54 protein-coding genes (2 of these 54 only partly in view) are annotated in these 57,671 nt (G+C 42.8%); 29 read left to right on the top strand and 25 right to left on the bottom strand.

Features of this window, described 5'->3' with window-relative positions:
* Positions 1–54: the 5' end (the start) of an aspartate/glutamate racemase family protein gene (locus tag HOP38_RS19655; RefSeq protein WP_198558758.1), read on the bottom strand. 642 nt of this gene lie to the left of the window's left edge; the window shows 54 of its 696 coding nt (coding positions 1–54); its start codon is at positions 52–54; its stop codon lies beyond the left edge, outside the window.
* Between the two features lie 306 nt (positions 55–360).
* Here HOP38_RS19655 and HOP38_RS19650 point away from each other — a divergent pair, with 306 nt between their 5' ends.
* From HOP38_RS19650 to HOP38_RS19635, 4 genes are all read left to right on the top strand, one after another.
* The gene (locus HOP38_RS19650) at positions 361–2,232 is read left to right on the top strand and encodes a methyl-accepting chemotaxis protein (RefSeq protein WP_198558757.1); all 1,872 of its coding nucleotides are present in this window, start codon (positions 361–363) and stop codon (positions 2,230–2,232) included.
* 728 nt (positions 2,233–2,960) lie between these two features.
* The gene (locus HOP38_RS19645) at positions 2,961–4,391 is read left to right on the top strand and encodes a sodium-dependent transporter (RefSeq protein WP_038222077.1); all 1,431 of its coding nucleotides are present in this window, start codon (positions 2,961–2,963) and stop codon (positions 4,389–4,391) included.
* Between the two features lie 128 nt (positions 4,392–4,519).
* Positions 4,520–5,143, top strand: a complete 624-nt coding sequence (locus tag HOP38_RS19640) for a 3'-5' exonuclease (RefSeq protein WP_198558756.1) — start codon at positions 4,520–4,522, stop codon at positions 5,141–5,143.
* 108 nt (positions 5,144–5,251) lie between these two features.
* A complete protein-coding gene (locus HOP38_RS19635) occupies positions 5,252–6,154 on the top strand; it encodes a DMT family transporter (protein ID WP_198558755.1) in 903 nt (300 codons plus the stop codon).
* Between the two features lie 11 nt (positions 6,155–6,165).
* On the opposite strand, the gene HOP38_RS19630 is transcribed toward HOP38_RS19635, so the two are convergent.
* From HOP38_RS19630 to HOP38_RS19610, 5 genes are all read right to left on the bottom strand, one after another.
* Positions 6,166–6,969 carry a CSS-motif domain-containing protein gene (locus HOP38_RS19630; RefSeq protein ID WP_198558754.1) on the bottom strand — a complete coding sequence of 268 codons (804 nt, stop codon included), beginning with the start codon at positions 6,967–6,969 and terminating at the stop codon, positions 6,166–6,168.
* Positions 6,911–7,687: a CSS-motif domain-containing protein gene (locus HOP38_RS19625; protein ID WP_006069013.1), complete on the bottom strand. Its 777-nt coding sequence runs from the start codon at positions 7,685–7,687 to the stop codon at positions 6,911–6,913. The genes HOP38_RS19630 and HOP38_RS19625 overlap by 59 nt, the downstream gene beginning before the upstream one ends.
* Before the next feature lie 98 nt (positions 7,688–7,785).
* A complete protein-coding gene (locus tag HOP38_RS19620; RefSeq protein ID WP_006069014.1) occupies positions 7,786–8,304 on the bottom strand; it encodes a MerR family transcriptional regulator in 519 nt (172 codons plus the stop codon).
* 2 nt (positions 8,305–8,306) lie between these two features.
* Complete coding sequence (locus tag HOP38_RS19615) at positions 8,307–9,212, bottom strand: DMT family transporter (protein ID WP_242456561.1); 906 nt, start codon at positions 9,210–9,212, stop codon at positions 8,307–8,309.
* Positions 9,213–9,301: 89 nt separating this feature from the next.
* Positions 9,302–10,624: a PTS sugar transporter subunit IIC gene (locus tag HOP38_RS19610; protein ID WP_038221529.1), complete on the bottom strand. Its 1,323-nt coding sequence runs from the start codon at positions 10,622–10,624 to the stop codon at positions 9,302–9,304.
* 366 nt (positions 10,625–10,990) lie between these two features.
* On the opposite strand from HOP38_RS19610, the gene HOP38_RS19605 reads away from it, so the two are divergent.
* From HOP38_RS19605 to HOP38_RS19590, 4 genes are all read left to right on the top strand, one after another.
* On the top strand, positions 10,991–11,296 hold the full coding sequence (locus HOP38_RS19605) for a PTS sugar transporter subunit IIB (RefSeq protein WP_006069017.1): 306 nt from the start codon (positions 10,991–10,993) through the stop codon (positions 11,294–11,296).
* A gap of 82 nt (positions 11,297–11,378) precedes the next feature.
* On the top strand, positions 11,379–12,707 hold the full coding sequence (locus tag HOP38_RS19600) for a PTS sugar transporter subunit IIC (RefSeq protein ID WP_006069018.1): 1,329 nt from the start codon (positions 11,379–11,381) through the stop codon (positions 12,705–12,707).
* 106 nt (positions 12,708–12,813) lie between these two features.
* The gene (chbA, locus tag HOP38_RS19595; protein ID WP_006069019.1) at positions 12,814–13,131 is read left to right on the top strand and encodes a PTS N,N'-diacetylchitobiose transporter subunit IIA; all 318 of its coding nucleotides are present in this window, start codon (positions 12,814–12,816) and stop codon (positions 13,129–13,131) included.
* Between the two features lie 299 nt (positions 13,132–13,430).
* Positions 13,431–14,387, top strand: coding sequence for a LacI family DNA-binding transcriptional regulator (locus HOP38_RS19590; RefSeq protein ID WP_006069020.1), 957 nt, complete (start codon positions 13,431–13,433; stop codon positions 14,385–14,387).
* Positions 14,388–14,456: 69 nt separating this feature from the next.
* On the opposite strand, the gene HOP38_RS19585 is transcribed toward HOP38_RS19590, so the two are convergent.
* Positions 14,457–15,251: an AraC family transcriptional regulator gene (locus HOP38_RS19585; RefSeq protein WP_006069021.1), complete on the bottom strand. Its 795-nt coding sequence runs from the start codon at positions 15,249–15,251 to the stop codon at positions 14,457–14,459.
* Between the two features lie 99 nt (positions 15,252–15,350).
* Between HOP38_RS19585 and HOP38_RS19580 the strand changes: the two genes are divergently transcribed.
* The 6 genes from HOP38_RS19580 to HOP38_RS19555 all read left to right on the top strand — a co-directional run bounded on the left by HOP38_RS19580 (position 15,351) and on the right by HOP38_RS19555 (position 21,335).
* The gene (locus HOP38_RS19580; RefSeq protein ID WP_198558753.1) at positions 15,351–16,265 is read left to right on the top strand and encodes a DMT family transporter; all 915 of its coding nucleotides are present in this window, start codon (positions 15,351–15,353) and stop codon (positions 16,263–16,265) included.
* Between the two features lie 88 nt (positions 16,266–16,353).
* On the top strand, positions 16,354–16,839 hold the full coding sequence (locus HOP38_RS19575; protein WP_006069023.1) for an acyl-CoA thioesterase: 486 nt from the start codon (positions 16,354–16,356) through the stop codon (positions 16,837–16,839).
* A 206-nt stretch (positions 16,840–17,045) separates the two neighbouring features.
* Positions 17,046–18,836: an alpha-amylase family protein gene (locus tag HOP38_RS19570; RefSeq protein WP_198558752.1), complete on the top strand. Its 1,791-nt coding sequence runs from the start codon at positions 17,046–17,048 to the stop codon at positions 18,834–18,836.
* A 190-nt stretch (positions 18,837–19,026) separates the two neighbouring features.
* On the top strand, positions 19,027–20,202 hold the full coding sequence (gene malE / locus HOP38_RS19565; protein ID WP_006069025.1) for a maltose/maltodextrin ABC transporter substrate-binding protein MalE: 1,176 nt from the start codon (positions 19,027–19,029) through the stop codon (positions 20,200–20,202).
* Positions 20,203–20,415: 213 nt separating this feature from the next.
* Positions 20,416–20,841 (top strand): phosphate-starvation-inducible protein PsiE, encoded by a 426-nt coding sequence (locus HOP38_RS19560; protein ID WP_006069026.1) that lies wholly within the window; start codon positions 20,416–20,418, stop codon positions 20,839–20,841.
* Between the two features lie 335 nt (positions 20,842–21,176).
* Positions 21,177–21,335 carry a hypothetical protein gene (locus HOP38_RS19555; protein WP_198558751.1) on the top strand — a complete coding sequence of 53 codons (159 nt, stop codon included), beginning with the start codon at positions 21,177–21,179 and terminating at the stop codon, positions 21,333–21,335.
* A 76-nt stretch (positions 21,336–21,411) separates the two neighbouring features.
* Here HOP38_RS19555 and HOP38_RS19550 read toward each other — a convergent pair whose 3' ends face one another.
* A complete protein-coding gene (locus tag HOP38_RS19550; protein WP_198558750.1) occupies positions 21,412–23,040 on the bottom strand; it encodes a glycoside hydrolase family 13 protein in 1,629 nt (542 codons plus the stop codon).
* 124 nt (positions 23,041–23,164) lie between these two features.
* Between HOP38_RS19550 and HOP38_RS19545 the strand changes: the two genes are divergently transcribed.
* Together HOP38_RS19545 and HOP38_RS19540 are read left to right on the top strand one after the other, a co-directional pair.
* Positions 23,165–24,058: a LysR family transcriptional regulator gene (locus HOP38_RS19545; protein ID WP_198559359.1), complete on the top strand. Its 894-nt coding sequence runs from the start codon at positions 23,165–23,167 to the stop codon at positions 24,056–24,058.
* Positions 24,059–24,157: 99 nt separating this feature from the next.
* Positions 24,158–24,406, top strand: a complete 249-nt coding sequence (locus HOP38_RS19540; protein ID WP_006069029.1) for a hypothetical protein — start codon at positions 24,158–24,160, stop codon at positions 24,404–24,406.
* Here the strand turns inward: HOP38_RS19540 and HOP38_RS19535 are convergent.
* The 4 genes from HOP38_RS19535 to malE (HOP38_RS19520) form a co-directional block, all read right to left on the bottom strand.
* Entirely contained in the window at positions 24,387–25,310 is a 924-nt protein-coding gene (locus tag HOP38_RS19535) for a cation efflux transmembrane domain-containing protein (RefSeq protein ID WP_062455524.1), read from the bottom strand. The two genes, HOP38_RS19540 and HOP38_RS19535, sit on opposite strands and share 20 nt — an antisense overlap.
* A gap of 394 nt (positions 25,311–25,704) precedes the next feature.
* Positions 25,705–26,595: a maltose ABC transporter permease MalG gene (gene malG, locus HOP38_RS19530; protein WP_006069031.1), complete on the bottom strand. Its 891-nt coding sequence runs from the start codon at positions 26,593–26,595 to the stop codon at positions 25,705–25,707.
* A gap of 11 nt (positions 26,596–26,606) precedes the next feature.
* A complete protein-coding gene (malF, locus tag HOP38_RS19525; RefSeq protein ID WP_124941881.1) occupies positions 26,607–28,178 on the bottom strand; it encodes a maltose ABC transporter permease MalF in 1,572 nt (523 codons plus the stop codon).
* A gap of 85 nt (positions 28,179–28,263) precedes the next feature.
* Complete coding sequence (gene malE / locus HOP38_RS19520; RefSeq protein WP_006069033.1) at positions 28,264–29,445, bottom strand: maltose/maltodextrin ABC transporter substrate-binding protein MalE; 1,182 nt, start codon at positions 29,443–29,445, stop codon at positions 28,264–28,266.
* 723 nt (positions 29,446–30,168) lie between these two features.
* Between malE (HOP38_RS19520) and malK the strand changes: the two genes are divergently transcribed.
* Positions 30,169–31,278, top strand: coding sequence for a maltose/maltodextrin ABC transporter ATP-binding protein MalK (malK, locus tag HOP38_RS19515; RefSeq protein WP_031493156.1), 1,110 nt, complete (start codon positions 30,169–30,171; stop codon positions 31,276–31,278).
* A gap of 388 nt (positions 31,279–31,666) precedes the next feature.
* On the opposite strand, the gene HOP38_RS19510 is transcribed toward malK, so the two are convergent.
* Complete coding sequence (locus HOP38_RS19510; protein WP_006069036.1) at positions 31,667–32,401, bottom strand: curlin repeat-containing protein; 735 nt, start codon at positions 32,399–32,401, stop codon at positions 31,667–31,669.
* Positions 32,402–32,496: 95 nt separating this feature from the next.
* On the bottom strand, positions 32,497–33,129 hold the full coding sequence (locus tag HOP38_RS19505; RefSeq protein ID WP_198558749.1) for a curlin subunit CsgB: 633 nt from the start codon (positions 33,127–33,129) through the stop codon (positions 32,497–32,499).
* Between the two features lie 416 nt (positions 33,130–33,545).
* Here HOP38_RS19505 and HOP38_RS19500 point away from each other — a divergent pair, with 416 nt between their 5' ends.
* The 3 genes from HOP38_RS19500 to HOP38_RS19490 are packed head-to-tail and all read left to right on the top strand — an operon-like array spanning position 33,546 to position 35,303.
* Positions 33,546–34,028, top strand: coding sequence for a curli production assembly/transport protein CsgE (locus HOP38_RS19500; RefSeq protein ID WP_240645412.1), 483 nt, complete (start codon positions 33,546–33,548; stop codon positions 34,026–34,028).
* A gap of 10 nt (positions 34,029–34,038) precedes the next feature.
* Positions 34,039–34,449 (top strand): curli assembly protein CsgF, encoded by a 411-nt coding sequence (locus tag HOP38_RS19495; RefSeq protein ID WP_031494927.1) that lies wholly within the window; start codon positions 34,039–34,041, stop codon positions 34,447–34,449.
* 17 nt (positions 34,450–34,466) lie between these two features.
* Positions 34,467–35,303, top strand: a complete 837-nt coding sequence (locus HOP38_RS19490) for a CsgG/HfaB family protein (RefSeq protein WP_006069040.1) — start codon at positions 34,467–34,469, stop codon at positions 35,301–35,303.
* Between the two features lie 63 nt (positions 35,304–35,366).
* On the opposite strand, the gene HOP38_RS19485 is transcribed toward HOP38_RS19490, so the two are convergent.
* From HOP38_RS19485 to HOP38_RS19455, 7 genes are all read right to left on the bottom strand, one after another.
* Complete coding sequence (locus tag HOP38_RS19485; protein WP_143081563.1) at positions 35,367–35,546, bottom strand: hypothetical protein; 180 nt, start codon at positions 35,544–35,546, stop codon at positions 35,367–35,369.
* A gap of 56 nt (positions 35,547–35,602) precedes the next feature.
* Positions 35,603–36,184: a DsbA family protein gene (locus HOP38_RS19480; protein WP_198558748.1), complete on the bottom strand. Its 582-nt coding sequence runs from the start codon at positions 36,182–36,184 to the stop codon at positions 35,603–35,605.
* Positions 36,185–36,319: 135 nt separating this feature from the next.
* Positions 36,320–37,003 carry a LuxR C-terminal-related transcriptional regulator gene (locus HOP38_RS19475; RefSeq protein ID WP_063603302.1) on the bottom strand — a complete coding sequence of 228 codons (684 nt, stop codon included), beginning with the start codon at positions 37,001–37,003 and terminating at the stop codon, positions 36,320–36,322.
* A gap of 537 nt (positions 37,004–37,540) precedes the next feature.
* A complete protein-coding gene (locus HOP38_RS19470) occupies positions 37,541–38,536 on the bottom strand; it encodes a hypothetical protein (RefSeq protein WP_063603300.1) in 996 nt (331 codons plus the stop codon).
* Between the two features lie 89 nt (positions 38,537–38,625).
* On the bottom strand, positions 38,626–39,345 hold the full coding sequence (locus tag HOP38_RS19465; protein ID WP_198558747.1) for a curlin subunit CsgB: 720 nt from the start codon (positions 39,343–39,345) through the stop codon (positions 38,626–38,628).
* Positions 39,346–39,762: 417 nt separating this feature from the next.
* The gene (locus HOP38_RS19460) at positions 39,763–40,440 is read right to left on the bottom strand and encodes a LuxR C-terminal-related transcriptional regulator (protein WP_006069047.1); all 678 of its coding nucleotides are present in this window, start codon (positions 40,438–40,440) and stop codon (positions 39,763–39,765) included.
* A gap of 337 nt (positions 40,441–40,777) precedes the next feature.
* On the bottom strand, positions 40,778–40,978 hold the full coding sequence (locus HOP38_RS19455) for a hypothetical protein (protein WP_006069048.1): 201 nt from the start codon (positions 40,976–40,978) through the stop codon (positions 40,778–40,780).
* A 260-nt stretch (positions 40,979–41,238) separates the two neighbouring features.
* Between HOP38_RS19455 and HOP38_RS19450 the strand changes: the two genes are divergently transcribed.
* The 6 genes from HOP38_RS19450 to HOP38_RS19425 are packed head-to-tail and all read left to right on the top strand — an operon-like array spanning position 41,239 to position 48,239.
* Positions 41,239–42,195 carry an AAA family ATPase gene (locus tag HOP38_RS19450; protein WP_006069049.1) on the top strand — a complete coding sequence of 319 codons (957 nt, stop codon included), beginning with the start codon at positions 41,239–41,241 and terminating at the stop codon, positions 42,193–42,195.
* A 12-nt stretch (positions 42,196–42,207) separates the two neighbouring features.
* The gene (locus tag HOP38_RS19445; RefSeq protein WP_198558746.1) at positions 42,208–43,236 is read left to right on the top strand and encodes a DUF58 domain-containing protein; all 1,029 of its coding nucleotides are present in this window, start codon (positions 42,208–42,210) and stop codon (positions 43,234–43,236) included.
* A gap of 6 nt (positions 43,237–43,242) precedes the next feature.
* On the top strand, positions 43,243–43,740 hold the full coding sequence (locus tag HOP38_RS19440; RefSeq protein ID WP_198558745.1) for a DUF4381 domain-containing protein: 498 nt from the start codon (positions 43,243–43,245) through the stop codon (positions 43,738–43,740).
* Positions 43,737–44,711 (top strand): vWA domain-containing protein, encoded by a 975-nt coding sequence (locus HOP38_RS19435; RefSeq protein WP_063603296.1) that lies wholly within the window; start codon positions 43,737–43,739, stop codon positions 44,709–44,711. The genes HOP38_RS19440 and HOP38_RS19435 overlap by 4 nt, the downstream gene beginning before the upstream one ends.
* Entirely contained in the window at positions 44,701–46,596 is a 1,896-nt protein-coding gene (locus HOP38_RS19430; protein ID WP_198558744.1) for a vWA domain-containing protein, read from the top strand. Before HOP38_RS19435 ends, HOP38_RS19430 begins: the two co-directional genes overlap by 11 nt.
* 5 nt (positions 46,597–46,601) lie before the next feature.
* The gene (locus HOP38_RS19425; RefSeq protein WP_198558743.1) at positions 46,602–48,239 is read left to right on the top strand and encodes a BatD family protein; all 1,638 of its coding nucleotides are present in this window, start codon (positions 46,602–46,604) and stop codon (positions 48,237–48,239) included.
* Between the two features lie 74 nt (positions 48,240–48,313).
* Here the strand turns inward: HOP38_RS19425 and HOP38_RS19420 are convergent, their stop codons facing one another.
* Both HOP38_RS19420 and HOP38_RS19415 read right to left on the bottom strand, forming a co-directional pair.
* On the bottom strand, positions 48,314–49,420 hold the full coding sequence (locus HOP38_RS19420) for a porin (protein WP_063603293.1): 1,107 nt from the start codon (positions 49,418–49,420) through the stop codon (positions 48,314–48,316).
* A 412-nt stretch (positions 49,421–49,832) separates the two neighbouring features.
* The gene (locus HOP38_RS19415) at positions 49,833–50,912 is read right to left on the bottom strand and encodes a porin (protein WP_124941873.1); all 1,080 of its coding nucleotides are present in this window, start codon (positions 50,910–50,912) and stop codon (positions 49,833–49,835) included.
* 691 nt (positions 50,913–51,603) lie between these two features.
* Here HOP38_RS19415 and HOP38_RS19410 point away from each other — a divergent pair.
* Positions 51,604–52,638 carry a porin gene (locus HOP38_RS19410; protein ID WP_198558742.1) on the top strand — a complete coding sequence of 345 codons (1,035 nt, stop codon included), beginning with the start codon at positions 51,604–51,606 and terminating at the stop codon, positions 52,636–52,638.
* A gap of 218 nt (positions 52,639–52,856) precedes the next feature.
* Entirely contained in the window at positions 52,857–53,909 is a 1,053-nt protein-coding gene (locus tag HOP38_RS19405; RefSeq protein ID WP_198558741.1) for a porin, read from the top strand.
* 343 nt (positions 53,910–54,252) lie between these two features.
* Here the strand turns inward: HOP38_RS19405 and HOP38_RS19400 are convergent, their stop codons facing one another.
* A complete protein-coding gene (locus tag HOP38_RS19400; protein WP_198558740.1) occupies positions 54,253–55,233 on the bottom strand; it encodes a succinylglutamate desuccinylase/aspartoacylase family protein in 981 nt (326 codons plus the stop codon).
* Between the two features lie 76 nt (positions 55,234–55,309).
* Positions 55,310–56,785 carry a putative basic amino acid antiporter YfcC gene (yfcC, locus tag HOP38_RS19395; RefSeq protein WP_207105483.1) on the bottom strand — a complete coding sequence of 492 codons (1,476 nt, stop codon included), beginning with the start codon at positions 56,783–56,785 and terminating at the stop codon, positions 55,310–55,312.
* Between the two features lie 248 nt (positions 56,786–57,033).
* On the opposite strand from yfcC, the gene HOP38_RS19390 reads away from it, so the two are divergent.
* On the top strand, positions 57,034–57,671 hold the 5' portion of the coding sequence (locus HOP38_RS19390; protein ID WP_006069061.1) for a DMT family transporter. Its footprint extends 259 nt past the window's final position; only the first 638 of its 897 coding nucleotides appear in the window; its start codon is at positions 57,034–57,036; its stop codon lies beyond the right edge, outside the window.

Below are 57,671 nucleotides of genomic sequence, written 5' to 3'. Positions count from 1 at the left end.
GTAGTTAGCTGTAGACTCCCAGCTCATTCCGCCTAATAAGCCTATTGTTTTCATATCACCATCCTATTAATACGACACTTTCTATCAAACTAGGTACAAACTAGCCGTTCTGTCATAACTGTACCTTCGTTGTATCATAAATGTCTCAAATCATTACAGAACAATCTGCTTACCCTCTCTATATTAGAACGCCGACCAGTCATTTTTAATGACATAACTACTAAAGTAATGCTGCTTGCCACCGATAACATTTAAAGTTATACAAGACACTGTTCTTATTAACCCTAAAAATAATCATAATTATCAAATCAGTACTGGCTAGCCAATCGGCTATAGGTTTAAGCCAATCTAGGACGTAGTATGAAATTTAGTCACAAAATCGTTTCGGCCTCAGCAGCCTTGTTGCTCGTGACCGTTTCCACTCTCGGAATTACCCAACTTGTTACCGTTCGCTCTGAGTTGCAAAGTCATATTGACGGCAGTATTCATGAGCTTATTACCGGTGTTAAAAACACCATTAATTATGATCTAAACTCCAAGCGCGATTTAGCGAGTGCCGTCACTGAGTCACTAGAAATTGCGCCCACTGAGAATGACTATGTCAACAACGTCATAACAACACCGACACTTAAATCCAGTTTCCAAGCAGTTGGTGTTGGATACGAAAACGACGGTTCCCTATTAAGTAATGATGGATGGGTGCCAGATGCCTCTTATGATTCAAGGTCACGTCCTTGGTATCAAGAAGCTAAGTCGTCGGGAAACACTATCATTACCGATCCTTACGTAGACTCCTCGACAAAGAACGTCATTATTTCTCTGGGTTCACCACTTAATGATGAAACTGGGCGTTTCATTGGTAGCGTAGTATTCGATGTAACCCTAACAACACTCGCAGATCTGGTAAACCAAACCAATTTATTTAACGCTGGCTATTTATTCGTAGTCACAGATAAAGGCATGACTATCGCGCACCCAAACAGTAGTTTAAACGGAGAGCCAATCAGCAAGTTCTTGCCAGGTATTACACTCTCTGAGGGTGTTCAAGAATTAAAGCTTGATGGTAAGGACTATCAGGTTAATCTGGTTCAAGTACCGGAGGAGCACTGGTATGTTGGTGCGATTATCGATAAAGACATCGCTTTCTCTGCAATTGGCGAACTACGAAATCAGTCAATTTTCTTCATTTTGACGGGTCTAGTTGTTAGTGTCATTGCACTAACGTTACTCATTCGTTTCCTTATGCGCCCATTGAACGACCTCAATACAGCGATTCAAGACGTAGCGAATGGAGACGGCGATTTGACCCATCGTTTGGATACAGATACCGACGAGGAGTTTGCCGAACTAGCAGAAGGATTTAACACCTTTACTGCAAATCTTCAGCAACAGATCATTCAATCTAAAGAGATCTCCACCAAGATTCTTACCCTGACTCAACAAACAACTGAAGGCTCAAAGCACTCGGCAATAGCAATGAATACCCAGTTGCAAGAATTGGAACAACTTGCTACGGCGATGAATGAAATGGCAAGTACCTCCGCTGAAGTTGCAAACAATGCTCAAGGAGCAGCCAGTGCCGCTCAAGCAGCAGACAATGCAACACAGGAAGGCTCTGCTGTTGTTTTAGACACAACATCAGCTATCACCAACCTTTCACACAGTATTGAAGATGCAGTAGTTGAAGTTCAAGGCCTTGAGACGGCAACAGATAACATTGAAACCATACTTAAAGTCATCAACGACATTGCCGACCAGACTAATCTACTAGCACTCAATGCGGCTATTGAAGCTGCTCGTGCTGGTGAATCTGGTCGTGGATTTGCTGTTGTCGCCGATGAAGTTCGCACGCTTGCACAACGTACTCAAGAATCAACGACAGAGATTCGTAGTATGATAGAGCAACTACAAAGTGGAGCGCATTCTGTTTCTAGCGCTATGACTCAGAGTAAAGAGAGTGCCAGCCTTGCTGTTGAAAGAGCACAAAGTGCAAATGATGCGTTGGAGCGTATCCGCCAATCTATAGCGCAGATTTCTGACATGAATATGCAAATTGCTGCGGCTGCTGAAGAGCAAAGCTTAGTTGCAGAGGAGATCAATGCCAACACCATCAAGATTAAAGATCTTAGTGAACAGGTTTCCGATTCGGCTAACAATGCGAACACAGCAATGACCGAGCAGTTTAGTAATGTTCACCAACAAGAGAACATACTCAATCGATTCAAAGTATAACGTCTTTTGACGTCAACCAAGCTCTGCCAATTTGGCGGAGCTTTTTTTATCCCTGATGAAAATTGGCTCACCAACAACCACAACGCCCTAATGAGTTCTTGGTTATATTACCGCCCAGCAACATCAATCGAAGCAATAACCTATTTTTTCAACTAAACTAAACATAATTATCTATAAAATTTCCACTTAGCCAGTTCAAACAACAAATGAACTGCAAACCATAATTTACATTAACTACAATAACTTTTATAAAGCCCCGCTATTGACAAGGCGATTTCCACATAAAAACTTTGCTTAATTATGCGTTATGTAAGCCACTTGTATTACATTTTTAGTCAAAACAACCTGATTTTTTGCCGAATTGTTAATAGGTAATTCTGCAATATAATATCCTACGATCTCCTAAAGTGGTGCTAGAAATATGGTTAGCGTCAGAACAAATCCCTACTTTATGCAATGGAGTGATTATTCTAATTCAATAAATAGCGCTATCGAGTCAATAAAATTTAGAAAATAAAATGACGAACGTTTAAAAAATCAGCAGTTGACAACAATTTGATGACAAAAGTTAGAAAAAAACACTTTTTAGACTTCCAACTCCAATCATAAACTGGTTTACTTGTCACTGATAAAGCGCCTCCACAAATTTTAGAAAGTGTATAAAAATAAATACACAAACTTTTCGGCGCCAAAGTTACGGACAAACACAACAGATTATCGGAGTTATCGTGGCAACGAGTAATACAAACACAGCACCCCGCGACAATTGGGGTTCGAAGCTAGGCTTCGTAATGGCCGCTGCAGGTTCTGCAGTTGGTCTTGGTAATATTTGGAAATTCCCTTACACAGCAGGTGAAAATGGCGGTGGTGCATTCATCGTTATCTATCTTGCATTCGTAATTTTCATTGGCTTTAGCGTAATGTTAACTGAGTTCGCGGTTGGTCGTAAGACTGGTCGTAGTGCAGTAGGTGCGTTTAAGTCGACAGACGGTCGTTGGACTTTCGTAGGTGTCATCGGCGTACTAAGTGGTCTACTTATTATGGGTTTCTACCCTGTTGTAGGTGGTTGGGCTCTAGCGTACGTTCAAAAAGTATCTACTGGTCTTCTAAGTAACCCTGAAGCTATCGGCGATAGTTTCGGTGGTTTCATCACTAACCCAATTCAACCATTGATGTGGATGGGTATCTACTTGCTAATGAACGTAATCATCGTTAGCCGCGGTATTTCTGGCGGTATCGAAAAAGCAGGTAAGATCCTAATGCCAATCCTATTCCTGATTCTCATCATTGTTTCAGTGAAAGGTTTGTCTCTACCAGGTGCAATGGCGGGTATTGAGTTCCTGTTTAGCCCTGACTTCTCTAAAGTAGACAGTGGTGTTGTACTTGCAGCACTTGGCCAAGCATTCTTCTCTCTAAGTTTAGGTATGGGCTGTATGATTACATACGGTAGCTACCTGAAGAAGAAAGAGAACCTTGTTCAAACTACAGGTATGGTTACGGCAATGGACACTGGTGTTGCAATCCTAGCGGGTATCGCAATGTTCCCTGCAATGTTTGCTCTAGGTATGGAGCCAGCAGCTGGTCCTGGTCTAGTCTTCGTTGTTGTACCTCAGCTATTCGCAGAAATGGGCGGTGTTGGTCTAATCTTCGCACTACTATTCTTCGTAGGTCTAACTGTTGCAGCACTAACGTCTTCGGTATCTCTACTAGAAGTAGTTGTGTCTTACCTAATCGATGAGAAAGGCTTCAAGCGTACTACAGCAGTACTCTCTGCAGCTGCAGTAATGGCGGTACTATGTATCTTTGCTTCTCTATCTCTAGGTGGCGTTGGTCCAACATTGTTTGACACTGGTGCATTCGACATCTTCGACCTAATGACAGATAAGATCTTCCTAGCTGTTGGCGGTATGTTGGTGTGTATCTTCGCAGGTTGGAGACTAAGCCGCGAAGAACTTGAGAAAGAAATCACTAACGACGGTGAAGTGAAATTCCCACTATTCGGTCTTTGGTACAACCTAGTTAAGTTCGTAATTCCTGTAGCAGTAGCAATCGTTGCGTTTGCGGGAATCTCAAGCGGCTTCGACAGTGGTAAAGGTCCAATCATGTTGATGGGTATCGGTATCATTGCTCTAACAGGTATTCTTTCGAAGAAACTGTAAGACTTAAACCTTATTGAAAAAGAGGAATCCTAGGATTCCTCTTTTTTTGTTTAACTCTCCTTGTTTAATGTTCCCCTTCCTGCCACTTCACGTTAGACTTTGCGCCCTACCCAAATAACGAGATTATAATGATGCTTTCATCTGCCAAATCTGTCGTAGTACTCGACTTTGAGACCACTGGTCTTTCACCAAATCAAGGCGACAGAGCTATTGAAATTGGTGCAGTTAAGCTAGAAAACGGCACCGTAATCGATAGGTTTCAATCCCTCATGAATCCGGGATTTCGTGTCAGTGGGTTTATCGAAAATTACACTGGCATCAGTAATGCCATGCTGGCTAACGCGCCAAGCTGTAAAGACGTGATGGGTGAGTTTTCAACTTTCATAAAAAACAGTAATCTCGTTGCTCACAATGCTTCGTTCGATAAGCGATTTCTGGATGCAGAGCTAGAGCTCATCAACGAAAGTTACACGGGGGAATTTGCCTGTTCTCTTCTAGTCTCAAGACGTTTAAATCAGGAAGCTCACTCCCACAAACTCGGCGACTTAGTGGCTTATCATAATATTGCTAATGATGGCGTCTTTCACCGTGCTTTAGCCGATGCAGAAGTGACAGCATCACTATGGTTGCTCCTCGTTGATTCATTGACTGAGAGGTTCAAGATCAATGATCCTAGTTTTGCTTTAATGCAAAGACTGTCCAAACAACCGAAAGCATCGATAGCTCAGTTCTTAACAAAACAAGCTGTGTAATTGTTTAGACATAGGTCATTTTCTATATAAAAATCAAATCGTAGTGTGAAATGCTCCTCACTATGTTATGTATAACGTTAGTGTCATTTTTCTTAGCCAGAGTCTCAAATGAATTCAAGTTTTGACCAATTAGTACCCGTTGGTGTTCGTTATATGGTGCTCTCCGCACTTGGCTTCGCCTTGATGTCGGCGTCAGTAAAATACGTCAGTACTTATGGAATACCTGTCTTTGAGATTGTGGCAGCTCGTGCCCTTGTCTCATTGATACTCAGCTATGTTGATGTCAAAAGGAAAGGTATCTCGATCTGGGGGAACAATAAAAAGCTGTTGTTTGCTCGTGGTGCCATGGGGTCGCTTGCCTTAATTTGTGTCTACTATGCCGTGACGACCCTTCCATTAGCTGAAGCAACAATATTACAATACATTCACCCTGTTTTTACCGCGCTACTTGCCTTCTTATTCTTGAAAGAGCGTGTGCAATTTTCGACCTTTATATGTATTTTGCTGAGTTTGTTAGGTCTATACACCATGGTCAGTCCTACATTGGGGGCTAACAGTACCGAGCATTTACCCTTATTCAGTGTTGGTGTGGCCTTACTTGGCGCATTAGGGAGCTCTATCGCTTATGTTATTGTGAGAAAACTAAGCCAAACTGAAGATAGTTCAGTTATTATTTTCTACTTCCCTCTCGTTGCACTCCCTTTATCGCTATTACTGATCGGTGACAACTTTGTGATACCCGATATGCACCTTACGGTTATGCTCATACTCGTAGGGATCTTCACCCAAATAGGACAACTTGGGTTGACTAAGGCAATGCAAACACAAGCAGCAGGTAAAGCATCCGCTTATTCCTACATTCAAATAGTGTTCTCGATATTGCTAGGTCTTGTTCTGTTTAACGAGCTGCCATCGATATGGACTTACTTAGGCGGTGCACTCATTGTTTTAGGTGCGCTAATCAATGTCTTTGGGAAAAATCTGCGATTGCCTTTCTTACGCTCTCGCTAGAATTAAGGTTGCTAGGCTTGGCTTCGGTTATCCCGAAACGACTGGTTTAGCAACCAAACTGAAGACCATAGAATGGCAACTGCGATAATTGAACGTAACCAATAGATCAACATACGTTTTATCAAGGTATGATAAGCCGAATAAACGATTATTGAATATGAATAACGTGAAGAACTAACCTCAAACTTCATCTCATTGACATCAGGCTCAACCGGGTTCCTAGAGTAAGTGGAGTTAAGGTCGCCATTCAACTTAAAGGCGTAGTTAGCGTAAGGCAGTGTTGGCTCCAACCAATACCCTACTAAGCGTCGTGGGTTCACGTAAGCAAAGAACCGTTTATCACCATCATCGATATCAACAACCAGCGATGTTTCCGGAAAATAACTGGTTAACAACGACCAACCAATGAATACATCGGTATTTGATTCGCCACGCCAATACTTTTGATGCAACGAAGTCTTGCCAAACATACTGCATACAAAAGCACCATCATCAGACTCACGGATATATCCGACTGCTCGAATTCGTTCATTTTCGTAAGCTAGGTTGGCATAGTCGTGCATCAGTGAGTCTGGACATGATTCATCGTAGGGCACTTGTCTGATGACCGAGACAACTTCATCGATGCGTTTATCGACACTGAGTACCGAGCTCTGAGCGCTTGTTTTTATCTCATTTGAGATATGTAAATAAGCTAAACCACCACTAAGAAGTAAGGCAAGGACCAACACGTAAGCTGTCTTTGCCCATGGGAAGTTATAGGTGTTCATAGGCATCTTGGTCGCTACGTAGTCTTGAATAGATATCAACGGCAAAAACAGCACCAAAGACGATAAACCCGAGTACTGATAAACGTATGAAGAAGGTTTTAATTCTGTTGGTCAACAATCCCATAGTCTTAGTCACTTTGATCTCAAACGGATAACGTTCAGAAGCTAGCGAGGTAGACAGCTCTTTTCCGGAAAAAGCACTTTGATTTCGGTCTAGCAAGACATTGGATGACTTTGGGAAAGACATGGTAATGCGTGCATCATTATTGTAAGGCTCAATCCACCATCCTAGGATGACCCTAGGGTTAATAGTACCAATCACAATTTGATCACCACGATAAACCGCTAGAGCGAACGAGAGGTCACGACGAAACTCTGTTACATGAAGACGAGCAAACAGTACGTCCCCTTCTTGTCTCGCGTCCCAAAATGCTTCATCAATAAGCCGTTCGTGAGCACCAAAATTACTGCAATAATTGGGGTCGTCATTTACTGTGTTGGCAATCACAATTCCCCGTATCCCAGTGCTATTAAATACGTGGTGAGCCAGCGCAGTTTGAACGTCAGAGGTGCAGGTTTCAGCAATAGGTATGGCACGTAACTCAGACTCTATCTTAGATAGATGGTCGTCGATTCGACCAACAACTTGTTCAGCATCACAACTCAACTCCTCTCGAAAGGTCATCATTTGATAGACGCAACCGATGAGCAAGGTGTAGAGAAAAATCAGAGAAAGGTTCTGCCAAGTCCGTCTGGTTACCATATGTATCAACAGGAAGTATATTAAGACAAGAAATCATAACACTCGATAAATATAAGTTTCTTTATCTCAACTCAATATTGTGTCTTCAGGTTTCTCAGCTACCGAGAATTTTTGCGAATTTCTGCTATCTCATCACAACTAATATTCAAAGATTCGAGAAATTCTTGGTGCGCATCTGGCTGCATTCTTTCAAACTGTCGATGCCAATTCGCCATATCTTCTTCGTTAAAACCGGAGTGTTTCATGATCTCAACCCACTGTGTTTTATTCATGGAATTGGTCTCCAACAAATTAGGCTCTTCTAGCGCAGTGAGAATCGCTTTCTGTTGGCTTCGCAATGCCTCTATTTCTCTTTCCAGTGCATTGAACTGGTCTCTCAAGGTCTGCTCTTGTATTTGATCTCCTTGCCTATCGAGCAAAGAACTTATTTCTTGAATTGGTAGCCCGAAAGAGCGATATGCGAGGATACTCTTAAGCCTTGAGACCTGTTTCTCTCCATACCAGCGGTACCCATTGCCTGCACGATGAGCAGGAAATAAAAGACCTGCGCGTTCGTAGTAGAGGATAGTAGTTCTCGATATCTTACATTCTCGCGCTAGCTGAGTAACGGTTAACATTTTTACTTATTCCTGTTCGTGAATAATTTTGGAACACATACGCTCAGAAAGAGCAGAACAACACCGATTATCGCTAGTTGGTTTGGTGTTTCTGAAAATAGTAGATAACCAATACCCATAGCGTAAATAATTTTCACGTATTCGACATTGGAAACCACGTTTGCTGCTCCATATTTATAAGCGCTCACGCCAAACCATTGAGCGATTGATGAAATAACACCGACACTAACCAAAAGCAGTAACTCATTCCAACTTGGCCATACCCAATCGAAAGTGGATGGAACCAACGCCAAAATACCTACGAATAACGCTTGGTATGCCAAAAGAGCAAGTTTAGATTCAAGTTGCGCAATCCGTCGAACACATATCGCCGCAATCGCCGCTCCCATCGACGCCACTAAACCTAAAACTATATAACCCAGCGACGTATCATCAAAACTAGGTTGTACGATCAACATGACTCCGGAAAATCCTAATATCAGCGTCAATATGCGGCTCATAGAAAGCGATTCACGTAGAAATAGCCTCGCTAGTAAGGCAACAAACAATACTTGTGTGAAACCAAGTGCAGTCGCATTCGCTAGCGGGATTGTGCTCACCACGACAAAGCCAATAGAGAGAGCTGCAAACGCTCCTAGAATTCGAAAAGTATGCAGTTTCAAATGGGTTGGTTGCCTTAAACTGGCAAAGTTAATAACAATAGCTGGCATAAGCAATGTCAAAAACACTAACTGGCGAAACAGTAAAATTTGAAACACGCCTATCGAGTCACTGAGTAGGCGAACGATAGCGCCAACAACAGTAAAAAGTGCTGTAGACACTAACGCCAATGCGATTCCTTTCGTCGTCGGAGACCATTGAGTTGTGACCTTGTACCAGAATGATTGTGTGGGAAAATTTATAGACATGAGCGCCCTCTTACTAATAAGAGCACGAAGCCTAAACCCTATACCAGTAGACGGGTCAATCTAGTCGCTGAAAGAACTTAACATTAGAACTATTGTACTTCTCTTCGGCGCTGCATTCTTTCAGCGCGCTCCGCTTCTTGCTCTACCAAGATTTTTTCATGTGCCTTGAAAAATGGTAGATAGATAAAATACGAGTTAAGCATAGCGAAGCCGACCATAAGAGCATTCACCACGCTACCATTGGCTGCCCACGCTGCTCCTATTGGCGCCGGTACTGACCAAGGAATCATCAATACCACTCGGTCCAATATCTCTGCTGAGGTGAGAAACCACGCCAAGGTGGCATTGATCATAGGCACCATTACAAACGGCACCAAGAACAGAGGATTCATAATGATTGGGAAGCCAAAAAGAATCGGTTCGTTGATATTAAATATCGCTGGAATTGCGCCCACTTTACCAACCGACTTCAATTGATTTGACCGACTCTTAATCGCCAAATAAACCAATGGCAAGGTTGAACCAACGCCGCCCACTAACAAAAAAAAGTCCCAAAAAGCAGGCAGATAGATATGCGGTAGCACCGCCTCACCAGCTTCTAATGCCGTTTGGTTTTCGAGGAGGTTCGACATCCAAAATGGATTCATAATCCCGGTTATGATTAATGCTCCATGGATACCCATAAACCACAGCAACTGACAAATTAAAATTGATACCAGTACAGCCACTAAACTGTCTGACGCAAGCACTAAGGGCCTAAAAAGCTCTTCAATCAACTGAGGAAAATGCACACCAAACTGAGCTTCCAACGCAACGTTAAAGGTTGAAATGGTACTGAGCACCACGAATATTGGGATCATCAGTTTGAAGCTTTGAATCGTAAGGATGGGCACATCTTCAGGCATCTTGATATACCACCCTTTTCGAATAAACAACCTAACCACTTCAATAGAGTAAATACTCGCGATTAGCGCAGTAAATAATCCAGACCCGCCGAGATATCTGACGTCCTCCTGTCCATTCAGATAGAAACCAGCCAACATCAGAAAGGCCATACAACCCGTCAATCCCGAGAGTCGTTCAGGTAGTTGATAACTTTTTGCCAAACTTGCTGAGACACCAAACGACACAATGAGCCCTACAACTCCAAGAGTTAATTGATAGGTAGGCAATAGAATAGGTCTTAAGGTGTAAGACATGTTCAGCCAAGCGACTGACATCCATGACTCTGGGTTGGCAAACGGAGGGAAAATAATTGGGACAAACATGCATCCGACAAAAATAAACGGCATCGCCAACTGGAAACCATCACGCATTGCCATCAAATGCTGACTACGCATAAGCAATTTAGCAATGGGGTTCATGAACTGCTCTACCTGATTGGCAAACAGTCTCATTACAGAGTGGTTCATCTTAGTTACCAAGTGTCGAGATCCGGGCAAGAATAACCTAATACTCAATAGTGCGGAAACTTCGCATCCAAATCTGATGACTTCAGCACACTTTTCGACTCGTGGTCGCCGTAAATACATTGAAAACCAGCTCTAACCCTCCCCACTACTTCAGATGTTCATAACGTTTTAAGGTCAGCATAGTTTTGTTTCACATGTTGTTTCCAGACCACCGACAGTTCGTTAACTGAGTCACGAAAAATCCACCTTACAGAGATTTTCTAGTGATCGTTTTCACACTTAACTGGAAATCATTTGGAAACCGGTTTCCAAATGATTTCCAGAACGGCATAGTAAAAAGGAATTCAAGATTCTGGAGAACGAAAAATGAAAAAAATTATGCTTTGCTGCTCTGCCGGTATGTCTACTTCTCTTCTAGTTAAAAAGATGGAAGCCTCAGCTCAAGAACGTGGTATCGCTGCTGAAATTAAGGCGTTCGGCGCAAGCGAATTTGATGTGCAAGTTGGCAACTACGAAGTAGTTCTACTTGGCCCTCAAGTTAAATACATGCAAGCAGATTTCCAAAAGAAAGCGGATGCGCACGGCATCAAAGTTGAGCCAATCAACATGATGGATTACGGCATGCAGAAGGGCGACAAAGTTCTTGATTTTGCTCTAGAACTAATCGGCTAGTTTTCTGGCTCGGTGTCCCCCCTGTAGTCACATTTCGACACCGAGCTTTCTTATTCTTTAATATCCAAACGAGATCTACGACATGGGCGCTATGTACGACAAAATGGTCAACGTTATCGAGCAAAAGGTGACTCCTATTGCTGGTAAAATTGGCCAACAAAAATACATCACTTCTATCCGCGACGGTTTTATCGCGGCACTACCTTTTATGATTGTTGGTTCATTCATGTTGGTGTTTATATTCCCTCCGTTTTCAGCGGAAACAACTTGGGGATTCGCACGAGCATGGCTAGATTTTTCTGATACTTACCGTGAACAACTCATGCTGCCATTCAACCTAAGTATGGGCATCATGACGATATTCATATCTGTGGGCATCGCATCAAGCTTGGCACGTCATCACGATCTAGATCCTGTTACAACGGGCCTACTTTCATTGATGAGCTTCCTTTTAGTGGCTGCGCCAGTGCAAGACGGCATGCTTTCTATGCAGTACTTCTCAGGCCAAGGTATCTTTACCGCGATTATCACAGCACTGTACTCAACGGAAGTATATGCTTACCTAAAACGCAACAACATCACTATTAAACTTCCACCAGAAGTACCTACAGGTGTTGCTCGTTCATTCGAAATCCTAATCCCAGTGTTAGCCATCATCATGACCCTGCACCCATTGAATCTTTTCATTGAAGCACAAACCGGCATGATCATTCCTGAAGCAATCATGGCATTAGTACAGCCTCTAGTATCAGCTTCAGATACGCTACCAGCCGTACTTCTTGCAGTACTAGTGTGTCAAATCCTTTGGTTTGCAGGCATCCACGGCGCGCTAATCGTTACTGGTATTATGAACCCATTCTGGATGGCTAACCTTTCAGTAAACCAAGCAGCAATGGCAGCTGGTGAAGCTATCCCACATATCTTTGTTCAAGGTTTCTGGGATCACTACCTACTAATTGGCGGTGTAGGCTCTACCCTTCCACTTGCTTTCCTACTACTACGTAGTAAAGCCGTTCACCTTCGTACTATCGGTAAAATGGGTGCAGTTCCAGGTATGTTCAACATTAACGAACCTATCCTATTCGGTGCACCGATCATCATGAATCCAGTGTTCTTCCTACCATTCATTTTGGTTCCTATGGTTAACGCAACATTAGGTTGGTTCGCTCTTGATTGGGGATTAGTTGAGCGCGTTGTTTCTCTAACACCTTGGACAACTCCAGGTCCTATCGGTGCTTCATGGGCAGCTAACTGGGCATTCAGTCCTGTCATCATGTGCTTCATCTGTATGGCTATGTCAGCAATGATGTACCTGCCATTCCTGAAAGCATACGAAAAGCAACTTCTTGAGCAAGAAGCTGCGGAAGAGAAGAAACAACAAGAAGCTGCAGGTCAACCTGTAACGGCTTAAACCCCAAATTACATAAATTAAATGTCGCCCCTCAGTCTTAGTTGGGGATAAGCATGGGGCGACACCTATCTTTGAGATAGAACCATTAAGAATTAAGAGGTACAAAATGGAACCAATGGATTTAGAAGAACAAGTAATGGGCATCATCATCAACGCTGGTCAATCGCGCAGCCTATGTTACGAAGCACTTCGTCATGCTAAAAACGGCGAGTTTGAAGAAGCAGAAGGCCTGATGAAAGAAGCACAAGAATTTGCAAACCAAGCACACCTTGTTCAAACACAGCTTATCGAAGCGGATGAAGGTACGGGAAAAATGAAGATGACTTTGGTGATGGTTCATGCACAAGACCACTTAATGACATCTATGCTAGCAAAAGAACTCGTCGCTGAAATGATCGAACTACACAAGCGCACCGCGAAATAAGCAAGTAAACTCATTTTACTTTTTTCATAGTTGTCGACCATGCAGGGAACGAGTCAGAGGGAAGGTGTTGTATAGGAGCATCTTTTAAAATTGGTCGAAGCAGCTCTCATGTGCTCCTACCCTTTTGGGAGCTGCTTTTTTCAACAACTTACTGCTTTTACTTGTTTTCCTCGGTTTTATAATACACTTCTACCTTCATCAAGCTTGAGCTACGTACCAGTAAAAGAGTACAATATTGGAAATTTTGGGAAACGGTTTCCCAACTTCAGAAACCCTGCAAATGAAATAAGGTTGTTTTCATGGCTACTATCACAGACGTATCTTTGCTAGCAAACGTGTCGAAAGCCACGGTTTCGCGCGTGATGAGTGGTAGTCGCGGTGTTAAGCCCGAGAGTCGTGAAGCCGTTCTGCGTGCCGCAGAAGAGCTGAACTACCGCCCAAATGCTGCAGCGCAAACACTGGCCAATCAGCGCTCTGATTACATCGGTGTTATTCTTTCTTCAACGGATGCTGGCCAAGTGTCTACCTACCTCCCGTTATTGGCGAAATCGCTGAAAGCCAAAGGTAAACACATGCTTGTACAGTTTGCCGAAACGCCTGCTGAACAAGTGCGTATCGTCGAAGATCTAAACCAAAGGCATTGTGATGCAATTATCTCTCTGGGGGGAACGGTCGAAGAGTTAAAGAACGACAACATTATTGCCATAGACAGTTTGGCTGATCCGTCTCACTCTATTGGCTATGATTATAAATTTGCTTCAGAAAGCGCTTGTCGTTTCCTATCTAGTAAAGGCCATTCAAGCATCGCCATTGTCGTAGACGATGAAAGTTACGCCTCAAATCAGGTCATAGAGGGTTATAAGACGTCATTGCAAAACTCTGCAATGCCAGTTAATCGTCAACTGATTGTGACCGCTAATGGCAACAGCGAGCAAGCTATCATGTCATTACTTAATAGCTATCATCCATTTACTGCATTGGTTGTAATGCGCGATAGCCAAGCTGCAGTAGCAATGAACCTATTTAGAGATTTTAACTTGGCAACGCCACAAGAGGTATCCATCGTCTCGTTAGAAGACTCTCAACTGGCGAGTCAACTAAATCCGCCTCTGACCTGCATTAGCTACCCATCACAGCAAATCGTTGATTTTGCCATGGAGCAATTGGACGCCATTTTAGATGATAAACCAATGACTCCAAAACCGCTTATCACTGGTCGCCTTGTCACGCGAGATTCCGTCACTAATCGCAGCTAGTACAAGTAATTTAGAAAAAGGAGTGTGTTACATACTCCTTTTTTAGTTCTACTTCACCACAATCTTCAATCAACTTTGCAATAACTTGTTTTTGTATTGTTCTGGTGTTTGACCTGAGTATTTCTTGAACATCGCAATAAAAGGGCTTGCTTGGTTGTAACCGAGTGTGAAAGCCACTTCCTTAACAGAGTGCCCTCCTCGTAGTAAATCCATTGAATACAAATAACGAACTCGCAAACGCCATTCTGTAAAACTCATTCCGAGTTCGCTTTGACAATAACGAGCGAGAGTTCTCTCAGTTGTATGTACCCTACTCGCCCATTCATTCAAGCTAATATCGTTAGTAGGCTCTTCCTCAATCGCCGCCAATATCGGTGCTAAATATTTGTTATTACTAGAGGGCAAAAAGTGATGTTGTTCTTGTTGGTCACTTAGCTGATCTAAAAGCACCTGTACTAATCGTTTGTCTTTTTCGGACTCGGCCACATTTATACTTCGATGGCGAAAATCCTCAATAATCGACGAAACAATCGGCGTCACTTTAATTAGGCTGGTCTTTTCCGGGAAGGTCGACGTCAGCTCATGAGCAATATTGAGAGAGCAGTACTCCAATGGTTTGCGGTTGTAACTGCAATGCATCACTCCCGCTGGTACCCAAATGGCAAGATGGGGCGGCGCGAGAAAGCGCGTATCTTGCGCTTCCATTTCCAATATGCCACCACTAATCAACTGAATCTGCCCCCAAGGGTGGCAATGTACTCTCGTCTCAGTATTGGAAAGAAACGCGTCGAAGTTCATGAAAACGTCCGACGGCATTTTATCAATAGAAAGAGAGGGATGGAGGTTACGTGACTTTTTTTTCAACTTGTCTTCCTATCGCGCCTAATGTCTGAATGGAGATATTTATAATTATAACGACCTGTCACACTATACATCAATTCACAAAACGCGACGAGGCTCACAATGGTTTACTTACTACCTTTCCTAACCGTACTCATCTGGGGTGGGAATGCCATTGTTAATAAGATCGCCGCATCGACTATCGAACCAAGCGCAATGAGTTTTTATCGCTGGGCTCTCGCTATGTTAGTCATGACACCGTTTTGCTTACCAAAGTTAAAACGCTATTGGCCTGAAATTCGTCGCAGCAGTGGCAAGCTTGCTTTTCTTGCGCTACTTGGAATGGTGCTTAACCAATCGTTAGGCTACTACGCAGCGTTGACAACCTCTGCTTCCAACATGGCGCTTATCACCTCTTTAGTACCGCTTATCAGTGTGTTCATGTCTGTCCCTTTACTTGGTAAAAAAATCTCCATGCTCAGTATTGCTGGCGGCGTGATTTCTTTAGCAGGACTTGCCTTCATGCTAGGTCAAGGCGACGTCGCTTTCTTCATGCATCAAACCGTAGCTCAGGGCGACTTGTTGATGGTTCTCGCCGCTTTTGTTTACGCTACATACTGCGTATTGTTGAAACGATGGAAAATGCAGTTGTCTAGCTGGATGTTAATTTATACACAAGGCGTGTTTGCCGTCATAATGCTATTTCCTCTCTTGCTTACTAGCGAGACAATTATGCCAACGTCAGCATCTCTGCCACTAATCGCCTACGCAGGTTTATTGGCCTCGCTGATTGCACCACTATGCTGGGTTAAAGCGATTGACTTAATTGGAGCAGACAACAGCGCAATGTTTATGAACTTGCTACCTGTCATTGCGGTTGCACTTGCTGCAGCACTATTGGGCGAAACTATCACTCAATTCCACGTCATTGGTGGGTTAATGGTGATATCTGGGGTAATTCTATCTCAAGTGAAAGTGAGACGTCGTAAATCGGCAACTGATACCGTGGAGCAAAACCTGACCATAGATAAACAATAAACTCTAGCGGGTGCACAATCTCTGTAGCCTACTGTTAACAATTTTGTCATACTCAGCGAAGCCCAAATAACAATAAGGACATGTTCAAATGAGTCGTGGCAAAAGAGATATCACCCTTCGTTTTCTTGCTGAACCTGGTGATGTAAACTTTGGCGGGAAAGTGCACGGTGGTGCGGTAATGAAATGGATCGACTTGGCCGCTTATGCCTGTTCGGCAGCTTGGAGTGGTAAATACTGTATTACCGCTTATGCTGGCGGAATTCGATTTGTTCAACCGATTCACGTCGGTAACCTTGTGGAAGTCAGCGCTAAAGTCATTTACACAGGACGCTCTTCAATGCACATCGCCATTGATGTGCAAGCAAGCGATCCCAAAGAACTTAAAAATCGTCTCACCACACACTGCATCGTCATCATGGTCGCCGTCGATGAAGATGGAAAACCAACTTCAGTTCCTGAATGGATTCCTGAAACCGACGAAGACATCAAACTACGTGAGTCAGCAATCAGACTGATGAATATGCGCAAAGAGATTGGCGAGGAGATGGAAGCGCACGTTAAGTACCTTAAATAGCGTTTATAAAAGCCGACAGCCCAACACATCGCCCCAACGGATGCAGATAATGTGTTAACCATTATCTGCTTTTGTCACACAACTCACATCTACGCCCCTATTTTAAACCTAAAAGGATGAGTTTTTTGTCTCAGCCTTACTCTACACTCTCATCATATAATAGATTTTTTCTATATCCAGACCTCTACTTTGACTGTGAGATGAGTATGAACCACAAAACTAAAATCCATCTTTATCAAATTTTCACAAGACTCTATGGCAATAAAAACTCAAATAACAAACCATGGGGTACTATCGAAGAAAACGGCGTGGGTAAATTCAGCGATATCACCCCAACCGCGCTAAACTCAATTCGAGATCTCGGCATGACCCATGTTTGGTATACCGGCATACCGCATCATGCATTGGTCGCAGACTACACTGAGTTTGGCATCTCAAACGATCACCCTTCTGTTGTAAAAGGTAGAGCTGGCTCTCCCTACGCAGTAAAGGACTATTACTCGGTTAATCCTGATCTAGCCGATGACCCTAGCAAACGTAATCAAGAGTTTCAGTCTTTGATCCAAAGGACACATGAGGCAGGCTTGAAGGTTATTATCGATATTGTGCCCAATCACGTGGCGAGACACTACCAAGGTTTAAATAACCCAGTTGGAATCCGTGATTTTGGTGCTGATGATGACGTGAGCGTAGAATACGCGGTAGATAACAACTTCTACTATATTCCAGGTAAAGCCTTCCAACTTCCCGATATTCCACAGCACCTTCAACCACTTGGTGGTGAAGAGCATCGTTTGCTAAGAGAGCCATATCAAGAGCTTCCTGCTAAGTGGACCGGAAATGGCTCTCGACTCGCCAAACCAAATGCAGACGATTGGTACGAAACCATAAAAGTAAACTATGGTGTTCGTCCTGATGGCAGCAAAGACTTTCCGGAACTACCACAAACTTATCGCCACAAGTCATGTCAAGCACATTTTGAGTTTTGGCAAGATAAGCGCGTACCAAACTCATGGATAAAGTTCCGTGACATCGCACTTTACTGGCTATCACAGGGTATCGATGGATTTAGATATGATATGGCCGAAATGGTGCCCGTAGAATTCTGGAGCTATATGAATTCATCAATCAAAAAGGTCAATCCAGATGCTTTTTTAGTTGCAGAAGTGTATCAACCGCATTTATATCGAGATTATATTCAGCTGGGCAAGATGGATGCCCTCTATGACAAAGTGGACCTTTACGACGCTTTGAAAGATATCATTCAGGGGCGTGGCAATACTCAAAATATCACTCGAATTCAAGAAGAACTGAACGATATAGAACCCCACATGCTTCACTTCTTAGACAATCACGACGAGCAGCGTATACCTTGCAGCGAGTTTGCTTCCAATGCCCAGGCTGCTCTGCCTGCCATGGTGCTCTCCGCGACGATTAGCAATGCTCCAACAATGATCTATTTTGGTCAAGAAGTTGGAGAAGCTGGTGCAGAGTATGCCGGTTTTGGACAACCAACTCGAACCTCTATCTTCGACTATATCGGTGTTCCAACCCATCAGCGTTGGATGAATGGCGGCGAATTTGATGGAGGGCAATCATCTTCGGATGAATTGGCGTTGCGTCAGTTTTATCAAAAACTAATGAACATTGCGCTGACCTGCCCAGCCTTAACGGGGGCCATGCAACCATTAAAAATAGATGAGGATAAAACGCACGGCAGTTTAGCTAGCAAACTTTACGGTTATGCTCGATACACTCAAAAAGAACATGCTCTTATCCTATTAAACTTCGATTCAACGCACAGCACTATACAGCCAATCACGCTACCTACTGAGGTCGTTACTACATTGACGCTGGCTGATGGACATTATGTCTATCAGGATTTATTAAACTCCAATGTTCAGTTTGAGGTTGAAATTAAAAATGGTGAAGGACATATCTCACAACCATTAAAACCACTCACATCACATATTTTGCAGCTCGCAGACATTAGGTAATTTTGAGCCCCAAACACAAAAGTGTATAAGCTCCAACCTTCGCGTTGGAGCTTTTTTATTGGCAACCACTCAAATCACATTTAACCGCCATGAAATAGATAAAAACTATACCATACATTAAAAAGCCTATTTTTGTGCTAACGAAATTAGGTTTATTCTAATGCCATTACAAATAGTCAGGATCGTAACAATGAAAAATCTAAAAACATCCTTGTCCGCTATCGCACTAGCGACGTTAATGGCAGCACCAGCATTCGCAGTAACTGAGGGTGAATTACTAATTTGGATCAACAGTGACAAAGGCTATGAAGGCTTAGCAGAAGTTGGTCGTCAGTTCGAAGAAGACACTGGTGTTAAAGTTAGCGTTCAATTTCCAGAGTCTTTAGAGTCTCGCTTTCAACAAGTTGCGGCAACTGGCGATGGTCCTGACATTATTTTCTGGGCTCACGACCGCTTTGGCGGCTATGCGGAAGCAGGCTTGCTACGTGAAGTAAAACCAAGCAAAGAATTTCAAGAAAAACTGGTCGATTTCAGTTGGGATGCCGTTAATTACAACGGTAAGTTAATTGGCTACCCTCTTGCCATCGAAGCGATATCTCTTATTTATAACAAAGACTTGTTACCAGAACCGCCAAAAACATGGGAAGAGCTCCCTGCTATCCAAGCGAACATGAAGGCGCAAGGAAAACAAACCATCATGTGGGATGTAAAAAATGCGTATTTCACTTGGCCTATCGTCTCTGCAGGAAGCTACTCATTTAAGAAGACTGAAAATGGTCACGACGCAGCAGACGTTGGTATTAACAGCGAACAAGCTCGCAAAAACCTAGCCTTCCTGCTTGATATGAAAAAGAAAGGCATTGTCGACCCTGGTATGGACTATGCGAATGCCGAATCTGCATTCGCGAAAGGCGATGTGGCAATGACCATCAATGGACCGTGGTCATGGGGCAACTTAGATAAAGCAGGCTTAAATTACGGTGTGGCGACATTCCCTACTCTAGATGGTAATAAATCCAATCCATTTGTTGGCATTTTGAGTGCCGGTATCAGCTCAGCTAGTCCAAATGAGGATTTAGCGGTTGAGTTTATCGAAAATTACCTGTTTACCGACGAGGCTCTTAAAACGATAAACAACGACAAACCTCTTGGTGCTGTGACACTTAAGACATTCCAGAATTCTCTAGAATCCGATGCTCGCATTAAGTCCACAATGCTCAATGCCGAAAACGGTGAGATTATGCCAGCCATCCCACAAATGATGACGTATTGGATTTCAGAAGGTGCTGCTATTGAGAATGCACTTAACGGACGCCAAACGGTTGAAGATGCGCTAACAACCGCAGAGAAGCAAATTTTAAGATAGTTATAACTGTTTTGATCGTAGGTCAAGCCCGTCGTAAAAAAGCGGGCTTTTTTGATCGCCTTGTCTTTCCCACTAATATATTTAAGTTCTCGTCAACTCAGTAAGTTGCACCATAATCGCTTTTATATCTGACTGTTACCGATTATAGAACTACGCGAGTTTACCGCATCTATGCTAAGGTAGAGGTTAACCAGTTATTATCGAAGAAATTTCATGCCTTCCCATTTACCAAAATCATTCAGTAAACCTTTCTTAAAGGTCTTCCATATTCTTGAAGCTGTCTTGTTGGTTGCAATCACGCTCGCTACGCTGTTTGCGATGATTGAAGAGTTCATGCACGTCTTCACCGAACGTCGCGTTCTGCTGACTGATATTCTGCTGATGTTCATCTATTTGGAAGTATTAGCGATGGTCCAACAGTTTGTGATGAACGGTAAAATCCCAGTACGTTACCCTATCTACATCGCTATGATGGCTATCGCTCGTTATATCACGCTGGGAATGAAAGAGTTGGACGCTGTCCCTATCGTTTGGCTGTCTCTTGCTGCGTTTGTTTTGGCAGCGGCGACAATACTTATCAGGGTCGGTCATCATTATTGGCCTTACGTGGACGACAAAACCAATCAACCAGATGAGTAACTCCGCTCTGCCAATAGATTACTGTTAGCAAATATTTCAACCGATTTCCGACTGATTCGGGCTTTTTCATCGCAATTTGGGAAAAAGCCTCTTAAATTCAAACTAATATCTATGTAACAGAGCTCTGTACGTTTTTGTAATTGTTAACGCAGGATCACACTCTCCAGGTCATTCATAAAAGTGCCATTGAATTCATCTAGATAGCTGTCTATATCATTAGAGGTCGAGAAAAGATCTTTCCAAATCACTCGACGTAAAAATGGAAGCCGTTTGTCTTTTTTGGGCAACGGTATAGGCTTCACAACCTCACGTCAGGTGAATATAGGAGATAGAAAATGGATCGTACTTGCCCTATGTGTAACACCCCAATGTTAGAGAGAAACACTGAACATGTGTGTCCTAGGAATGATATCGGCGATTGCGCCTATGACCCATACTCTTACGAATTAGACGTGGATAGAGAGCGCGACAGCGAGAATAATCAGCCGTACTAACTGAGTTAGCCAATTGAAAACCAAAAAGGCGAGAACTTGAGTTCTCGCCTTTTTGGTTCCATTTTAAACCTCGGCTCTATAGACGCAGTACTGCTGCATCATAAGATTTTAAAGTAAGGCAACTAAAATCTGAGAAATCAATCCTTGCATTTGACAATAACTCTGTACATTGAGCTGGAGCCTCAATGCCTAAATCGACATCAACACTCTCATCACTAAAGTTTGCAACCACAAGTAAGGTTTGTTCTCCATGTTGACGTAGGTAAGCGAATACCTTGTCATGTTCTTCGAGTAAAGGAATAAAGTCGCCGTAAATCACCGCCTCAAACTCACGACGAAGACCAATAAGTGCTTTGTAATACTCATAGATTGATTCGTTCGAGGCTCTATCAAGCTTAGCATTCACGGCTGTGTAGTTCGGATTGACCTCGATCCAAGGTTCGGCAGTAGAGAATCCTGCATTGGCTTCATTTGACCATTGCATTGGTGTACGAGCATTGTCACGACTGTTTTCAGCCAACGCCGCCATCATCTCTTCATGACTCACACCTGCTTCGGTTCTTACCTTGTAAAAGTTGAGCGTTTCAATATCTTTATATTGCTCAAGATTGTCGAACTTCACATTCGTCATACCAATCTCTTCGCCTTGATAGATGTAAGGCGTGCCTTTTAAACAATGTAATACTGTCGCTAACATTTTGGCCGATTTCACTCGATACTGGCCGTCGTTTCCATACTTAGACACCGCTCGTGGTAAATCATGATTATTCCAAAACAGCGAATTCCAGCCGGTCTCTTTAAGCTCCAATTGCCACTTAGTCAGAACCTGTTTGAATGCCTTTAGATCTAACGGCGCAGGCTTCCACTTGTCACCATTCGTCCAGGTCAAGGTAATATGTTCAAACTGGAACACCATCGATAGCTCTTCGCGGTCTTCCGCGCTGTAAAGCTTGGCGATTTCAGGCGTTGCGTCCCAAGTTTCTCCTACTGTTAGCAGATCTTTGTCGCCAAATGTGGCATTGTTCATCTGCTTAAGTAGAGGGTGTAGGCGTGGTCCATTACCCGTAATACCGTTATCAATTTCTTTACCAATCAAATCAATGACATCTAATCGGAAACCACCAATCCCCCTATCGATCCACCAGTTCATCATTTTATGAACTTCATCATGTACTTTAGGGCTTTCCCAGTTTAAATCCGGCTGTTTTTTTGAAAACAAATGTAAGTAATACTGCTGTGTGGGCTCATGCCACTCCCAAGCACTCCCACCAAAGATTGAGCCCATATCACTCGGTGCACTGCCATCCGGCTTTGCATCTCGCCAAACATAATAGTCTCGATAAGGCGAGGTTTTCGACTCGCAAGCGCGTTTAAACCATTCGTGCTCGTCAGAGGTATGATTGACGACCAAATCCATGACGATTTTGATGCCCCTTTCTTTGGCTTCCGCTAGTAAGGCATCCATATCTTCCATTGTGCCGAACTCGGGTGCGATTGCTTGATAGTCTGAAATATCATAACCATTATCGTCCATTGGAGATTGATAGACAGGCGATAACCAAATCACATCCACACCGAGTTCAGTTAAATAGTCTAGTTTGGAACGAATACCGTTTAGATCTCCAATTCCATCACCGTTGGAGTCACAGAAGCTGCGCGGGTAAATCTGATAGACAACGGAGTTATGCCACCATCTTTTTTCCATGTTCAATTCCTTTAATAGGCTTAGTTTATTCCATCACTCTACGCATTGCTCAGTAGGAAAGAAAATAGAATATACGTATAATCATATAGAATTTTTATATAACACCTTGGTGCGAAACATGGCTATCAACAAATCGTTAAAGTACTTCTTAGCAGTCGCAAAGCATGGCAACATCAAACGAGCCTCTGATGAACTATTTATCAGTCAGCCGTCTTTGACATCCGCGATAAAAAAATTGGAATCCGAAATGGGCGCGCCTCTATTTAATCGATTATCAAAAGGTGTTGAACTCACGCCATATGGCGAGAAATTTCGGGCATTTGCGCAGGAACAGCAGGAACAATACTTCTCTCTCAAACATCAATTTAATGACATGCAACAACGTCAATTCGGCAAGATAAAAATCGGTACTGGAGAAGTATGGTGGGAACGATTTGTACGTCAATCGGTAAAGGATTATCAGTCATTAAACCCAGCAAATTCGTTTCATCTCGAGTTTGGTAATAACCTCTCCCTACTGAGCCACCTAACACGAGGTGATATAGATTTATTTATAGGTCATGAGGTATTGGAACTCTCTGACGACTGCCGTGTAGCCTTCCAACCTCTTTTCCAAGATTACGAAGCAACCTACGTATCACAACAACACCCGTTAGCGAAATCAAATGCAGAGCCAAACGAGATAGATCAGTTTCCATTGCTTCGAGTGACACCGAACCATCCCCGACACCAATCCGTGCTGTCTAATGGCCTACCTCATGATGGCTCTCTAGAAGAACGTGTTGTCTACGATGTAGACTCTGTATTAGCCAGTATAGACATGCTTCATATGACTCAAGCAGTTATGCCATACAGTCACAGAGCGGAACAGTGGTTAGCAAGCTTAGGTTTGAAAGCCTGCCATATTGATAGGCAAAAAGTAGGTAATATCGGGATTTATACCAAGCTTGGTGAACATAAAAACAGCGTGAACGAACTAATTTACCTTTTGAAACAGAATGTTGAATCAATAGTCTAGTTTGTCAATTCACTGTCAAGTCACGCAACTGTCATTTTTCTTTCATTAAAGTTTGATGTAATCGCCAAACTTTAATGCCAAAAGAGATAGGAGCTCGGCTTGACCCTCAACGACATCACGTTAAGTGAAACAACACTTACTAACTTAAAATCTGTCGAGTACCAATGGATCAGAACGATGTATGTGGAAGGTTATCAAAGAGACGAGATCAATCACTACATCAAAGCGTGCTTTGGTGGCGACGATGTCTTTGCTGATTTGCTACAGCGAGTCGCACTGGAGCAAGAAAGTCTTTACGTTCTGCTCCAGTACGTGGGATGCGCACCCTCTAGTCGTGAACTAAGTTAGTCTCACTTGCTGCTGTTGGTGAGCGTTTAAGGATGACGTCTACCTCGGTCATGGTGTAAGGCTTATCTACTTTAGCCCTCAAATCATCAACAAATCGTTCATAGCTTTTGAATGTCATCGATTCACGCTTAGGATCCACATACACAGACACCCAAGTTTTTCGACCAAGCTTAGCAATAAAGATATCGACAATCTCAATCTCATACTCCTGAGCTAAACCTTTCAGACCGCGATAAATCGGCTTAGTGTGCTCTATCGGAGGCATGGCTAAGGTGAGTTCACGCATACCATTTTTGATAAGTTTGATTGGGTCACTAATGAAGGCCAAACTAAATAGCACAACAAGAATTTGGTCGATATAGCGTGCTACCCATCCAAACGATGTCCCTTGAATCAACATCACCAAGATCAGTGCTACCCCAATAGCTCCCGAAATGATTCCATTGATAAACCAAGCGTTCTTTTCTGCCTTAAGAATGTCGGAGTTTGACTGTTTGTGTCCTAGGTGACAAATCCAATAGAGAAAAGCACACAACGCCACGGCAGGAAAGACGTAAATTGCCATTAAACTCAGTGCCGGCTCACGGCCTCCTGCAAGAATAACCGGAATATTACTACCGACTGCGAACGCAATAAGTATTAATATAGTAATTCCTTTGATGACAACAATAAGTGGCTCAAAGGCAAAGAAACCCATCGGGTAGTTTCGTGATGTACCAGATTCAGTTAACTTTGCAATGCGCAGAGAGGCGAAAGACACCACCGCTGATAATAGGTTAAACGAGGCGTCAAGCAAGATGGCACTTGAGCCAGAAATCATTGCCATTAGGCCGCCCCACAGCGCTAACAGGCCTGCCCCAACGGCTGAATAAATTAAGGCTTTCGATTCCGTGATTCTTGTCATCTGATTCTCCCTTTTTCAGACAAACTGGCTACCTATTTCAGGTCTGTTAAAACTTATAACACACCGAGCACAGACTGCCTACGACAACACAAGCCAACTGCTGCTTTTAACAGCATTAATTGTCAATAATAACAATAGGTAATGAACGGACGTACGGCTATTCCTATTAGGTCACAATTTAATGGACGAAAAGAATTGATGGCTAGAAAAGAAAACGCCCGAGACTAAGCTCAGGCATCGGTTACAAGAAACTGTTATTCGTGATAGTAAGGAATCCTGGTAACAGCCAGCTATACGTAACACCAGTGATCTTATCTGACTTGTCGGCGGCCAAACCAATTGAGTGTCAAACAAGACAAAAAAACGGGTGACCTTGCGATCACCCTTATCGTTATTATCCTTTAACACCACCAGCTGTGAGGCCACCCACTAACCAGCGCTGCGCAAGTAAGAATACGATTGTGATAGGTAATGCTGACAATACCGCTGCTGCCGCGAAGTCGCCCCATAAATAGTTCTGAGGGTACAGATATTGCTGCATACCAACCGCTAATGTGTATGAGTTTACATCAGAAAGCAGTAATGATGCTACTGGTACTTCACCCACAACCCCAATAAACGACAGGATAAAGACTACCGCTAGAATTGGCACAGACAGTGGCAATAGTACTAAGCGGAACGCCTGCCAAGGAGTCGCACCATCTAGTGCTGCAGCTTCTTCTAGCGAGTTATCAATCGTTTCAAAGTAGCCTTTAATCGTCCATACGTGCAGTGCAATACCGCCTAAGTAGGAGAAGATAAGACCACCATGCGTGTTCAATCCTAAGAAAGGAATGTACTGACCAAGCTTGTCGAATAGTGCATATAACGCAACCAACGCCAGTACTGCCGGGAACATTTGGAAGATCATCATCGCTTTAAGAATGGTGCTCTTTCCAGGGAAACGCATGCGTGCAAAAGCGTAAGCTGACGTTGTTGACAGAGCCACAATCAAAATCGATGAGATGCCAGCTACTTTCACCGAGTTCCACAGCCAAGTTAGTACTGGGAATGGCGGCGGTGTCACCGAACCATCTGCATTGGTCACAGAGAACCCTAGCGCCAGTTTCCAGTGCTCTAGCGATGGGTTATCCGGAATCAGACTACCTGTCGCAAAGTTACCTTCGCGGAAAGAGATTGCGATTACCATCAACAGTGGGAAGATGATAAGTGATAGGAACACCCAAAGTGCAATATGGGTTGCCCACACTCGGTATTTTAATGATTTACCTTGTACCATTGGCATCGTGATATTCCTTAATCTTGCTCAAGTTTAGTGAAACGTAAGTTGAGTAGAGCTAACGCGCCAACCAATAGGAAGATAAGCGTTGCAATCGCACTTGCTAGACCGAAGTCTTGACCCCCCGAACCTTCAAACGCGATACGGTAGGTATAGCTTACTAGTAGGTCAGTATAACCCGCTGGCTCAGAGGTACCAATCATGTTTGGACCACCTTGAGTCAATAGCTGAATCATTACGAAGTTGTTGAAGTTGAAAGCAAAACTTGCAATCAAAAGCGGCGTTAGTGGTTTGATCATCAATGGCAAAGTAACGCGTGTAAAGTTATGGATGAAGTTTGCTCCATCAATCGCCGATGCTTCATACAAATCGTCTGGAATCGCTTTTAGTAGACCCATACATAGGATCATCATGTAAGGGAAACCAAGCCAAGTGTTAACAATTAACACCATGGTTTTCGCTAAAATTGGGTCAGAGAACCAGCTTGGACTGATACCAAATAGGCTCTGTAACACCATATTGATTTCACCAAAGCTTTGGTTGAATAGACCTTTAAAGATAAGGATTGAGATAAACGCTGGGACCGCATATGGAAGAATAAGCAGTACGCGATACACCGCACGTCCTTTCAGTTCCTCCCATTGAACCACACTAGCCAACACCATACCGATGACCAGAGTAAAGATCACTGTCAGTACTGAGAACACAACCGTCCAAATAAAGATGCTAATAAACGGCTCTTTAATACCATCGTCTTTCCAAACACGCTCAAAGTTGTGCGTACCAATATCAACGATGAAACCCGGAGAAACCGTATTGCCAGTAAACTCTCCATTCGTATCAATAGGCTGATAGAAACCAACTTCCATATTCGGACGGAATGTCTCACCCGTCTTGTTGTTCAGAAGATCGTCAGTACCCTCAATTTTGCTAAACAATGGTTGTACCGACGCGAACTTACGTAGGCCACTCATTCTAATATCAGCGCCATCTGGCATGTGAAGATCGATAGTATTTAGCGCTGAACGGTTTTGAATGATCGCCTTAATTTTCTCTTTTTCACCCGACTGAGACTGAGCTTCAGAAAGGTCATACTCTGCTTTAGGGCTTGAGATATCAAACTCAGGCGTGACGAGCAGCTGGTCACCGTCTTTAACGTAAATACGATGGCCATTATCCGTTTTATACAAATCAAAAGAGAAGCTTTCACCGCTTTGGAATGTGCGCTGCATTAATACGCTTTGTGCCCTATCCAAAGAGAGTTGGTTTTTCGCACTGTAGTTAGTGAAAGCGAGTCCGACGGTATACGCTAATGGGAAAAGAATAAAGAGAATCATGCCCGCAATACCTGGATAGATATAGCGATGAGCGTAAGTTTTCTTACTGCCGAAAATATAGAGTGCCAGAGCGGTTAAGATCACAGTAAGCATTGCAAAGGCAAGCTCACCGCGTGAATACATAAGAATGGTCGCGTAACCGTTCACTAGACCAACTGAGCCAAGAAGTCCCCACTTAATGAATACTTTCTTGCTGCTCGGAACTGTAGCGGTTGTTGCTGACATGGCATCTGTACCTTGAACTGACTGCATAAAAGGACCTGCTAGCGATAATACAAAAAATAGAAAAGAAGGAGGGGTTGCCCCCTCCTTAAAAGGGTAGATCTAATATCAATAGTTACTTAGTCATTTGCTTTTCTGCATCTGCTACAGCAGCATCAACAGTCTGACGTCCATCAACCACGTTCACGATAGCGTTTTTAGCGGATGCCCAGAACGCGCTCATTTGTGGAACATTTGGCATGATTTCACCGTTCATCGCATTATCCATTGTCGCCGCGATACGCTCATCAGCACCTAGCTCTTCTTGGAATGAAGTTAGCGCAACTGCGCCTAGTGGCTTGTCGTTGTTAACTAAACGTAGACCGTCATTAGTCAGTAAGTAGTTCTCTAAGAACTCAACCGCTAAGTCACGGTTAGGTGATGCAGTACTGATACCCGCAGTTAGTACGCCAACGAAAGGCTTAGATGCTTGACCGTTGAACTTAGGAAGAGTAGCAACACCGTAGTTGATGCCAGACTTCTCGATATTCGCCCAAGACCATGGACCGTTGATCGTCATCGCAGTCTTACCTTGGTTAAACGCAGACTCAGACACTGAGTAATCCATATCTGCCGAGATAACACCTTTGTCGACAAGGCCCTTCACGAATGAAAGTGCGTCTTTCACGCCATCTTTAGCAATACCTGCGTCTTTAACGTCATAAGTACCACCGTTGTATTTGAATGCATAACCGCCATCAGCCGCCATTAGTGGCCATGTGAAGTACGGTTCTTTTAGGTTCCACATGATTGCGGACTTGCCGTCTTTTGCAAGTTTCGCATTCAGTGCTTCCACTTCTTCCCAAGTCTTCGGTGGGTTAGGAACCAAGTCTTTGTTGTAAATTAGGGATAGGGATTCAACCGCTACTGGGTAACCGATAATCTTGCCATCATACTTAACTGCATCCCATGCAAAATCAATGATGCCTTCTTTAACTTCTTTAGAAGGTTTGATTTCAGCTAGCAAACCTGCTTGAGCATACTCACCGAAACGGTCATGAGCCCAAAACACGATATCAGGACCGTCACCAGTCGCTGCAACTTGAGGGAAGCGGCTCTCTAGACCATCAGGGTGAGCAACTGTCACTTTAATACCTGTGTCTTCTTCGAACTTCTTACCTACTTCTGCAAGACCGTTATAACCTTTATCACCATTGATCCAAATAGTGAGTTGTCCTTCTTCGATAGCAGCATTTGCACCAAAAGAACCAAGAGCAACTAGTGTACCTAGAGCTACAGTGCTTAGGGCTTTTTTCATGTTCATATCCTTTTTATAGTTTTGATCGCAGGGTCATCCAGAGGATTTTCCTAAATTTCGATGAGTATCATCTAAAAAATACAGCAAGGTCTCATCCTCCTACTCTCTACGCCCTTTGGAGTAGCAATGATTTCCGTGATCTCTGTCGGCAAGAACTATAGATCAACATCACAAAACAATCTTCTGTTGTGACATGTTTCACCATTATGAGGAGTAATTATTTGAACTGGATCTCATATGGCTTTTCTACTCCCCTAACCCCTCCTCCTTTCCTACTCCCCCCACAATTATTTTTATCAGGAGGATGTACGACTTACACGAATCAAGGAAACTGCAGTCATCCAAGAGTGGATGGTAAGAACCCTTTACCAGTAAGAGCCATGTGCTCCTTGAGTTTCATACGAAACACATGCTGGGTTTGCATCGCCGGACTCGCCAAGTAGTCATAAATTGAAGTACTAGTGGTAATTTATTTTACGGGGGAGAACTTCAATTTATGTCGGGGGATACTAGCGAAGTCTTGGCTTTGAGGGTGGCGCCATATCGTACAGCGCCGCCCTTTTTTCTTTCCATCAGGGGCTAGATAGACAATCAAAGGACAAGGCCTTTTAACAAAATCGAGCAATACCCTAATCACTTACCAATTTCCTACTATTATTACCTGTCGACTTATCTCTATAATGACCGACAGAAAGATATAAAAATGAATCGAGGACGAGCTACATGGCGAGTGTCACGTTAAAAAATGTTAGTAAAGCGTACGGCGACGTACTGATCTCCAAGAATGTCGACCTAGAAATCAACGAAGGCGAGTTTGTTGTCTTTGTCGGTCCATCAGGTTGTGGTAAATCAACTCTACTACGTTGTATCGCAGGTTTAGAAGACATCACGTCCGGTGATTTGTATATTGGTGATGAGCGCATGAATGATGTAGAACCATCAAAGCGCGGCGTAGGTATGGTATTCCAGTCTTATGCACTCTACCCTCACCTTAATCTATACGACAATATGTCGTTTGGCCTTAAACTCGCTAAAGCAGATAAAGCAGAAATCGACCGCCGTGTTGAACACGCTGCTGAAATTCTTCAATTAGGTCATCTATTAGAGCGTCAGCCTAAAGCACTTTCTGGTGGTCAACGCCAGCGTGTAGCGATTGGTCGTACTTTGGTATCTCAACCTAATGTATTTTTGTTAGATGAACCCCTGTCTAACCTTGATGCAGCGCTGCGTGTCAACATGCGTTCGCAAATCACTAAGCTGCAACGTCAACTTGGCTGCACCATGATCTATGTAACGCATGATCAGGTAGAAGCGATGACTATGGCTGACAAAATTGTTGTCCTAGATGCTGGCTATGTGGCACAGGTCGGTAAACCACTTGAGCTTTATCATTATCCTGACAACCGTTTTGTAGCTGGTTTTATTGGTTCTCCAAAGATGAATTTCATGAGTGTATTCATCGACGAAGTCGAAGCAGAGCGCGTAAAAGTTCAGCTTTCTGACGGCGACTCATTCTGGATTCCAGTGGACGGGACAACCGTAAACAAAGGTGACCGTATGTCTCTGGGTGTGCGTCCAGAACACCTTGTCTCTGAAGAGGAAGGCGATGCTAAAGTTGAAGGCGAAGTTATGATCGTCGAGAAGCTTGGCAACGAGACTCAAGTCTATCTAAATCTAGAAAGTGCTGATGCTGACGTTATCTACCGTCAACCAGACACTCTTGAGGTAGAAGTCGGTGACCGAATTAAGATTGGTATCCCTGCACATCGTTGCCACTTGTTCCATAGTGATGGTAAGGCGTGTCGTCGTTTGTATAAAGAAGCAGGTGTATAACGAAACTAGCTATCTAATATAATCACCTTTGTTAATAGTAATTTCCCCCTATCTTAATGAGATTGGGGGATTTTTTTCACCTCTATCGTACAGTCCTCTATTATTTCCCATTGCCTTTGACTATCAACTTCAGTGACTGTTACGGGGAAGTAGTCTTTAGCTAACTGATAGGCTGTTGCTCCTCCATTCATTCTAATACTCAAAATTGTCCTTTCGTGACTAGTTACTAACAATTCTCCACTATTAAGCGGACGCTCGAATATGAGCTGGATCGTGTTATCCGTAAGAGGTGTACATTGAAGTGGTTCCGAAAGACCGTAACTTTGGTACGAAAATAAACAAAGAAAAGCGGCGATATACGCCGCTCTTTGGATTAAGTGAAGCTTCATTAATTTTGTTTGATATAGACAGCGTTGTGGTCAGCATTCGAAATAAATACACCAGCGTAATCACCCGTTGTTTGGACGATGTAGATACCGGATGTATCATTGAACTTGTTGCCATTATCGTTATTGTCCGCGTTTACTAACGATACTTCAGCTAAAGAATTACTATGTCCAGATTTTTGTAGAATGTACACTTCGTTATCGTCACTGTTGGCTCGCATACCTACATTTGCCACAAAATTGGACCCTTTCTGATCGATGTCGACATCGTTATCATCACTGCTATTTCTCATAGCAACGCGAGCTTGGTTACTCGAACCTCTTTGCAAGATTTCAACGTCATTATCGTCACTACCACCTTTAAACATAACCCACGCGCGACCATCATCGTTTTGAATGATTTCTACGTCATTGTCTCGGCTGCCATTGTAAGCTTGAACTAACGCGTTGTTATCTTCACGATCTTGCTGAATAGATGTGTTGTTATCATTACCGCTTCCAGTGTAATCCACAACGGCTAGGTTTCCATCGCTCAAAGGCACAACACCTTGCACGATAGATACATCACCATAGTCACCACCGTCCATTAGCACCAACGCCGAATTATCGCCAGCAGGCAATGAATAGCTCGCAACTGCATTTTTGATATGTACGCCGGTAACACCCGGTACAGTTGGTACGGCAGCTACAGAAGCTGATACTAAAAGAGCTGAAATTGAAATAGCTAACCTTTTCATAATAAAACCCTTATTTCCTTTTAAGTTTCCATGTCGACTATAACTTCTATAAAAAGAAGTCATTTACTAAACCAAAGTAACGTTAATACCGCGCGCTAGTTAGATTGGTCTATGTAAATTCTCATTGCACTTGATGCATTAATTAATATGTTATCCCCGCCATTCTGGGAAACACCTAAATTAGCACCACCTGAACCAGCGACAAACGCAATATTGTTATCGTTCTCTTGATTAATACTGAGTTTGCTCGAAGGATGAAATATATTTGCTTGACCGATTACCGCTAAGTTATTGTCTCCTTTTTGGGCAACAAGAGCTTGCCCATTTCTTCCAAGTTGACCTATCGCCGCTGCATTGTTATCACCCTCTTGAATGATATAGGCGGTATTTGCTGCCCCTTTCTGACCAATTAGGGCAGTATTGCTACTACCGCTTTGTACTATTTTCGCCTTGTTACCTGCTGAGTTCCCCGGACTATCCTGAACTACAACCGCAAGCGAATCAGTGGCGTTAGTGATGTGCACCTCTGAATAATTATCGATGTCATCTACAGTATTGAGTAAATCATTGAAATCACTTTGGATATCCTCGTTTACTCCATGTAAGAAAACACCGTGAGACTCAACCCCTCCGTTGGGAGCAAAAACCAGAGCTGTACTCGCAGCACTAGCGACTAAGCACGCTACGCCTAATACCGTTTGAAGTTTCGTTTTTATCGAAGCATTCATTGCGACTTTCCCTGAATTGCCAAATGTATCGATTTTCATCCTGCTTCTGAGTTAACTGAACGCAGACTTCGGATTTAACACTTCACGATTCTTAAAAGGTTGTGTTGCGTTTCAAACAATAATTGTGATTTCAAACAATGATTGAGTTTGCGCCTGTAAAATAAGAACCGATGACATTTAAAATTCTAATTACAAGTAGTTTTAGTCACACTAAACTTAAATTGATTTGTAAGAAATAAACCTTGGATATTTGAAGTAATTATTAGGCAATCAAAAGAACCGAAGTATGAAAAAAAAGTCATAATAACTAGTGCTAAAGTTTATGCAGTGAAAAAAGGCTTTGAGTTACTATTTATCTAAGTTCAATTGAACTCACTCTTCTCATTTTTTAAACGGATTTTTGAATGGGAGCCAACATGAAGTTATTGCTGCTTATGAGTACCGTGTGTTTGTTTGCCTCTTCTGTTTTAGGGGCAGGAACCAATAATGGTATTGAAAACGGGGCTCCCTTAGAAAACGGTAAAAAGATAGAAGGGCAAGGAGACAAACTTAAGGTTCCGTTTAACGACTTTAGCGAAGTTAGTGGTGTTATTGTCGATAGAACTATCACTCGTTTAGGGGAAGACTTTTACTTTTTCTTCTCTCAACAACTTAATGATAGATACCCTGACCTTAAAGAAAATCTCACTATCAAAGAAATCCCGACAGCGCTTTCCGGCAGTATTATTGAGGTATACCATTCTCGAAAAGCTATCTACAGAACAGCGTTGTCACCAGGTCGAAGACAGGCTAAAGACCGGGCAAACGATGCCTTACAAGTCGTGGGTAATTACATTATCCGATGGCAGGCTGAGCGTCTTTACATGGACACCTTTGATTTGGAACACGATGAATTTTAAGGCGGCAAGGATGGCAAATTTATCAACTAAACTCGCGTTAATTGGAATATTGGGGTCTCCATTAACACTGGCGAGCGAACTCGTCTACACCCCAGTTAATCCTACCTTTGGGGGAAACCCATTAAACAGTACGATCTTGATCAATCATGCGAACGCAATTAACGACTATCAAGACCCGAACGCGAGTTCGTTTGATTTTGAAGAAGAATCAGCACTAGATAGGCTTGCTTCAAGCTTAGAGTCCCGACTAATTAGCCAATTATTGGCAGATATTGGTAATGGCAATACTGGCCAATTGGAAACTGACGACTTCTTCCTTAACGTTGTTGATGATTCAGGCACTTTATTGGTTCAGATCGTCGACAAGGCAACTGGAGAATCCACTGAAATCAGTGTTTCTGGACTTAATCCCGACCTCTAATTTACAAGGAACGTATTATGAAAGGTCTAATTTACTTGAGCCTAGCATTAATGCTTGGTGGCTGCGCACATTCTTTGGATATACCTGATACCTCTGCAGAGCCTAAATTAATGCCACGAGGCGCTACTTACACCGACTTGATCGCGCTGCCTAAACCAGCAGGTAAAATCTTAGTTTCTGTCTATGATTTTCGCGACCAGACAGGCCAATATAAGCCTCAGCCTAATAGTAACTTCTCTACTGCAGTACCTCAGGGTGGTACGTCATTGCTGACAACATCACTACTAGACTCTCAATGGTTTGTTCCACTTGAGCGAGAAGGCCTTCAAAACCTACTAACTGAGCGTAAGATTATTCGAGCAGCTCAGAAAAAAGACAAAGTGATCTCAAATCATGGTTCGGATCTATCGTCACTTAACTCCGCTAATGTGGTGATTGAAGGGGGTATTGTCGCGTATGACTCCAATATACGAACTGGCGGCGCAGGTGCAAAATACTTAGGCATAGGTGCTTCAGGTCAATATCGAACTGACCAAGTTACCGTCAACCTTAGAGCAGTCGACGTGCGTAGTGGACAAGTCTTGCTAAGTATAACTACTTCAAAAACCATCTCTTCTCATGAAATTGGTTTGGGCGCATTCCGATTCATTGACTATAAAGAGCTACTCGAAATTGAGTTGGGTTACAGCAACAATGAGCCCGTCAATATCGCGATTATGTCGGCTATTGACGCCGCTGTTATACATCTAATTGTCAAAGGGATGGAAAGAGGAATGTGGTCATCTGGTGACCCAGATGCAATGTCTAACCCGATTATCGCCAAATACTCTCAAGCTAAAACGGAAATTTTATAGCTAACCGAGTAAGCAGCAAACAGGGCTATGCGGAAAATGGAACTTACCCGTAGCCCTGTTTTTTTATCGATTATTAACCGCAAATCCGACTGCAAACATCCAACAAGTGAGCCCTGACATAAAGAATGGAAGGTACGCTAAGGGGTGATAACAATAGTGGTATGCCGCAGCAATACAGATAACACCCAACATATTGAAGCCAATGACCATCATTCGGTTTGAACGGTTCCAACTAAGCAGCATGGGCGCTATCAATATAACTACACTTAACAAAGTGATATGCACGTCTTGTTGAACCACTAGGTTGTTAACTCCACAATAAGGCGTTCTAATTCTTCTAAGCTACTCAATTGGTGCAATATGACTTGCTGATTACCATTTATAATTATCGTCGGTGTCGCTCGAACCCTATACTCCTTTATTAAACTGTTAAAGTCATCGACTTCATCTTGTATTTGCTCACAGCGCTCCTCAAAAGGTTGAGAATTAACACCGCACATTTCTAAGACATCGGCAATATCACTACGAAACCTTGGAGTTTGATCCCTTCGAAAGTGAATTCTATGAATCAACTCTTCAATAAATGCTTGCTCTGTGCCCTGCCCTTTGGCAACCACAAAGGCTTCTTGAACGTCGCGACCGACAGGCCCCATACCTACAACAACTTCGTTAAAGGTTAAGTCATGTTTTTGAACAATATCCACCAATGGCCCGTGAACCATGGCGCAAGGACCACAATAAGGTGAATGGAATAACATAACCTGAGATTCAATAGTCTGAGGTCGAGGCAAGGTTACATAGTGCTTACCCTTTTCAAACTGACCAGCAAATACAGCGGTCGACAACAAGCTAAATGCCCAAAATAGGAGAGATTTTTTCATCACGTGCCACACTCAAAATATGGAAATGTGCACACGATAAAACAGCATCTATTTCTAGTGAAATCAGACACTGTTAGAAAATGGTTACAACGTGCGGTAAAAAGAGGCTCTGTTTCGGCTCAGCGGATAGTCACACTATTGAACGAATTCACTAGATGCTATGTTGTTCTTCACCCACAACAATGCTTGCAAACGGTTTTTGACCTTAATTTTCTTGAATGCATTATGAAGGTGGGCTTTCACTGTATTCTCACTAACAAATAGAGTATCGGCGATCTCTGTATTAGACGCTCCATCGCCAAGCAGCTTAATGATTTGCTGTTCTCGTTTCGTTAGCTTGGTATAATACGGGCTGGTTTTTGAGCATTGACGACGACGATAGAAATTCACGTACTCGTAGACCAACTTTCTGCTCATCCACAACTCCCCAGCTAAAATGCGCTCAAAGCCCGAAACCAACGTTTCAATAGTGTCCGAGGCATAAAAGACACCAACCAGGTTTTGCCATTTAAGCATTTCCGCGTGTTCTAGGTCACTGGGCGCATTCAATAAAATTTCTTTGATGCTGTTGTCCATACTCTCTATAATCTCGTGATAGTGAGTGGCAGTGCCATGACCAATGGCAGCGTAATCAATGATAATAAAGCGCACATCCCTCTCAACCACATCATCTCGTGAGCGGTAAAGCTTCTCAGCAGACATTAACCTAATGGTGATCGGAACCTTTTGCTCTATTGAATCTTTGAGCAAACCGGATTGCAGACTATTCTCTGCTAACAATAATGCGTGCACGTTGTTGCTATCCTTTTCAACAGACATAACCAACTCCCTGTAACTATGCTTAGTACGCCGTATTCTGTGAAGTATAACAGAGCATTTATTGAGCGGATCTGGCGCTAAGCCCGAAGAATAAGTCTTATTTGTGGAATTACAGTAAGTTAGAGTTAGAGTCTCAGTAGTGAGAAAGTTTAGATATATGCCTGACTGAGTATCTTTAGCAAGCCTGTTACTCTGTGAAATCTTGAGATGCACCTACTTCAGTTACCATGCAGTCGCTACGAATTTCCCAGCGTACGTTGGATACGCTTTCTAAAAGCAGAGGAAATTGAGAAGTCGGTAATTCATATACTGAAATACCTCCATTCTGAGAAATAAATATAGATGAGCCCGACTGAGTTTTCAACGTGACACCTTCACTTTCAGCGTGCTGTGTAATGGTAACTTGGTTACTATTAAGGTTACGTTGACATTGGATGTCTGTACTTACTAAAGTAGACAAACCATTAGAAGAATACAGACCCACAATTGTACAAAATACAATTGTGGGTCCTTTAGTTAACAAATCAACCATCAAAGTTACTGTTGATTGACGTAAATAGCACTATTAGTGGAATTGTTCATAACAATAGTGGAAATGTCACCACCAGTTTGAATTACTCTAATACCTTCCACCGAATTAATATGGTTAGCCGCGCCCACTCCATTTCCAGAGGAAGCATAAAGTTTAATCTCGGACTTGTTACTGAAGTAGTCGCCAGATTGAGTAACATTAATTATGTTGTTATCACTTTCGCCATAGAGAGCAATATCAGATGTATCACTCGCCGAACCTGATTGTTTAACATCAATATCATTCAGGTTACCATTGATACTAACATTGGAATAATGACCGTCATTATCTTGGTCGATATTTACATCATTATCAACACTTGCATCATAAAGATTCACGTATGATTGACTGTTACTTCCTTTCTGGTTTACTTTAACTTTCTGCGAATCTGCCGACGAGCCGCTACTACCACCAGAAATACTCACTTCTGATATGTTTCCGCTACCATTCTGATCTATATCAACCTTATTGAAGTCGCTACTACCAGATATTGCCACATCAGACCAGTTACCTTCAGAAAAGTTGCCATTAGTTTGTGTCACATCAACCGTATTATTATCAGCATCACCGGACAACACTACTTGCGAGTCATTGTACTTCCCATTTTGATCAACTGTAATTTTAGCGCCTCCGCTAGTCCCAGCTATTCTTACCAATGAGTCCTGTGCGCTAGGGAAGAAACCATCGCCTCCTTCCTGATTAACATAAACTTTATTTCGTTTTCCCCACCCTTGAAGCCTCATATCTACAACAGATATATTAGCGTCATAATCGCCTTTAGAACCTTGCTGAATCACAACAGAGCTTGTAGTGTTATTAGATTGTAGAATAACTGATTGGTTATCCGGTCTAGCGAACGTTTCTACATCATATCCATTAAAATCTACTTCTGTCTGAGTTACAGTAGCCATCGCCGAACCTGATATAACAGAGATACTTACAGCTAATGCTAATTTATTCATAATAACAACCTTAATCCTTTATAATTCCTTGTCGACATATACTTCTTAAGAAGCACGTATTTATATCAACCCACCAACATACCACGCCGCTAATTAGTTTGATTGACGTAAATTCCCATTGAACCGGAAGCATTAATTATTAACTCACTTCCATTTCCTACTTGAGATATTCCAAGGTCTGCACCTGAACCGGCGACTACCGCTGCAATATTCCCATTACCAATTTGATTAACACTGACATTGCTAGATGCACTTCTGTATCGCTTTTGACCAATGTAGGCTTCGTTATCATCACCCTCTTGGATAACAACGGCGACACTTTCTGAACTTAAATCCCAGCCAACTTGACCTACAATAGCTGTATTATTATTGCCCTCTTGCGCTATGTAGGCTTCATTCCTGCCTCCTAGTTGTGCTGCCAATACACGATTCCCAGCCCCAGAAACACTGACTTTTGCTTTATTTTTCCCATCAGACCCATAGCTTTTTTGCAAGATGACTACTTGTGCCGATGTAGCATTCGCTATATTTATATCTGAATAATTATCAAGATCTGACTCAGTACTCAAATCTGAATTGTTGGCTTCTTCAAACCCATACTTCGACAGAGTAGCGTCAGTAACACCGGTTAAAAACTCTCCAGACTCAAATGGGACAGTATGTACAATTACTTTAGAGGTGTTCACTTCGCCAGCAATAACGACGCTTTCAGATAGAAAAAGAGAAACAACTATCCAACTAAATAAAGCGCTGCATTTAAACAAACCTGGAGTTTTAAATAGAACGGTAAGCCATTGTTCCATTTTCATGGGAATACCCTTTCCTAGCCTCAGCAATCTGACGTTGCATATAAACCTAAACCTTGAATCAAGCTTAAAGTTTATCCATCAGAACACCAATAAACTAACTAGGGTTATTAATTTGGTAGCAAGTAGATGAGAATAGTTAACAGGAAAGAGTAGGAATGACGCAGATTAGCTAATCGAAACATTTACGAAACTTAAACTATCGTATGATAAAAATAAATAACATCATAACAAACAGCCTTTTAGAAAAATTACCACATTAGATCTCTATAATGGCCCTCGGCATTGGTTTTGTGATCATGATCAAAGATAATATTAGAACATCATCCACAACAAGCAAGCTAAATATTCACTTTCATTTAATGCATATAGAAAACCCGCCAAAAAAGACGGGTTAGCATTGAATATGAAGAGCGAAGACTATGCAAGTTCATGGGGAGCTATGTTATCTTTGGCCCAAATGAGGGCTTGCAGACGATTATTCACCTTTATTTTTTTAAAAGTATTATGCAAGTGTGCTTTTACTGTATTTTCACTCACAAAAAGAGTCTCTGCTATTTGCGTGTTAGAAGCCCCATTACCCAAAAGTTTAATAATTTCTTGTTCTCTTCTAGTCAATTTAGTGTAGTAAGGGTTTGTCGTATGGCAATGTTTTCCTCGGTAAAGTTTAATGTATTCGTAAACCAACTTTCGGCTCATCCACATCTCACCGTTTAGTATGCACTTAAAGCCTGTAATAAGCCGCTCTAGGTTATCGGTCGCATAGAATACACCTACTAAACGTTGCCAACGTAACATCTCCGAATGACGGATACCTGGAGAGGTATTTATCAAAACTTCTTGAGCTTCTAGCGAGAAAACATCCCTAACTTCATGGTATTGTCTTACCGCCGCATGGTCCATCGTCGGGTAGTCAATAATAATTAGATCGACATTGTAATCTTTGGTGCTGCGCCTGAGTTGACCAATACGTTCAGGTGAAATTAGCCGAATTTCCATATTAAGTTGCTGTTCAATCGACTCTTTTAACAGACTCGATTGCAAATTATTCTCTGCCAACAGAACCGCACGTTGGTTTCCCTCTACCAAGGTAGCCATAGTTCACTCCATGTGATTATTTTTGTTTTGAAAAGTAGTTCCAAAGTTAATATTGAATTCGATGCATTCTCATCCGTCAATAGCCTAGAAGTGCAATGAAATCGATTGCATTTGACTAACTTTTATTCAAAACAACGGCTTGCATATGCAGTCTCATTTTTGAGAAAAATATCAGTTGCAACTAAGCACCGAGTGTTAAACTGAGATATGAGATATAGCTCTCAAATACTAAATCAAAAGTTCAGTGTGAAATATTGAGGGGGTTTAGCTAGCAGTGGTACTTTTATTTAAAAGCCCCTAGTTAAAATAGCACTTAACAGGGGCTTAGATAGGTGGTTTAGTGAATTGGTGTCTGGCTCTTTTGATTAAACTTGCCAAAGTACTTTTCTAGCACTTCTGGAGTCAATTTACCTTCAGCCTCAAGCTTCTTTAACTCTGCAGCAATTTCACGCTGCTCTTCAATTGAAGGAAGAGCTACCTCTGGCTCAGACTCTGCTTGAGAAGACATCAACTCTAATTCTTTCTCAAAATCACTCATAACAAATTACCTTACTTAATCACTTAAACTGGTTCTAGTTTACTTGTTTTGGCGTGCTCATGCCATATTCCAGCTACAATTAGCCTACTTATGAGCATGTTTACTTCCTTCAACAATGAACACGTATTGCCAAATTATGAAACGTAAAGTGGTAACATCCTTGATTGTAATTACAAAACAATGACATAACTTAGGGAACTTTCGCGGTAGTTTTCCATCTACCTATTTATCTCAATCGCTCGCCATAAGGAAACATCATCATGCCAGCGCAGTCTTTCCAACAACTTCAACGCTATCTCGAATCTCAGGTTATTGGTCAGGACAACTTAGTGAAACAGTTGCTCGTAGCGTTGCTCGCTGATGGACATATACTGGTAGAAGGCCCTCCTGGTCTTGCAAAAACACGTGCGGTAAAGTCCTTAGCCGATTGCATTGAAGGTAGCTTCCATCGTGTTCAGTTTACACCGGACCTTCTACCATCAGATTTAACAGGTACTGATATCTACCGTCCTGAGACTGGTGAGTTTCAATTTAAGTCTGGTCCGATATTTCATTCCCTTATTTTGGCGGATGAAGTAAACCGCGCACCAGCTAAAGTACAAGCGGCGATGCTAGAAGCAATGGCGGAGAAGCAGATTAGTGTTGGTCAAACGACCTACCCTCTTCCCGATCTTTTCCTCGTTATGGCCACACAAAACCCCATAGAACAAGAAGGAACCTATCCACTACCAGAAGCTCAGTTAGACCGCTTTTTGCTTCACTTAGAGGTCAATTACCCAGATGCGGATAGTGAGCTAGCGATCTTGAGGCTCAATCGCGGTGAAGCTTTAGGAGAAAGTCACCACTTTGAGAATCGTATTTCCCAACAAGAAATTTTCGAAGCGCGACGCCAAGTTTTATCCATTCATATGGCAGAGTCTATTGAAAAATATATCGTTCGATTGGTTATGGCAACACGAACTCCAGATGCTTATAGCAACGACCTAGTCAGCTGGATTGAGATGGGAGTGAGTCCACGTGCAACTATCGCGTTAGATAGAGCGGCTCGAGCTCACGCTTGGCTATCTGGTCGCGACTTTGTAAGCCCAGAAGATATTCACGAAATCATTTACCCAGTTCTGCGACATCGACTGTTACTGACTTATCAAGCGCAGGCCGAAGGAATTGATGGCAATAGAATCATTGACGAGTTACTAAAAACCGTTGCATCGGCGTAGGTAAACTGGCTTATGTTCGGAAAATTTAACCTTGCTAAAGGTTTTCGAAAAGATACCAATAACAGTCACGTCCTCGAGACCGCTATCGTGCGCGGAGACTTGCCTATACAGTGTAATGGAGCCTCGATTTCTCTGCAGGAGCTCTGCTTCTATCAAACACACGGTAAACGTTGGCAGCCACCAGCTAAAAGCCTCTGGTCACAACTTAACGGACAGCATGCCAGCCCTCGCAAGGGACGTGGAATGACGTTTTCTGAAGTTCGCCAGTATCAAGCTGGTGATGACGTTAGACAAATAGATTGGCGCGTTACCGCTCGCACTGGCAAGGTGCACACTAAACTTTTTACTGAAGAGCGAGAACGCCCTGTCGTTCTATTCTTAGACCTGACACCAAGCATGTATACGGGAACGCAACTGCTGTTAAAGTCAGTGCAGCTTTGTCACTTAGCCAGTTTGTTAAGTTGGATTGCTATTGGCAATAAAGATCGCGTCGGCGCGGTTATTCGAACCAATAGACGTTTGTTTGAGCTTCGTCCTTCGAGCTCAAAAGCCTCGCTATACCAATTACTGCAGCAACTCGTCGACGCTCATAATGAGGGTTTTCATAACGTAGTAACGGAATCGAAGAGTGTTCCTAATTCTAACGATATGGAAAGTGACAAAGACCCTTATCAAGTACTAGCCAATCTCTGCAATAAAGGAAGTGAGGTCATTGTGATCAGTGATTTCTCGGCGACTTCTGATAGGGATATAAGCGCCATTTCGAAGCTATCTAAACACAACCGTGTACGAGCTATTCAGGTGTTTGACCCTATCGAGCTTGGTATCACCAAAGCTAAGGGTATACAAAACGTAATGGGTAAAAATGAACGGTTATCAATAGACTTTTCTAATGATCGTACAAGGAAAACCGTTGAATCCATATATATGCAGCAACAGCGCGAGCTAACTTCCAAGTTAAATCGATATGGTATTGCCTTATCTCAAGTATCAAGCGGAACACCGCTTTTACAACAGCTATTAATGTCCAATTTTAAGTAGTGAATTATGAGCCAGCTAAGTCAGCCTCAAACTTTACCTTTAAAGCCATTACACCTACCAGCCGAGCCTAGCGTTTGGCCCCTACCTTGGGGATACTGGGCTTTACTGGGTTTCATTGTGCTTTCCATCATTTTAACTGTTCTATTGATACGTAGAAAACGTAAGCAAGAGCGCGCAAAAAAAGCCGCTTTAAAAATGCTTACAAGCGATGTGTCCACATTGTCACCCGCTGAAGCCAATGAAATATTACGCCAAGCGGCGCTTAGCTACTTCCCTAGAAAAGAGGTGGCTAATTTGACTGGACAATCATGGTTGAGTTTTTTGGATTCACAACTTGCCTCGCCGAGGTTTATACCCAATGAATCTTCGTGGCACTCCGCACTATACAACAGCGCCAATCCTCCAAAAGATGAGGAGGCAAACTTAATCTCCGATTGTAAATACTGGGTACAGAATGCGCTGCCTCCAAAAAGAAAATATCGAAACTGGAATGCTGCATCATGAGTGAATTTACATTTGAATGGTGGTGGCTATTCGCTTTGCTACCCCTGCCATACCTCAGCTATAAGTTCTTTCAACCTAAACAACCGAGCGCATCTATAGTTTTACCTCACATTTCAGGCATGCCAGCTGCGAGCCGAAAGAAAATACTACTCGTCCGGACCATCGCAATAATGGCATGGGTAAGCCTAGTATGTGCTGCTGCTCGACCAATTTGGTATGGCGAGCCTATTGAGATTCAGCCAAAGCACCGTGACATGATGCTTGTCATCGACCTCTCCTATTCAATGAGCCAACAAGATATGGCATATCAAGATGGTTACATTGATAGGCTCACTGCCGTCAAACATGTGGTGTCAGATTTTGTTGACCGTCGCAAGGGAGATCGAGTCGGATTAGTATATTTTGCTGACCACGCTTATTTGCAGACCCCACTGACCTTCGACAGAGAGACCGTTAAAACTCAGCTTAATCAAACCGTATTAAAACTGATTGGCACCCAGACTGCCATAGGAGACGGTATTGGACTTGCGACAAAAACCTTTGTCGATAGTAACGCTCCGCAACGAGTCATGATATTACTCAGTGATGGCAGCAATAACGCCGGTGTTCTTGACCCTGTTCAAGCAGCAGAAATCGCCAAAAAGTACGGCACCACGATTTACACCATAGGTGTCGGCGCAGGTGAGATGCAGGTTAAAGATTTCTTTATGACCCGCACGGTAAACACCGCAGAAGATTTAGACGAAAAGACATTGATAAAAATCGCTAACATAACTGGCGGACAATATTTCAGAGCTCGTAATGCCGATGAACTAGCGACCATTTACGATACCATCAATGCACTACAACCTGTTCAGCAAGCCACCCAATCCTGGAGACCTCAAACCGAGTGGTTTGCACTACCCGCGACGGTCAGCCTGTTGCTGATTATGCTTTTAGTGATACTAAGGAGAGAAAAAGATGAATTTTGAATTTCTCTATCCGCAAGCGTTTTGGCTACTTTTGCCTGTTGCTTTAGTTGTTGCGGTGAAGAACTACCGTCAATCTAGCTCATCACTTATCGCCTCTCACTTAGAAAAAGCGTTGAAGTTGCAATCTGATTCCAAAAAGTCAGCTCAGTTTTGGTTAACGTTACTTTGTCTTGTTCTGATAACCGCGGTTGCAGGACCGAGCTTTGAAACCCAAACTCGGCCTGCATTTCAATCATCCAGTGCCAGAGTGTTAGTGTTAGACATGTCTCGTTCGGTCTATGCCAATGACATCAAACCTAGCCGCCTCGCTCAAATAAAGTACAAGGCACAGGATCTACTTCCATTGATTACCGATGGGCAGACCGGATTAGTAGCCTACGCAGGCGATGCTTACACTTTAAGCCCCCTAACGACAGATTCCGCCACGCTGGGCAACCTAATCACAAACCTTTCGCCGGAGATTATGCCATTCCAAGGTGCGAGAGCAGACTTAGCCGTAAAGCAAGCTATCGATATGATGAAACAAGCAGGCTTGTCTAACGGTGAAATCATTCTGTTTTCTGATGATCTAGGCCAAAGTGAACTTAAAGCAATTGAAGCGATGCTCAGCGGTCATAGCTGGAAACTTTCAGTCTTAGCGTTCGGAACCACTGGAGGCGCACCTATTACACTACCCGACGGTTCTCTGCTGACTGACAAGTCGGGAAACACCGTCGTTGCCAAAACTCACTTTACAAACTTAAAGCAAGCAGCAAAAGTGGGACGAGGGCACTATACAACGTATCGAAGTGACAATCAGGACATTTCGAGTCTGATCCAAACCTCAGATGTAACCGCAAACCTTAAGAAAGAAGGAGAGCAAAGCGTCGATATAAGGGTAAATAACGGCTACTGGCTACTTCCTCTTGTATTAGTACTCTTGCTGCCATTATTTAGAAAAGGCGTAGTGTTTTGCTCTCCTTTACTCGCTATTCTTTTTGGTTTTAATAGTAACAGCGCAGAGGCGTCCATCATTGATAGCGCATTCAATAATCAGAACCAACTTGGTTACCACGCCTTTCAAGATAAAGATTACGAGTCCGCCAAGAACTTGTTCAGCAACAAGCAATGGTTAGCAGCGGCGCAATATGAAAATGGCGATTACCAACAAGCTATCGACAACTTACAGGGCGAGAGCGATATCAGCGCTTTATATAACCTTGGTAATGCCTATGCCCAGCATGGTGAATTGGTAAAAGCAGCTGATATGTATCAACAAGTGCTCAATCAACAGCCTAACCATGCTGATGCGAAGTTTAATCTTAATCTAGTTAAAGACGCAATGAAGCAACAGCAACAGCAACAGCAACAGCAACAGCAACAGCAACAGCAACAGCAACAGCAACAGCAACAGCAACAGCAACAGCAACAGCAACAGCAACAGCAACAGCAACAGCAACAGCAACAAAATGGTGGCAACGGGGCAAAGACAAGTCAACAACAATCGCAATCTAACGCTAATTCAAGCAGTAAAGAGAACTCATCTGGTGAAACCGCAAAACCAGACTCAGAGCGCACAAAGAATAATTCGCAACCAGAGCATTCCGATAATAATAAAGAATCTCGGAATCAGCAGGCAAAGCAGCCTCAAGAGAAAGACAATACAACTAAAGCATCAACCGAAAAATCCGCTAGTACGAGTTCCGGTGAGCAACAGTCACAAGCTTCTGAAGAGCAAAAGCAAGCTCAACTAGCTAAAGAGACAACACAACAAAACGTCGACCCCGATCTTAGAAAACTTGAGCAAATTGAAAGCGTGCGCGACCCAAGTTATTTGCTGCGTGCACAAATGTTGTTGCAATCGAAGAATAAAGAAGTCCCTACCTCAACAGGGAAAGATTGGTAATTACAATGAAGAACATAAAATCTCTCACCTTAGTGCTACTCGCTATTATTAGTTCTGCTGTCAGCTTTTCATCATGGGCATTGAACGTAACAGCAAGCGTAAACAAGACCAAAGTCAGCAAAGATGAGGTCATTCAGTTAAAAATCGTCGCAGACCAAAAACTAGACGGAAATAAGGTGGACTTTAGTTCACTTTCAAAAGACTTCTATCTTGGTCGACCCAATTTTAGCTCTTCCGTCAATATCTTGAATGGCACGCGTACAGACAGCAGTATTTGGACGGTGGCGATCGCCCCACAAAGAATTGGCAAACTGACCATCCCTAGTTTTGATGTCAATGGTGTTGCCACCTCCCCTATTACATTGAACGTTACCATCGATGAGCAAACACCTACGACCAAAGACATGATTGAAGTTCGTACTCAATTAAGTAAGTCAGAACTTTATCCCAAGGAAAGTGCGTTACTAGATACAAGAATCATTGTTAAGGTCGATCCCCGTTTACTGCAAAACCCCAACTTAACCTCACCAGAAGCGCCAGGGTTAGATATTGAGGCAGTTGGCGAACCTAAACAGTATCAAGCTGTGCTTGATGGTATGGAGGTTATGATCATTGATCAGTCATACAGAGTCACCGCTATCGATAGTGGTAATTTCGCCATTAAAGCGCCAACACTCACTGGGGGGGTTCTTTATGGGAACAATAGAAGTGGAACTACGAAGATCCTCACTCTGGATACCAGCTCACCTACGGTTGACTTAAAAGTTGACCCAGTACCGGAAGGCTATACCGATAGTTGGTTACCGACTTCGAAACTTTCTCTGTCTCAAACCTGGAAATTAGATAGTGGGAAAAACGTAGAGACGAAGTCAGTTTCAATTGCCAGCGGCGACTCCTTAACACGAACCATTACTCTAACGGCAACAGGGCTAACGTCAGCTCAGTTACCTAATATATCGGTCAGTAACCCCGATGCGTTTCGGGTCTATTCAGAAAAGCCATCGTTCAAAAGTAACGATGATGGCAGCGTCACTATGATCACTAAACAAGTTCTCATAGCTCAACATGGTGGCGACTTTACTCTTCCTGCTGTAAAGATTAATTGGTGGGATTCAGTGAATAAAAAGCCAGCCCAAACTGAACTGGAAGGGTTGAACGTTTCGGTAACAGCGAACGAAGTGATTAACGCCGTATCGCCAGTCTCAAGTCCAACATCAAGCTCGCCTGGTACAACAACAATTGTTAAAGACTCAGGTAGTTGGCCATATATCGCCGGATTATTCGCTGCACTCTGGGTTTTCTCTAGTGCAATGTGGTACCGCACTAGTAAAGCCAATCAGAACCAACTTAATGACAATTCACCAATGAGTTCAATAAACAATGCATCGATTAAAGAAAACTTAATTGCTGCGATTAAAAACCGAGATCCAATTGCAACACAAACAGCATATCGGTCATGGAAAAGAACAATCTCATTGTCAGAAGAAGATGATGCACTTTTGAGGAACGAAATAGCCAAGATGAACAGTGCGATAATTGGCAGCGACAAAGACGTCATATGGGATGATAAGACCGCATTGAAATTGATTGGGAAAGCGAAGGTTCAGCAACCCCAAGCAGGATCAGCACTCGCTCAACTGTAATGTGCAATACCTAATAGATCCAATAAAGCGCCCCTTTAATAGGGGCGCTTTCTTCGTTTTAGGTTTTCAAGACATTATAAGTAGAAACGAGTACCGATAATGAATTGGTTGTCTTGCGCTTTGCGGTAATCTACATTCGCACCAGTCTCGCCTTGGTTGTCGAAGTTATAACCCGTATATGCTCGAACGCGTGGGTTAATTGTATATTCTGCCTGAACAGAAGTTCCAGATTTAACACGTACATTGTTTTCTGTATCTTGCATTTCTTCATGCTTTAGGATTAAGTTCAAACCCATGTCAAAACCGTATGCAAGAATCGAGTCTACAGCTTGAGTTTTGGCAATTAGTTTGCTGTCGAATGAGTTCATATTTTTGTTGTCAGCGAATGTAGCTGCAACATATAAACCCGCGCCGAAATTACCATACTTAGCTGAAACCAAGTTAGACTCAGCAAGCTTAGCTACATTGCGCTCAACAACATTGCCGCTGTTGAATGCATAGTTGACGTTGAAACCTGAGATCGTATACCCGAGAGCAACTTGACCACGGTTTTGCGAACTTAGCCAAGTTTGAGTTTTTGTTGAATAAACTTGGTCGCCAGCACCCGCTACCGTTTTGCCATCTTGCTTATAACCAATTGTTTCATCAACAGAGTTAGCACCTTGCCAGCCAGCACCGATTGTCAAAGCACCCGCTTCGTCAAAGTCAATAGTATTGTAGTACGCCGCTAACTTATCAGCACGCGCAGTACCAAATAAGCCTTGATTGTCGTAAAGGAAATCATTAGACCAACCGATTGGCGTATCGACAACGCCGGCTGCCATGTAATAAGGAGACCATTGAGTACCTGCTGCAATACGGCCATATGTTTCATGCCCTATACCAATGTAACCCAGACGAGTCGTAAAGGTGTTTTTGCCACCTTCTAACATGTTCATTGCCCACTCTCCTTTGAAGTCTGCCTTAAAGCCATTACCAAGGTCATGGATCACTTCAAGATTAATACGAGGAGACTTTTCTTCAACGCGAGCGTCTTTTCCTGCATGAGCACCAGTTAGACCGATAGTCGCATGACCACCAATAGACATTTGTGTGCCTTCTTTGTTGTAGATTTCTAGCGCGTTAGCTTGAGTGCCAATCGTTGCTGCAGTCACTGCAAGAGCAAGTAGAGTTTTGTTCATTATGATTTCCATATATGACAGTTAGGTACTTTTATTCGCGTTACAGAACGTAAGTACTTGGGTGTTAATGCCGTATTGCTCATAGGTGCTGTGCGCAACACTGATGAACAATTCGTTAAAAACTTGAAACTTGTAATATGGAGATACTTTAAAGAGAGAGTTCCCAGAAGTGATGTGAAATGAAATGAAGTTTTAGAGTATAAAGTAACTGCTATTTTTATTCATTAAAAACAACACGTTACAAGTAAATTGATTAGTAATTTAGACAACTTACTAGAGTTTGTAAGATATTTTTACCACAAACGCATTTATGCACTAAATAACACTCAGCACTTACATTCACTAAGGCGTTTGTCTAACAAAAAAACCCGCTCTTAGAGCGGGTTTTTGAAATTAGGTAGTTAGCTTTCCATTATAGGAAGAAACGAACACCAGCCATCCACATGTTGTCGCGGTCTTCTTTGAATGCGCCAGTACCTTGTAGGTCGAATTCATAACCTGCATATGCACGCATGCGAGTAGTTACGTCGTACTCAGCTTGGATTGCTGAAGTTGCGTAGATAGTTTCGCCATTGTAACCAGAACCTAGCGTATCACCGTCGTTCTTAACTGCTTCGTAGTTTACAGATAGGTTTAGGCTGTTTGATAGACCATAAGCTAGGATTGCTTCATAAGCCTTAGTATCTTCAAGCTGTCGGCCATTGTAGCTGTTCATGTAATCGTTCATTGCATAAACACCTGCTACGTATAGACCTTTACCGTAAGTACCGTATTTAGCAGAAACTAGGTGAGATTGCGCTTTATCATCTAGAGCAGGAGTTGCGCCAGTTGAAGTAATATCACCGCCAGTGTACGCGTAGTTGATGCCAAAGCCAGCTACATCATAGCCAAGTTGAACTTGACCACGTTGACCTAGGTCGTACTTACCTGTAAGAACACCGCTAGGAATATCTGTGTTATCGATGTCGTTAGCACCTTGCCAACCTAGACCGAAGTTAAATGCACCAGCGTTACCAAAATCAAATGCGTTTGTGTAAGCAAGCATAGCGTCTGCACGACCAGTACCTAGGGCACCATGGTTGTCGTATAGGAAGTCATTCGCAAAAGCGATTGGAAGGTCAGCTACGCCGCCAGCTGTGTAGTATGGAGCCCACTGAGTACCAACCGCTACGCGACCTAGTTCAGCGTGGCTAACACCAATGTAGCCTAGACGAGTAGTGAAAGAGTTATCACCGCCGTCAAGCATGTTTAGAGCCCACTCACCTTTAGCATCAGCAGTAAAGCCGTTACCTAGATCTTGAGTAGCTTCAAAGTTAATACGTGGAGATACAGAGTTTACACCAGCATCGCCTTTCTCAGAATCTTGAACGCCAACAGAAACGTGACCACCTACAGAGAAAGTAGAACCGTCTTGGTTGTATAGCTCAACTGCTTGAGCAGTAGTACCGAAAGCTGCAGCAGAAACTGCTAATGCAATAATTTTTTTGTTCATTGGGATTTCCATATTTCAAGTTTTATGTGTCATTTCAACGAATGACATAACGCACATAAAGCTGTTACGTACACAGACATAACACCCATGCATGTAACCCGACTTGATGTAACGCTGGATTAACATGACGGAAATCACTCTAACCCTAAAGTTCCCAAAGGCTTCATAAAAAGACGTAAAAGATTAAAAACAGTGTTTTCTATTTTATATAATCATTAAAATACAACAAGTTAAGATAATTAGAAAAAACGTAAAACGATCTAAAACAACCATTTAGATGAGGATGATTTATGTTTTTTGTTGTTTTAGAGTGATTAAATTCACATTTTTAAACACTTTCCGGTTATTTATCAGACAGAGAAGCACGTGAAATTCAACAAGTTACGTTTTGTTATTTCAGTTTAATTAGTAGATTTAAGTCTTCAAAACACATCATTTTTGTCAACAATCTCCCATTTTTTGAGTAACGCCTGCTGAGTTACTTTGTTGTGAGTTATAAAACTGCCAATGAAGCACGTCATTTATGAGCGATAGATCACAAAAGAGTAATTAGAGGGGAACTATTTGGAATTTAGAAAGGAAAGCTAGAAAAGGCGTTCTATCCTTCCATTAGGCCACTTATGTCATAAGGCAATAAATGGTCTAGCAGTGGAAACATTGCAGTGGTTAATAATAATCAAAGGATAGAATTATGAAAATGGCAGCCATCGCTACGGCGATTACAACAGCACTCATCTCTGGTTCAGCACTTGCTGCAGAGGTCTACAATTCAGATGGTACTTCATTAAATATTGGTGGACGTGCAGAGTTCCGTGGTGATTTTATTGGTAAATCATCGGGTGCTGAGTTGGACGGTTCAATGGATAACAACTCCCGTTTCCGTTTGAACGTAGGCGGAAACACACAGATAACCAATGACCTTTCTGGTTTCGCATTTTACGAAGCGGAACAGGGCGTGAATTCGGATGGCTCTGGTGCAGGAAATAGTCAAACAGACAATTTCAAACAACGTTACATGTATGCAGGCCTTCAAACTAACTTTGGTGCAATCTCATTTGGTCGCCAAGATACAGCTTTAGTACAGCTATCTCAAATGTCTGATATTGCAACATACACTGGTGCTCAAAAAGAGTTTATTGATGCCGGTAACGAGCAAGCTAACAACAACATCCTTTATACTGGAATGTTCGCTGATGATGCTTTGTCTTTGAAAGCAAATGCTATTCTGAGTGATGAAAAAGATCAAAATAGCTACGGTATATCTGGTATCTACACGTTACCTATGGGTCTTGGTATTGGTTTAGGTTATGCAGGGGGAGACGAATGGATAACTAGTGCTACCGATACTGCGGAGACAAGCCAGTTTATGGGTGGTCTAAGTTACGCTGTTGGTCAACTATATGTAGCTGGTACATACACTCAAGGTAAGGTCAAAGAATCAGCTGGTGATGTAGATTTCACCGGTTACGAGTTCGCTGGACAATATAAATTTGATAATGGTTTTGTGGCTCAAGGTGTTTACGCAAAACAAGAAAGTGACACCTCTCCTACAGACTCTTCTACCTTAGAAAAAAACAACTATGTCGAGTTGACGGGTAAATACTACTTCAACAATTCGATTCACTCTTATTTGAGCTACAAGTTCAACATGCTAAAAGCTGACAGTAGCTCGTTGTCCAAAGATGCGGATGATTCACTTCGTCTAGGCCTTCGCTACGACTTCTAAAAGCCGCATTACATACTTCAAAAGGGCGATTAAACGCCCTTTTTTTGCACCGACGTAATCCTTTAAACATACTTTTTAGCCCAACCCCAATTAAATCAAACCGTAACACAACTCACATTTTTCTGTCATACCCATCCAATAACTTACTCGCATCCCAAGAAGACGACGTCCTCACCGAAAGAAGGACGCATTTTATTGATACTTAAAAGGTAAGAAAAATGAGAAAGGCAATTCTAGCGAGTGCTGTTTTAGCAGCGATGGTTTCAGGTTCAGCTTTGGCGGCAGAAGTATATAGTAAAGATGGAACAACCTTAAATATTGGTGGTCGTGCTGAGTTCCGTGGTGATTTTATTGGCGACAAAGGGGAGGAGATCGAAGGTTCAATGGCGAACAAGTCTCGCTTTCGTCTAAATGTTGGTGGTGAGACTCAAATTACTGATGGCCTTACTGGATTTGGGTTCTACGAAGCTGAACAAAGTGTTCATTCATCTGGCGATAACACTGCAACTAATACTCTAAAACAGCGTTACATGTTTGCCGGTATTGGAACACAGTTTGGTAATATCTCATTCGGTAGGCAAGATACAGCCGGTGTACAAATCTCACAAATGTCAGATGACGGACAAATTTGGACTGGCGGCCAGAAAACGTTCATTAATGCGGGTAATGAACAAATCAACAACACCATCGCCTACTCTAACGTATTCTCAGATGTTCTTTCTATCAAAGCGAGTGCTATTGCAGCTGAAGAGAAAAACGAAAACGGCTACGGTCTTTCTGGTATTTATGCCACTCCATTTGGTTTGGATATTGGCCTAGGCTACGCGATGAACGATGTTTCTGAGGATGAGTTCCGTGGCAATAACGACAACGGTTCAGCCAATCAGTTTATCGGCGGCCTGAGTTACTCTATCGCAAGCCTGACTCTTGGCGGTACTTATACCCAGGGCACTTACGATTTCGATAACGCTGCTGATGTCGACTACAATGGTGTCGAGTTATCTGGTACTTATAAGTTTGATAATGGTTTCCGTATTATGGCAGCTTATGCAAAAGCTCAATATGAAGGAAAAGGCGCTGGTGAAAGCAAATACGACAAAGATGACTTTTTTGAACTAACAGGGCAGTACCACTTCAATAAGTCATTACGCACTTATTTGTCTTACAAGATCGACAATCGTAGCAAAGGTGACTCTTCAGACATCGCAAACAATAAAATCGCCTATGATGTTGAAAACACACTACGTCTAGGTCTACGTTACGACTTCTAGATTATACGTAGCATATAGATTAATAGGGCTAGGCCATTTTGGCCTAGCCTTCCCTACTTTCGTGCAGCTGCACCAAATCCTGTTTTAGTATTCACATCGTTCTTCCACCGATAAATAGAATATCCAAATAAAACAGATGGTTATAATTTCAAAGAAGTTGGCACAACTACTACTTTAGTAGTAGAGACAAATGTTAGCAGCATTTGCACTTGTCAGACTCAGCATGGCGGAGTTGTTTTTCTAAGAGGGAGAAGGTGATTCTTAGCTATGCTATCTAGGCAGAAGAGACTGAACAAGTGGTCACTATTTTTGCCTCCCTAATAGAGGGAGGCTTTTTTTTACTTTATCGGATTAAGCGAACAACAAGAGCCCCCGCCTCTCTCAAACTATCAACGTTGTAGCTAATGACGGTACCATCATTAGGTGCGTAGTAACTGTCGGTCATACGACCAAAACTATCATATTGCACCGCCAGAAGTTGTCCCTTTTCCACTCTTTCCAAAAGGGTCACTTGTGGTAAAACAAAACCACCCTTATTAGCACGAACGCTGATGATTTCTTTCCCTTCGATGTCACACGGGGTAACGTTTGGTGATTCTCCTTCAATCACTCCTTGGTTAACAAGTATTTGCTTGATGCCGCACACCGCTCTCTCGATGAGTTCAGGTTGAGTCACTTTACCCATTCCAACTTCTACTGTTATGCAAGGAACACCCGAATTATTCCAGACGGTTTCCAACACACCGCGATCACCGGGGTCGTTTAGAATAACATCTGGCTCCATGAGTCGAGCCATCTCCAACGCTTGCTCCAACCTAAAATCTGCAAACACATACAGTGGATACGTAGCACCACGCGTTTGTGTATGCAAATCGATAGCGATTTCACCATTTGGTTTTAATAACCGTGTCCAAATTGTATCAAGATAGCGATTGGCTGTATCACCATTCGGATTACCGGGGAAAAAACGATTAAGATTGGCCGGAGATGAATCAGGGTCTGATGAGTGAAAATCTCGACTGTGGTTTAAAATGCCTGATAGATTGATTGATGGGACAATTGTTACCGAGCCAGCGTTTAGTACTTCTGGTAGACGCCTAATAAGTTCTTGAGCGGTCAAAACACCGTTTAACTCATCGCCGTGCACACCAGCAGTGATAACAACTTTGGGCCCAGGTTTCTCTGCTTTAGCAACAACCACAGGGAGTCGAACCTCAATCCCCATAGCATTGGTTGAGGCTTTAAACCAAAAGTGATGAATCCCGGCTGATAAGGTTTCAACATCTAATGAGCTGATGGTAGGAAAATTTTCTGACTCAATCACGTGTTTCGTTTCTCTTTCTGATGATAAAAAGCGGGCTAATGCCCGCTTGATCACTACACTAAATCAATGCTTAAGCCTAAGCAAATCCCATTAAGTGTGCTCCAACGACCACAAAGCTTGCTAAAACAAATAGCAGCAAAATAAAGCGCCAGCAGAACCTTGCCCAATCACCCCAATCAATACGGCAGACCCCTAAGGTTGCCATCAAAGATGCAGAGGTAGGAACAATAACATTGGTAAAACCATCACCCAATTGGAAAGCAAGTACGGCAACTTGACGAGTGACACCTGCAATATCAGCCAACGGCGCTAACAGTGGCATAGTCAACGCTGCTTGACCCGAACCAGAGGTCACAAAGAAGTTAAAGATGGATTGGAACACATACATTAACCAAGCAGCAGCCACATCAGGCAGGCCGCTAATCATTCCACCAGCGCCATTAAGGATCGAATTCAATACACTAGATTCGTCCGTGGTACCACCGCCAAGAATTAGTAGAACGCCCTTGGCACAGCCTACTAGCAAAGCAGGCGCTAACATAATACCAGCACCTTCTTTAAAAGCGTCCGCCATATCGTTAAGGGTCATACCATTCAAGCGGAATACCACACCAATCAGTCCCGCAACAAAACCCATGGTGAAGAACTGAGAAGCAATTTCTGGGATATACCATGCATGTGCTACCACCCCCCAGACAACCCAGATGGTCGTTGCTACAACAGTGGTCAGAACGAGAGTATCACCAAGATTCCAGCGTGATTCTTGCACTGTGTCTGTCTGTTTTCTAAAGAAGATGTCGGTACGGTGACTATATGATAATTCTGGGTTTGCTTTGATTCGAGATGCGTACACCATAGTGAACACAATACCTATGATGGTAAATGCAACCCACATAGCAATTCTCATCGACATACCAGAGAGAACTGGGATTCCAGCGATACCTTGAGCAACAGCCACTGAAAACGGGTTCATCCATGAGGTAGCAAAACCAATCTGCGTAGCTACGTACGTCACCATTACAGTAGTAATACCATCATAGCCAAGACGTACCATAAGCGGAGCAATAATAATGGCAAAGGCAACGGCTTCTTCTCCCATTCCGAATACCGCGCCACCTAAAGAGAACAAAGCAAAAAGAACAGGGATAAAGAGTGCTTCACTTCCTTTGGTTTTATCAATCAAACGTAGAATACCGTTATCGATCGTACCAGTACGCATCACAATACCAAATGCGCCACCAATCACGAGCATAAACATGATTACACCGATCGCAGAACCCCACTTAGAACCAGAAACTAGTCCTTCAAAAGCAAAGTTCATTAAACCAATGCCGCCACCCGATGCGAATAACCCGACTGACTGATAGACCAAATCACCATTTTCATCAGTCGCATATTGGAATGAGTGAGGGTCGATGACAGTACGTGACTTCTCAGCACCATCTACCAAATAAGTAACTTGCTGACTGTCAAAGTGTCCTGCAGGGATAAAGTAAGTCAAAATTGTCGCAAGAATACCGACAATGAAAATTAAGATAAGAGTATCTGGCATCTGCCATGTTTTTGTGCCATCAGCAACATGCGCATGCTCTTTAGTATGAGTGTTCATAATTATGTATTAGCCAAGCATAAAATTTGGCATAAATATCTATTAATCGGCATAAAAAATCAATATAGCATCGAATAACATTTGAACATTCGAACAGATAATTGATCTGTAGCAGAAATAAATCAGCCGTTAACCTATTTGGTGCTTGATAAGATCCGTAGTAACATTGAAAAAAAATAAAGAAGTCAATTATGAGCTTACAACACCACCCTATTCAGGGCGCAGCATGGATGCTAGCAGCTGGCGCTTCCTTTGCTCTCGTCAACAACATTGCCCAAATCGTCAGTATTAACCACGGTATGTCCTCTACTATGGTGGCTTTGATTCAATATGCCATCGCTTTTGTAGTTATCATCCCTTATCTGCGAACACTGGGTTTTCGACAGTCGCTGCAAACCTCACACTTTCCAGCACACCTATTTCGTGTCTTTCTCTCTGTTATAGGTATACAACTATGGATGTGGGCACTGGCTTATCCTGTCCCAATATGGCAAGGCATTGCACTGTTGATGACGTCGCCTCTTTTTGCAACTTTAGGTTCAGGTTTAATATTAAAGGAAAATGTCGGTCCTGCGCGTTGGTTTGCGACGTTGTGTGGTTTTGTTGGTGCCATGATAATCCTAGAACCCTGGTCCGATAACTTCAGTTGGGCATCCTTACTTCCTGTTGGCGCAGCGTTTTTTTGGGCATGTTATTCACTTATGGTGAAAAAGCTCTCTTCCGATGACTCGCCATCAACTATGGTCGTATACCTGCTGCTACTGATAACGCCATTTAACCTTTTCCTCGCTTTACCAGATTGGTCATTCCCTTCTTCCGGTGTCGTATG

The sequence above is a fragment of the Vibrio mediterranei genome (assembly GCF_013364395.1).
Classification (GTDB): Bacteria; Pseudomonadota; Gammaproteobacteria; order Enterobacterales; family Vibrionaceae; genus Vibrio; species Vibrio mediterranei.
This window is presented reverse-complemented; position numbering and strand designations above follow the sequence as displayed.

Bases quoted from the DNA above. Each gene is read 5' to 3' on its own strand.
- HOP38_RS19550 (WP_198558750.1), bottom strand. From the start codon at position 23,040: ATGGAAAAAAGATGGTGGCATAACTCCGTTGTCTATCAGATTTACCCG.
- HOP38_RS19605 (WP_006069017.1), top strand. From the start codon at position 10,991: ATGAAAAAAATTATGCTTTGCTGCTCTGCCGGTATGTCTACTTCTCTT.
- yfcC (WP_207105483.1), bottom strand. From the start codon at position 56,785: ATGCCAGATACTCTTATCTTAATTTTCATTGTCGGTATTCTTGCGACA.
- HOP38_RS19430 (WP_198558744.1), top strand. From the start codon at position 44,701: ATGAATTTTGAATTTCTCTATCCGCAAGCGTTTTGGCTACTTTTGCCT.
- HOP38_RS19420 (WP_063603293.1), bottom strand. From the start codon at position 49,420: ATGAACAAAACTCTACTTGCTCTTGCAGTGACTGCAGCAACGATTGGC.
- HOP38_RS19465 (WP_198558747.1), bottom strand. From the start codon at position 39,345: ATGAAAATGGAACAATGGCTTACCGTTCTATTTAAAACTCCAGGTTTG.
- HOP38_RS19415 (WP_124941873.1), bottom strand. From the start codon at position 50,912: ATGAACAAAAAAATTATTGCATTAGCAGTTTCTGCTGCAGCTTTCGGT.
- HOP38_RS19610 (WP_038221529.1), bottom strand. From the start codon at position 10,624: ATGAACCACTCTGTAATGAGACTGTTTGCCAATCAGGTAGAGCAGTTC.
- HOP38_RS19475 (WP_063603302.1), bottom strand. From the start codon at position 37,003: ATGTCTGTTGAAAAGGATAGCAACAACGTGCACGCATTATTGTTAGCA.
- HOP38_RS19635 (WP_198558755.1), top strand. From the start codon at position 5,252: ATGAATTCAAGTTTTGACCAATTAGTACCCGTTGGTGTTCGTTATATG.
- HOP38_RS19445 (WP_198558746.1), top strand. From the start codon at position 42,208: ATGTTCGGAAAATTTAACCTTGCTAAAGGTTTTCGAAAAGATACCAAT.
- HOP38_RS19435 (WP_063603296.1), top strand. From the start codon at position 43,737: ATGAGTGAATTTACATTTGAATGGTGGTGGCTATTCGCTTTGCTACCC.
- HOP38_RS19480 (WP_198558748.1), bottom strand. From the start codon at position 36,184: ATGAAAAAATCTCTCCTATTTTGGGCATTTAGCTTGTTGTCGACCGCT.
- HOP38_RS19495 (WP_031494927.1), top strand. From the start codon at position 34,039: ATGGCAAATTTATCAACTAAACTCGCGTTAATTGGAATATTGGGGTCT.
- HOP38_RS19470 (WP_063603300.1), bottom strand. From the start codon at position 38,536: ATGAATAAATTAGCATTAGCTGTAAGTATCTCTGTTATATCAGGTTCG.
- HOP38_RS19590 (WP_006069020.1), top strand. From the start codon at position 13,431: ATGGCTACTATCACAGACGTATCTTTGCTAGCAAACGTGTCGAAAGCC.
- HOP38_RS19490 (WP_006069040.1), top strand. From the start codon at position 34,467: ATGAAAGGTCTAATTTACTTGAGCCTAGCATTAATGCTTGGTGGCTGC.
- HOP38_RS19620 (WP_006069014.1), bottom strand. From the start codon at position 8,304: ATGTTAACCGTTACTCAGCTAGCGCGAGAATGTAAGATATCGAGAACT.
- HOP38_RS19650 (WP_198558757.1), top strand. From the start codon at position 361: ATGAAATTTAGTCACAAAATCGTTTCGGCCTCAGCAGCCTTGTTGCTC.
- malG (WP_006069031.1), bottom strand. From the start codon at position 26,595: ATGCCAATGGTACAAGGTAAATCATTAAAATACCGAGTGTGGGCAACC.
- HOP38_RS19500 (WP_240645412.1), top strand. From the start codon at position 33,546: ATGAAGTTATTGCTGCTTATGAGTACCGTGTGTTTGTTTGCCTCTTCT.
- HOP38_RS19575 (WP_006069023.1), top strand. From the start codon at position 16,354: ATGAGTCGTGGCAAAAGAGATATCACCCTTCGTTTTCTTGCTGAACCT.
- malE (WP_006069025.1), top strand. From the start codon at position 19,027: ATGAAAAATCTAAAAACATCCTTGTCCGCTATCGCACTAGCGACGTTA.
- HOP38_RS19425 (WP_198558743.1), top strand. From the start codon at position 46,602: ATGAAGAACATAAAATCTCTCACCTTAGTGCTACTCGCTATTATTAGT.
- HOP38_RS19440 (WP_198558745.1), top strand. From the start codon at position 43,243: ATGAGCCAGCTAAGTCAGCCTCAAACTTTACCTTTAAAGCCATTACAC.
- HOP38_RS19640 (WP_198558756.1), top strand. From the start codon at position 4,520: ATGATGCTTTCATCTGCCAAATCTGTCGTAGTACTCGACTTTGAGACC.
- HOP38_RS19580 (WP_198558753.1), top strand. From the start codon at position 15,351: ATGGTTTACTTACTACCTTTCCTAACCGTACTCATCTGGGGTGGGAAT.
- HOP38_RS19485 (WP_143081563.1), bottom strand. From the start codon at position 35,546: ATGCTGCTTAGTTGGAACCGTTCAAACCGAATGATGGTCATTGGCTTC.
- HOP38_RS19615 (WP_242456561.1), bottom strand. From the start codon at position 9,212: ATGTCTATAAATTTTCCCACACAATCATTCTGGTACAAGGTCACAACT.
- HOP38_RS19560 (WP_006069026.1), top strand. From the start codon at position 20,416: ATGCCTTCCCATTTACCAAAATCATTCAGTAAACCTTTCTTAAAGGTC.
- HOP38_RS19460 (WP_006069047.1), bottom strand. From the start codon at position 40,440: ATGGCTACCTTGGTAGAGGGAAACCAACGTGCGGTTCTGTTGGCAGAG.
- HOP38_RS19535 (WP_062455524.1), bottom strand. From the start codon at position 25,310: ATGACAAGAATCACGGAATCGAAAGCCTTAATTTATTCAGCCGTTGGG.
- malF (WP_124941881.1), bottom strand. From the start codon at position 28,178: ATGCAGTCAGTTCAAGGTACAGATGCCATGTCAGCAACAACCGCTACA.
- HOP38_RS19410 (WP_198558742.1), top strand. From the start codon at position 51,604: ATGAAAATGGCAGCCATCGCTACGGCGATTACAACAGCACTCATCTCT.
- HOP38_RS19405 (WP_198558741.1), top strand. From the start codon at position 52,857: ATGAGAAAGGCAATTCTAGCGAGTGCTGTTTTAGCAGCGATGGTTTCA.
- HOP38_RS19600 (WP_006069018.1), top strand. From the start codon at position 11,379: ATGGGCGCTATGTACGACAAAATGGTCAACGTTATCGAGCAAAAGGTG.
- malE (WP_006069033.1), bottom strand. From the start codon at position 29,445: ATGAAAAAAGCCCTAAGCACTGTAGCTCTAGGTACACTAGTTGCTCTT.
- HOP38_RS19455 (WP_006069048.1), bottom strand. From the start codon at position 40,978: ATGAGTGATTTTGAGAAAGAATTAGAGTTGATGTCTTCTCAAGCAGAG.
- HOP38_RS19505 (WP_198558749.1), bottom strand. From the start codon at position 33,129: ATGAATGCTTCGATAAAAACGAAACTTCAAACGGTATTAGGCGTAGCG.
- HOP38_RS19555 (WP_198558751.1), top strand. From the start codon at position 21,177: ATGGATCGTACTTGCCCTATGTGTAACACCCCAATGTTAGAGAGAAAC.
- HOP38_RS19450 (WP_006069049.1), top strand. From the start codon at position 41,239: ATGCCAGCGCAGTCTTTCCAACAACTTCAACGCTATCTCGAATCTCAG.
- HOP38_RS19570 (WP_198558752.1), top strand. From the start codon at position 17,046: ATGAACCACAAAACTAAAATCCATCTTTATCAAATTTTCACAAGACTC.
- malK (WP_031493156.1), top strand. From the start codon at position 30,169: ATGGCGAGTGTCACGTTAAAAAATGTTAGTAAAGCGTACGGCGACGTA.
- chbA (WP_006069019.1), top strand. From the start codon at position 12,814: ATGGAACCAATGGATTTAGAAGAACAAGTAATGGGCATCATCATCAAC.
- HOP38_RS19510 (WP_006069036.1), bottom strand. From the start codon at position 32,401: ATGAAAAGGTTAGCTATTTCAATTTCAGCTCTTTTAGTATCAGCTTCT.
- HOP38_RS19625 (WP_006069013.1), bottom strand. From the start codon at position 7,687: ATGGTAACCAGACGGACTTGGCAGAACCTTTCTCTGATTTTTCTCTAC.